The following is a 57,671-nucleotide window of genomic DNA, read 5'->3' as shown; positions in this document are numbered from 1 at the left end:
AAGAGCTCGGAGCCGTCCTCCGCGAGCTCGCCCAGGAGGATGCGGAGGATTTGGGAGGGCTGGGTCTCGACTTGCCCTTCGATCACGTCTCCCGTGAAGCCGTCAAGAGAGATGAAATCGCCCGAGCGCAGCACGGAGCCGTTCATGCGCAGGGATTTTTCCGCCTCGTGAATCCGCAGGGTCTCGCAGCCCACCACGCAGACCTTGCCGAGGCCGCGCCCCACGACGGCCGCGTGGCTGGTGAGCCCGCCGGTCATGGTGAGAATGCCTTGGGCCGCGATCATGCCGTGGATGTCATCGGGGTTGGTTTCCGGCCGGACCAGGATCACCGGGCCAGAGCGCGCCGAGGCCTCGGCCTCGGCGGCCGAGAAAGCGATGCGCCCCGAGGCCGCGCCCGGCCCGGCCGCCAGCCCCTTGGCCAAGATCCGGTGTTTGGCCCGGGCCTGGGAGTCGAAGACGGGCCGCAAGAGCTCGTCGAGCTGGCCGCAGGAGAGGCGCTCGACCGCGGCCTCCTCGGAGATAAGGCCTTCCTCCACCATGTCGACGGCGATTCGGAGCGCGGCTAGGGCCGAGCGTTTCCCCGTTCTGGTTTGCAGCATGTAGAGCCGGCCTTTCTCAACGGTGAACTCCATGTCCTGGATGTCCTTGTAGTGGCGCTCGAGCTTCTTGGCGATGGACTCTAGCCGGCAATGGACCCGCGGCAGCTCGCTCTTCATCTGCGCCAGGGGCTTGGGGGTGCGCGCGCCGGCCACGACGTCCTCTCCCTGGGCGTTGACGAGATATTCTCCGTAGAAGCGTCTTTCCCCGGTGCCGGGGTCGCGCGTGAATCCCACCCCCGTGGCGCAGTCGCCGCCCATGTTGCCGAACACCATGGCCTGCACGGTGCAGGCCGTGCCCAGGGAATCGGGGATGCGGCTCTGCTTGCGGTAGGCGATGGCGCGGGGATTATTCCAGGACTCAAAGACAGCGGTAACCGCCATGCGCAGCTGGTCCCAGGGATTCTGCGGGAAAGGGAATCCCGCCTGCTCGATGTATATCTCCTTGGAGATGTCGACCAGTTTCTTGAGGCTCTGGGTGGAAAGTTCCGAGTCCTCCTTGACGCGGCCCCTGGTCTTGATGGAGCGCAGCGCCGTCTCGAAATGATCCTTGTCGATGCCCTTGACCACGTTGCCGAACATCGCGATGAATCGCCGATAGCAGTCCCAGGCAAAACGCGGGTTGCGGGTCTGAGCCTCGAGGCCTTGGATGGTCCGGTCGTTCAAGCCCAGGTCTAGTATGGTGTCCATCATCCCGGGCATGGAAAATTTGGCTCCGGAGCGCACCGAAACGAGGAGGGGGTTTGCCTCGTCGCCGAATTTCCGTCCCGCCGCCTTTTCGAGCGCGGCCATGGCGGCGATGAAGTCCTTCAAGACCTGCCGCGGAAGCGCCTGGGCCGAGCGCGCGGGATGGCGCATGGAAAACCGCGTCATCTTGCGCGCCTCGCGGCGCTGGTAATAGGCGCGGCAGACCTGCGTCGTGACGGTAAATCCGGGTGGAACGACGAGCCCGAGGCGGGACATCTCGAGGAGCCCGGCCCCTTTCCCGCCCAGGAGAGCCCGCAGCTCCTCGGGCTTGAGCCCTTTTAAGGAACGAACGTCCTTGGCATCGCAGAAGCAGTAGATGGTCTTCATGTCTCGCCCGCGGCTGATTATAACTAAAAAGAGTCCTAGAGAGTAAATAGGCCTAAAGACCTATTTGCTTGGCAGGAACAGGGAGGCTGCCACGCAGAGGGAGAGGACGGCGGCGATGAAGGCAAGGGAGAAACCGATGGAGATGGCGATGACGGAGGAGAGCATCATCTTCACGCCCACGAAGACGAGGATCGCGGAGATGCCGGCTTTAAGATAACGGAACATTCCGACCATGCCCGCCAGCAGGAAGTAGATGGCGCGCAGGCCCATCACCGCGAAGATGTTGGAGGTGTAGACGATGAATGGGTCCGGGGTGATGGCGATGACGGCCGGGATGGAGTCGAGGGCGAAGATGATGTCCGAGAATTCGACCATGAGCAAGGCGGCGAAAAGAGGCGTGGCGTGCAGCCGGCCGCCCAGACGCGTGAAGAAGGCTTGGTCTTTGATTTCTCCGGAGAGGGGCATGAATTTCTTAAGGGCTTTTAACGCCGGGTTGGCGCCGGGATCGTGCTGGTCCTCGGCCTGGAACGCCATCTTGAGCCCTGTGAAGACGAGGAGAATCCCGAAGACATAGATCATCCAGTGGAAGGTCCGGATGAGGGAGACTCCCACGAAAATGAAGAAGAAGCGCATGGCGATCGCTCCTAGGATGCCCCAGTGGAGAATGCGCGACTGGTACATGGGGGAAATGGAGAAATAGCTGAAGATCATGACGAAGACGAACATGTTGTCCACGCTGAGCGACTGCTCCAGGAGGTAGCCGGCGACGAATTGGAGGGCTTTTTCATGGCCAAGGCGGTAATGAACGCAGACAGCGAACGCCCCCGCCAGGGCGGCCCAAATCAGGCACCACAGCCCGGCTTCCCGCATCGAAATCACGTGGGCCCTGCGCTGGAAGAGGCCGAGGTCCACGGCCATCATGCCCAAGATCACCAGGGCAAAGCCGATCCATAAGGGATCTAGTGCCGGCATGAAATAAAAGATAACATTTTTGCCGGTTAATGAAGGAGCGAGGCTTGCCGGATCACATCGCGGTTTTCACTGACGGCGCCTGCCTGGGAAACCCCGGCCCCGGAGGCTGGGCCGCGGTCGTCTTGCATCCCAGAGGCCAGGTGCGCGAGCTCGGGGGCCGCTCGGCCCAGACCACCAACAACCGGATGGAGCTGGCGGCCGCCATAGCGGCCTTCAGGGCGTTGAAGGAAGAGACTTTCCCCATGACGGTCTACGCCGACTCGAAATACGTGATCCTCGGCATCACCTCGTGGATCGCGTCGTGGAAGCGCCGCGGCTGGCGCACGGCCTCCGGGGAGGGCGTGCTCAACCGCGATCTTTGGCAGGAGCTCGACGCCCGGGTGGCCGCCTACCGCGGGCCCATCGCTTGGGAATACGTGCGCGGCCACAGCGGGGTTCCGGGCAACGAGCGCTGCGACGCCTTGGCCGTTTCCTTCGCGCAGGGGGCGCCCCTCACCCTCTACAAGGGCCATGTTTCGGGCTACGAGATTTCGCTGCTTCCCTTGCCCTGAGCCGCCGGAGCGGCGAGAGCCAAACCCCAAAGCGCCAGCCAAAAAAGGTGGGAGCCCGCGCCCGCCGTCCACAGGAACCATTCCAGGCGCCCCATCACGGCCAGAAGCAGGACCACGTAAACGTAGTCTCGGCTGGCCAGACGCTCGATCGCCTCGGGGAGGGGTCGGCGGCGGTTTTCAGGCAGGCGCAGGATCAGCCACCAGACGCTGGCCATGCAGAGAATAAGCCCGGAGACGAGGAGCGCTCCCGGCGCCAGGAACCCGAAAGACGGATCGGCCCGGTGCAGTCCCCATGGAATGGCCGCGAAGGTGGCCAGATGGCAGAGGTGGTCCGCGGCGAGGTCGTAAGCTCCGCCCCAGGGGCTTGCCAAGAGCTTGAGCCGGGCGATCTCGCCGTCGCAGCCGTCCAAGATGCAGCTGATCCAGAGGAGAAAGGCGCCGGCCGTCTGCCAGGCGTAGAGGCCGGTGGCCAGGCCCGCGGCGCCCATAAGACCGAGGAGGAAGCCGGCCGTGGTGATTTGGTTCGGGGTGACGGACGTCTTGAGGAGGCGCTTGGAGAGGGCGATGGAAAGGCGCCTGTCCCAGCGCGCCAAATAGCCGTCGGTGGGGCTTGCCAAGGCGCCATAGAGGGAATTCTCCGCCTCGAGCACCGAGTCCCGATCCCGGGCCGGCTGCCAGCCGCGGTCGACGCGGCGGGAGGCCAGGGCGGCGCTCAAGGCTCTTCTGGCGACCGCGCCGGCGGTCGCCACACCGGACATCATGGCGCCGGCCCGGGGGAGGTAGACGGCGACGATTTCCCCATCCGAAAGCCAAGCCCGCCCCTCTTCCCCTGTCCCGGCTTCCTTCAGGAATTTCTTAAGGGCGAGCTCTCGGGGAAATCCCCCGGACGAAACAACGAGCAATGGCTTTTCGGCCGCGAGAAGACGGGCCGCCGGCTCCCCGTTGGCGCAGGCCAGGGGCAAAGACAGCCTCTCAAGCTGCCTGCGCCATAAGCCATTGAAGTCCGCGTCTGGATCGCAGAAAATGATGCGCGCGCAAGAAAGCTCCCGCGCGGCCTGATGGGCCGTGCGCAGGGCTGCCGGAAGGCCGGCCACCATGCGTGATCGGCCGGCCTCGGGCAGGAGGACTTGCAGCGCGCCTTCCAAGGGCATAAGACCATCATTATACTATTCCCGTCCCTTCTCCAGGGAGAGCAAGCCTTCCTTGGTCTTTCCCGCCTTCATTTGGAAAACCCCGAGATTGTGCCAAGCCGCGGCGTCGGGCCGCAGGGCCAGCCGAGCCTGGGCGATCCGCAGGGCTTCCTGGATGCGTCCTGTTTGGCTGTAGAGGACTCCCAAGTCCATGTAGGGCTCTAAGTAGGCGGGGGCCAAGGCCAGGGCCTCCTTCAGCTCGGCCTCGGCTTCCGGATAAAGCCCGCGCTTGAGGCATTCGGCCCCCAGAGCCGCTCTAGCCCTGGGGTTTCGGGGGGCCGCCAGGGCGGTTTGCTTCCAGAGTTCGAGGGGGTCCAGGAACAGGGAAGAGCGGCGCCAATCCATGGCCGCATAAAGGAAAGCCAAGGCCCCCAATGCTATCGGAGCATAGGTTCGCCGGTCGGCTTTTATTAAGGAACAGAAGCGAACGAGCAGGAGGAAAAAGCCCGCGCTTGCCAGGTATAGATAACGGTCAGCGACCAGGCTGAAGTTGAAGAGTGGAATAATGTTGAGGAAAGGCAGTAAGGAGAGGCTCATCAAGGCCGCAGCTTTTCCCAAGAGGTGGTCTTTGCGCAAGAGCGCTGCGGCCATCATGGCGCAGGCGCCTAGGCCGGCCGGGATAAGCAGCGCCTCCAGGGAGGGCCAAGGCCCGACCGGGGCCAGCGAGTGTTCAAGCCCGGGGTTCCAGGGGAGGGGGAACTGGGACGCCAGCCAGAGGCCTATTTTCCCCGAGGTCAGCGCGTGGCGCCCGAGGCTTCCTCCCATCAGGGGCTCCAGCGGCCGCGGGGCCGGGCCCAGGCGCAGGGCGACATAGGCCGAGGCGATCACGCCCCAACCCGCCCAGAGCCTGGCGTCGGGCACCGGTTTTTTTGACTTTCCGCCGGCCGCGGCCGCCAGGAGGGGGATGAGGAGCGCGGTTTCCTTGCACAAGAGCGCGAAGGCGAAAAGGGCCCAGCAGGCCGCGAGCACCGCGGCGGACAAGGCCTTCTCGTCCTCGAGTATGTTGAGGACAAGGAGTGCCGCCAAAGCGACCTCCAGATGGGTCTTGAAGGTGGACAGGGCCAGGACCTCGACGTGGGCCGGATACAGGGCGAAGAGGAGGGCGCCCCAAAAAGCCAGGCTCTTGTCGCCGGGCCAACGGCGCAGGAGGGCCAGGAGAAGGCAGGCGTTGGCGGCGTGGAGGACGAGGCTCGAGCCGCGGTAAATCCAGGGCTGGGCCCCGGCCCAAGAGTAGAGGATGCGGTGTTCAAGGGCTATCAGAGGCTCGTAGGCCAGGCTCGGGTCCGGGCGCAGCAGCAGGGTCTTCCAGCCCGGCCAGGGGCCCGTCACCAAGGGATTGCCCAGGACATAGCGCAGGTCGTCGTAGACGAAGGGGGCTTGAACCAGGAAGGCGAAGGCAACGGCGACGACGGCGAAGAGGCCGAGGCATTCCCAGCCCGGACTTCTCTCCTTGGGAAGCATTCAAGTATGTTAAAATATACTTTTATGGCGATCAATCGCCTTCTAAGCCGCAGGAGCAGCGGCCTTCTCCTGCATCCCACGTCGCTACCGGGCCCCCACGGAGCAGGCGATTTGGGCCCGTGCGCCTATCAATTCGCGGATTTCCTGGCCGAGTCCGGGCAAAGCTTGTGGCAGATGCTGCCGGTGGGCCCGACCGGCCCCGGCAATTCTCCCTACAGCTCTCCCTCGTCTTTCGCCGGTAACCCGTGGCTGATCAGCTTGGAGCTCATGGCCCGGGAGGGCTTTCTCGATGAAGCCGACATCGTGGGCGCGCCGGCGTTTCCTCCCGGCCGCGCGGACTACCGGGCCGCGGCCCATTACAAGGAGCCGCGCCTGCGCCAGGCATTCTCGCGCTTCATGAGCCGGGCGACCTCCGAGCACTGGGACGCCTTCAGGGCTTTTTACAACAAGAACCACGACTGGGTGGATGAATATTCCCTGTTCTGCGCCCTCAAGGAGAAGCACGGCGGGGCTCCCTGGGTGGATTGGGAGCCGATGTTCCGCAAGCGCGAGTTCCGGAACTGGGGCCAAGACGCGTTGAGGAACCTCTTCGAGAGCGCGACCTACCATCAATTCCTGCAGTTTCTTTTTGACCGGCAATGGCAGGCTCTGCGCTGTTATGCCGCTTCCCGGGGCGTGCGCTTGATCGGGGACGTTCCCATCTACGCGGCCCATGAAAGCGCCGACGTCTGGGCCTGCCAGGAGGTGTTCCACCTGGGGGCCGACGGTCGCCCCAGCCTTATGGCCGGTGTTCCTCCCGACTACTTCAGCCAGACCGGCCAGCTGTGGGGCAACCCCTTGTACCGCTGGGACGAGCTTGCCCGGCGCGGCTACGACTGGTGGATCGCGCGGCTCAAGATCGCGGCCCGGCGCTTCGACGCGGTGCGCTTGGACCATTTTATCGGCTTCCAAAGATACTGGGAAATCCCGGCCTCGGCCAAGACCGCCAAGGAAGGGCGCTGGGTCCCGGGCCCGCAGGCCGCGTTTTTCGAAAAGGCTCTCCCGCAGCTGCCGGAACTGGAGCTCATCGCCGAGGACTTGGGTTGTCTCACTACCGAGGTTTCGGCGCTGCGGGACCGCTTCGGCCTGCCCGGGATGCGCGTCCTCCAGTTCGCTTTCGGCGCCGACGAGCAGGCCGAGAATTTCCTGCCGCCCCGCTATCCAGAACGCTGCGTGGCCTACACCGGGACTCATGACAACGACACCGTGGTCGGCTGGTTCAACGACGACGGCTCAGGGCCCGGCTCCCGCTCGCCCGAGCAGGCCCGCAAGGAGCGCGCCGAGGCTCTGCGCTACCTCGGCGGCGACGGCAGGGAGATTCACTGGGACATGATCGCGGCGGTTTTTAAGTCCACCGCCAACACGGCCATCGTTCCGGTCCAGGATGTTTTGGGCCTGGGCGGCGAGGCGCGCATGAATTATCCGGGAGTGGCCGAGGGCAACTGGGAATGGCGCCTTCTGCCCGGGCAGTTGGGTCAAGCCGCGGCAGGCAGGCTCAGGGCCTTGGCCGAGGCCAGCGAGAGAGTGGCGAGGCAGGCGCAAGAGGCATGAACGATATGGTCGGCCAGAAGCCATTCCTGCTCACGGACGATGACCTTCATTGGTTCAACGAAGGCAGGCATTCCCGCCTTTATGAGAAGATGGGCGCTCACCTCTTCGTTCTTGACGGAAAGCCGGGGCTCCTGTTTTCCGTCTGGGCTCCCAACGCCAAGAAAGTCTCCGTCATCGGGGATTTCAACGGCTGGAACCGCGCGAAAAATCCCCTCAAGTGCCGGGGCAGCTCTGGAATTTGGGAGGGGTTCGTGCCGAACATCGGGCGCGGGGCCTTGTATAAATACTGCATCGTCGCCCAGAACGAGAACCAGAGGTTGGAGAAGTCTGATCCCTTCGCCTTCTTCCATGAGGTCGCGCCTAAGTCCGCTTCCGTGGCCTGGGACTTGGAATACGGCTGGGGGGACCGGGCCTGGATGGGCCAAAGAGCCAGGCGCAACAGCCTCGAGGCCCCGATATCCATTTACGAGGTCCATCTGGGCTCTTGGCGGCGGGCCCCCGGGGAAACCCGATTCCTGACCTATAGGGAACTAGCGCTTCCCTTGGCGGAATACGCGCGCGAAATGGGGTTTACCCATGTTGAATTCCTCCCCCTTATGGAGCACCCTTTCTACGGCTCCTGGGGCTACCAGACCTTGGGCTACTTCGCGCCCACCGCCCGCTACGGCAGCCCCCAGGATTTCATGTTCCTCATCGACACTTTGCACCAGCACGGCCTGGCCGTGATCCTGGACTGGGTCCCTTCCCATTTTCCCAATGACGGCCACGGCCTGGCTCTCTTCGACGGCACCCATCTTTACGAGCACGCCGATCCCCGCCAAGGCTTTCACCCCGACTGGAAGAGCTGCATTTTCAATTACGGCCGCAACGAGATTCGCTCCTTCCTCGTCAGCAACGCCTTGTTTTGGCTCGACCGCTACCACGCCGACGGGCTCAGGGTGGACGCGGTGGCCTCCATGCTGTACCTGGACTATTCAAGGAAGGAAGGCGAATGGATCCCGAATCTCTACGGGGGACGCGAAAACCTGGAGGCCATCTCTTTTCTAAGGCAGCTCAACGAGGAGATATACAAGAGCTATCCGGGCGCGCAGACCTTCGCAGAGGAGTCCACCGCTTGGCCCCTGGTCTCGCGGCCGACTTATGCCGGGGGGCTCGGCTTCGGGCTCAAATGGGACATGGGTTGGATGCACGACACCTTGGAGTACATGAGGAAGGAGCCCGTGCACCGCAAATTCCATCATGACCGCGCCACTTTCCGGATGATTTACGCCTTTCACGAGAATTTCGTCCTGCCCCTGTCACACGACGAGGCGGTCCACGGCAAGGGGTCGCTGTTGAGCCAGATGCCGGGAGACGACTGGCAGAAGTTCGCCAACCTAAGGCTCCTTCTCGGCAACATGTACGCCCACTCCGGCAAGAAGCTGGTCTTCATGGGAACCGAGCTCGCCCCATGGCGCGAGTGGAACCACGACGAGAGCTTGGAATGGCGCCTGGCGGAATACGACAAGCATTCCGGAATCCAGAAGTGGCTGCGGGACCTCAACCGCGCCTACGCCGGCGAGCCGGCTCTTCACGAGCTCGATTGCGAGCCCGCTGGGTTCGAGTGGGTGGACTGCCTCGACGGCGACCAAAGCACCTTGAGCTTCTTGCGCAAGTCCAGGTCGGGCGAGGCGGTTCTGGTCGTTTTCAACTTCACTCCCGTTCCGCGCTTCGGCTTCAAGGTGGGGGCGGCGCGCGCGGGCTCGTGGAAGGAAATCTTAAACAGCGATGCCGCCTGCTACGGGGGCAGCGGCCTGGGCAACCTCGGCGCCGTCGAGGCGAGAGCGGAGCCGGCCCACGGCCGGCCCTGCTTGCTTGAAGTCACCTTGCCGCCCCTGGCCGTGCTGTTCTTCAAGAGCGTCCTTCCGGCGAAATAAGCTACAGCAGGCTGTCCTCGAGCGTTTCGCGCCACGCCGGCCAGCGCGAGGCCAGCCAATCGTAGAGCTCCAGGGAAAATACTCCGGCGTTGGTGGCGACCGCCAGGCCCCCGTCCAAATCTCCGATGAAGTTGGCCTCGAGGACTTGGACGAGTCCCCGCGGCTCGGGATAGGGGTGAAGGGGAGCCCAGCTCTTGTCATTGCCGCGAATAAATACGCCGCGGCCGGTCGCGGCGTAATGCCTTCCCGACCATTTTGCAAGGCGCGGGGCCCTTGCGTTTCTGGGCCTCGGAAGATCAGTGGCCAGTTCCCAGCCTCCATTGAGAACCCATATATGGCCGGAATTCGCCGCATGCAGGACTCCGTCTATGAATCCAATTTCATAGCAGGGCAGATCCCCCGGCCAGGGGATGAGGTCGTGCCTTCCTTCCTTTATAACGTGGAGGCCGGACTCCCCGGCCAGGTAGAATTGGCTTGCGTTCTTGGCCATGGCGTAGACCCACGGCTCCGGCAGAGGCATGACGAGCTTCCACTTGAGCCGCTCCAGAATCGGCAAGGGGAGGAGGCGGTCGGCCGCGCCTTGGGCGCGGCCCGCAAGCGCGAGCCCGGCCGCGGCTAAAATCAAGCGGGGAAGAGCGTTCATTTGTTCTCTGCCGCTGCTGCGACTGGTCGCGGTCATATCGAGAAAGCCATTAGATAAAATTTCGGCGGCCCCGAGCTGGGCCTTTCGGCCCAATCCATTCTGGGCCCAATGCGCACGCCCGCTTGGGTCCTTGGCTCCAATCGGCCGAAAGAGTCATTTCCTAGAATGAGTCGGCTTTAGAGTCTGTTCCAAGGAGAGATAAATGAAGAATTTGTCCATGACGTTGAGCCTCGCTTTGGTCGCCCAAAACGCGTTCGGCGCCAATCCGGTCTTGCGCGCGTCCGCCGCCAAGCAGATGCCGCGCATGCCTGCCTCGCTCGTCACCGGCGGAGGCGTTCCCGTTCGATTTTTTGCTCCCGAGACGCGGGGAGCGATGACCCAGGTGAAGATATTTGCCTCTCCTGACCGGGCGCGCCAAGTTTTTTCCCGACAAATGGGCGTAGGCTCCCGCGCCGCGGCCGTGGATGGCTACCATGCCTTGGAGGTCTTGGGCCAGGAGTTAACCGTAGGAGCCCAGGGCGGCTCGGCCTCGGTGATTTATGACTCCGCCAAAAAAGGGCCGGATGGCTCCGGCCTGGCCCCGGGCTCGGGCGGCTTCTCGGGCCAAGGCGGCGCTGGCGGCAGCGAGGGCGGGCGCGGCGGCAACGACAGCGGCAATGGCCGCGGCGGCAACGGCGGGAGCGCTTCCGACGGCTCCGATTTGCCCGATGGAGAGATGAAGGCCGCGATGGTGGCCGTGCACGCGGTTTTCGAAAAAACCGAGGATCAGAGCCCGGCTTTCACGGCCGAGGAGTTGGGAGAGCTCAATAACCGCATGACCTATCTTTTGGACATGCCGCCCTCCAATTGGCGGGAGCTGCGCAAGCTCGAGACAGAGGCCTTCAGAGAGGAAGTCTCGAGGATCGGGGATTATTTCTCCATGAATCGCATAGTGGACGGGGCCGAGCAGGCTAGCCATAGTTCCGGTATGCTGGTCGCGGCGTTGGACGGCGTTCTCGAACGGGAGCCTGGAGAGTCCGGCCTGGAAAAGAGCTTCCTCGTGATCGGGCGGGGGCTTGAAACGGAAATATACCGGAAAAGGCCTATTGCCCAGAAGAGGATAGACGCGTTGACAGGGCAATTCGGCCGATTCCTGAAGCTCGGGAGAGGCGAACTCCTCGAGATGCCGCCCGAGGCGGCGATGTTCATGTGGCAATTTTCGACCATGACAGAGATATGGTTCTCCGCCAATCCTAAAGGAAGAGATGTGGCGGCCCTGATTCAGGCGAGCGGGGATATGCGGCGTAAGCTTGAGAAGCTTTTCGGAGGCCCTTTGGATCCGGATGGGACAGTGTTCGCAAGGGTGGAGGAGGTCAGCGACGCGAATTTGGAGGATTTGCGTTCCCACCTCAATGATTTGGGCGTGAAAGGCGTTGAAACCCGGCGCGCTCGCGGAAGGATCGAGGTCTGGGTGGGAGAGGGGGACACCGAGGGAAAATACAAGGCGGAAGTGTTCCTGCGCCTCGATCCCCGCTGGGGCGGCCTCTACGCGGCCGGTCGGGTCAAGGTGTACGTGCTTAGAACCGACGTCCGCGTTCCCGACACGCGCAAGGGACTTGCGGCCGTCCCTCTTGGCGCGGGCTTGCAGGGCTATGAGGGGATTGGAATTCCCGCTCAAGACCCGGCCGATGGCCAAAACGAGGCGGCCATGAAGCGGGGCGCGGCCGAAATGGCCAAGGATTATGTTGGTGGCCACAGGAAGCCTCTCGGCCTGCGCCCGCGCGACCCCCTTCCCAGAGTAAGGAAGGTGGCGATAACCCATATCGCTTCTCGAACCAGGGGAGAGCCCTTCGACATCGTCATGGCCCGGGTTGAATTTGCCCGCCAGAGCCACCAAGGCATACCGGTCGAAGGAAGCGAGATCGTGGTCAACATCGAGTTTCCCGACAGGGTCCTGAACTCCTCCGGCAAACGGCATCTTTTCGTGACTGGTGAAATCCCGGAAAGGCCGGGCCTCTCCGAGGCGGAGGCGCGCCATGGCTTGGTCGGCCAGGTGCTGCACTATGGCTTCATAGGCCGCAGGCTCGGGAGCTACACCGTCTCCCTGGCCGACATCGGCGAAGGAAAGAAGGTCATCATCGAATCCCCGGAGCAGGCGGGAAAATTCATCCTGGTCTGGAAGTTCCGCGTGGGCAAGGCTATGAAATGGGACGTATATGTCGACGCCGACACAGGAGAGATGGTCCGGACACGACCGTTGTTCCAGAGTTAGGATTACAAGGAATCAATCTTCAAAGGCCGGCGGTTCAACCGCCGGCCTTTTTTACCGCCGGCGGCGCAGTTGGCGGAAGCGGCTCCAGTTGAGGTCCCGGAAGGAGCGCGGCTTCGGGGCTTTAAGGAGAGGGGGGACGGAGTAGGCGAAATTCGGCAGCATGGCCCTCGGGAAAACGATTCCTACGAAGCGCTCGATCGCGCTCAGGAAGGGCTGCTCGTCCGGGGACATCAAGGTGATGGCATCACCCACCCCGTAAGCCCGCGCCGTGCGCCCCACGCGGTGCACGTAATCCTCGGGGTGGCGCGGCAGGTCGTAATTGACCACGTGGCTGATCTCGCGCACGTCGATGCCGCGCGCCGCGATGTCGGTGGCGACCAAAATCTGGGTGCGGCCCCCGCGGAAGTCCTCCATGGCGTTGGTCCTCTGGCCTTGGGTGCGGTTGGCGTGAAGAACCCCGATCGAAAATCCCTTGTCCTTGAGTCTTCTGGCCAGGCGATCGGCCCCGTGTTTGGTCCGGCAGAACACCACTCCCGAGCGGATCTGGGTCGCCTGAAGGATCGCGACGAGAAGCTCGGTTTTCTGCTGCTGGGTCACGGGATAGACCACTTGGCTGATGCCCTCGGCCACGGAGGTGGGGCGGGAAATCTCGATGCGGCGGGGCTGGCGCAGGGCGAAGGAGGCGATGCGCTCGATCTCGGGCACCAAGGTCGCGGAGAACATCATGGTCTGGCGCTCGCGCGGCAGGCGGCCCAGGATGTTCCTGATGGCGGGAAGAAAACCCATGTCGAGCATGCGGTCCGCCTCGTCCAAGACCAAATTCTCGATGCGGTCCATGCGCACCGTCCCCTGCTGGAGATGGTCCAAAAGCCTGCCTGGGGTCGCGATGATGATCTGGGCGCCCTGGGCCAGGGCCTGCCTTTGGCCGTGGTAGCCCACTCCTCCGATGACCACGGCGACCTTAAAGGGGGTGAAGCGTCCGCAGTCGCGGAAAGTCGTCTCGACTTGGGCCGCGAGCTCCCGGGTGGGGACGATGACCAGGGCCCTCACCCCTGGGCGGGGGGTCTCCAGCATTCGGTTGAGGATCGGGAGGACGTAGGCCGCGGTTTTCCCGCTCCCGGTCTGGGCGCAGCCCAGGAGATCGAGTCCCTGCAATGCCAGGGGGATGGATTGGCCCTGGATGGGGGTGGGATCGGTGAACCCCATCGCCTTGACGCCCTTGACCAGATCCTGATGAAGCCCTAATTGGGAAAATGGCATTTTGGATGGCTAGGCGTTAGGGACGGGTCCGGCCACGGGAAAGTACTCGATTTCCATGCGGCACTTGATCTCGCAGCCGCAGGTCTCGACCGAGGAGGCGTACAGGGCCTCCGGGCATTTGGCGCCGCTCTCGGAAAGGGGGAACTGGGCCGCTATGGTCTCGGCCGCCTTGAGCGCGAAGTTGAAAGTGCCGTGGCCGCAGCGCCCTGGGCAGGGCACGGTGAAGATCGCGGCGTCCGAAGGGGCCAGGGAGAGGTCCCTCTCCTCCAGGATGTGCTGCCGGGCGTCCATGAACGTCAGGTGGATGCGCATCTGCTTGACCGAGGGAAACTTCGAGCCCAGGAGACCCACCAGCCGGGCGGGATTTTCGGCGTTCCGGGCGCGGAGCACCTTTTCCTGGTTTTTATTGGGCCCCTGGGGCCCCCTGCGCTTCTTGAAATGTCCTGCCATGTTGGTTCCTCTTGGCTATATCGTAGCATTTAATCCGGAGCTGGTGCTCCGAGCGCGCCATAATGCGCGTTGTGGCCGGTCGATTTTGAAGCGAGCCGAGGCGCGCGGGTCTCAGCCGCCCCCGGCGTAGGCGCATCCGGGATCGGAGGCCATGTAGTCGCTCGTCATCGCGTAAGCCCGGGCCCGGGAGCCGCCGCACATGGAGGCGAACTCGCAAGTCCCGCATTTGCCCATGAGCCGGCCCGGGTCGCGCAATTCAAGGAATAGGGGGGAGCCGCGATAGACCTCGGAGAGCTTTTGCCGACGCAGGTTCCCGGCGGGTATGGGGAGAAAGCCAGAGGGGCAGATGTTTCCCATGTGATCGATGAATACGATCCCCTTGCCCGCGTTCACGGCCTGAGGAGACATCCCCAGGCTCCCGTTGATCCCGCGCGGGCGCGCCACGATGCGGCGGATACGCTCCGCCGCGCTCCCTTCGCAGCGGGGCGCTGCCAGCTCCTTCTGTATGACGAAGCGGCGGTAATGCTGGGCCTCGGTGAGCTTGACGATGAAGGAGTCCTCGTAGTTCAAGCGATAGAGGCGGTCGAAGACGAGCTCGAATTGTTCTGCAGAAAGCCCTCCCAGGGCTTGGCCCCGGCCCATCGGTATCAGGAAGAAGACCTCCCAGAAAGCCACCTTGGCGGCCTTCGTCAAGGCCACCATGTCTTCGAGATAGGGAAAATTCCAGGCCGCGAAGCAGGTGTTGATCTGAAGGGAGAGCCCCTCTTCGTGGACCATGGCTATGGCTTCCATGGTCCGGTCGAAGGCGCCGGCGATCCCACGGAAGGAGTCATGCAGCCTCGCCGTCGGCCCGTCCACGCTGAAGGCGATCTGGTCGAGCCCCGCCTCCTTGAGGCCGCGGATCCTCTCTCTTGTGATGTTGTCTGTCGCCGCGGGAATGGTCCCCAGGCGCAGCCCCTGCTTGCGCCCGTGTCGGATCAGCTCCTCCAAGTCCGGGCGGTTCAGGGGATCTCCGCCGGAGAAGATCACGATGGGGGTCCCCATCTCGGCGACCTGGTCAAGCAGGCCCTTGCCCTCGGCCGTGTCGAGCTCGCGGGCGTCCCGACCCAGGACCGCCTCCGCCCGGCAATGCTGGCAGGCCAGAGCGCAGGAGCGGGTGGTCTCCCAGATGACCAGGAAGGGGGCCTGGTTGAAGTCTATGCCTTGGCGCGGCGCCGAGTCTCTCATCCAATAGATGTAATTTGCAACAAAACTGCCACGGCCGAGCTCCCCGCCCCATGATCTTGATTGTCACGGGGACGTTATGATACTGTAACGCTGACGCCGTGACGGCGTCGTCCTGCGTGTGCTACGTTGGAAGCCGGTGAGAATCCGGCACGGTACCGCCACTGTAAACGGGGAGCCAACCGCTGATGGCCACTGTCCTTGATGTTGAGGATGGGAAGGTGCGGGAAAGCGACGATCCGTAAGTCAGTAGACATGCGCGCGGGGTATCCTTCGAGTTTTTAAGGAGGCCGCTTGGTTGGCTCAACTTGTATCGTCCTCTCCGGTCTATCCGCCGCCGTTGTTTCGACGCTTGCCTTGCCGGTCGACGTTCACCCAGTTTAATTATGGAACTCCCATCAGGACCGGCTCGCATCAAAAAGTGCAGCCACTGCGGAGTTGGTCTGATCTGCGGGCCAACGGCAGGCAAGGCGGGCTGTTGGTGCGAGGACCTTCCTCACATCCTGTCTTTCACCGGAGCAGACTGCGTATGTCCGAAGTGCGCCGCAATGGAAGTCGAACGCCTGGAAAAAATAAACGCCATCAAGGAGACACCATGAAACTCTCAGCAAGGGCTTATCTCGGGATCGTTTTTCTCGCCGCTCTGTCGAGGCTGGTTCCGCATCCTCCGAACTTCACCGTGATCGGCTCGCTGGCTTTGTTCGGGGGAGCCTGCTTCGAGGAAGGCCTCATGGCTTTTCTCGTTCCGTTGGCGGCGCTGTTCCTCTCCGACGCCGTCATTGGATTTTACAAAGAGATGCCTGCAGTCTATCTGAGTTTTGCCCTGACCACGATTCTCGGTCGGCGGATGAAAGGAAACAGGCGCAGCGCGCAGGTTGCCCAGTTGGCCTTTCTCAGCGCCGTCATGTTCTATCTCATTACGAATTTCGGGGTATGGGCGTGCGGAGGCATGTATCCACGCACGCCCCAAGGACTGATCATGTGCTATGTCGCCGCTCTCCCTTTCTTCGGGAATACTTTGGCGAGTACGATCCTCTACTCCGCCGTCCTTTTTGGCGCCGCTGATTTGGCGGACCGACTGATTTTGGCGACCGCATGACCCCGGAAAGAATGTCGCGTAAGAGGCCAGCCAAAGAGCAGGTCGTCTTGTCCTGGAGCGGGGGCAAGGACAGCGCCATGGCAGCGTATCACTTGCGTGCGTCCCAAAAATACGAGATCGCGGCGCTCATGACGACGCTGACTGTGGGATTCGACCGGGTCAGCATGCATGGAGTGCGGCGGGAGCTTCTGGAGCGGCAGGCCGAGTCTTTGGGAATTCCGCTGCACACGATCATGATCCCTCAGGATTGTCCCAATGAGATCTACGAGGCGCGCCTGCGGGAGGTCCTCGGCCGATTCAAAGCTCAGGGGATCACGAAGGTCGCCTTCGGAGACTTGTTTCTCGAAGATCTGAGACAGTATCGGGATGAGCACCTTGCGCGAATAGGGATGACCGGAGTTTACCCGCTCTGGATGCGCGATACCGAGGAGCTGGCGAGGACTTTCATCGGCCTGGGGTTCAAGGCGATCCTCTCCTGCGTCGATACGCGGGCGATCGACGCTTCGTTCGCAGGCCGGGAAATAGACTGCGGCCTGCTTGGTGACCTGCCCGAGAGCGCCGACCCTTGCGGGGAATACGGCGAGTATCACTCGTTCGTGTACGTCGGGCCTATCTTCAAGAAGGCGATCGCGTGCAGAGCGGGCAAGAAGGTTCTGCGTGCCCAGCGGTTCAATTACTGCGACATCGTTCCAGAATAGAATAACTCGGGCACGAGCGGACACTTCTTGGGATCGTCCGACAGTAAGGCATTCCCCTAGAAGTTGCGTCGATAATTTGCGACCTCCAGGTTTTGTGCCCAGAGATTTTGGGCAAACAAAGACCCAGACCATGCGGTCCGGGTCTCAGTTCTCTCGTCGAGCAATTACGAAAACGGTTGCGGGGGCCCGATATTACCTCTGCGGAATATGTTAATTTTGCCCTTAAGGTAGCTGATAAGGACTTCCTCCGCCAAGAAGGAATTCCATGTCTAACGTCCACACGAAGCAGTACCAGGAGTTTTTGCGAAAGCTGCGGAAGGCTCGGCTTGACGCCGGGCTTACCCAGGCCCAAATCGCTAAGGACTTGGAGAAGCCACAGGCTTTCGTCTCGAAGTGTGAAGCTGGTGAGCGGCGGGTGGACTTTCTCGGAGCTTCAAGCATTTGCGGCGCTGTATAAGCGCCCCTTGCAGTGTTTCCAGTCTTAATTCTACTCGGTTCTCTCTGGTCGTTGCTGCCCTCCGTCGGAATTGTCTCCTTCTCGTGACAAGGCATCAATAAAATCCTAAAATTCCTAGCTGTCTTCGTCTCTTTTTTCTTTTGCAATGAATCCTGAAATCGCTGAAGACATACCATGAAACGCGCAAGCAAGCCCACGAAAGCTCGGAAACGAATAAGTAAGCCTGAGCAAGCTCCTGTCCCCTCCCGAATAGGGAATGTGGGACTTTCGAATGCAAAGAAGGCCAAGCAGGATGAGTTTTACACGCAGCTTAGCGATATCGAAAATGAGCTGAAGTACTACAAAGCGCAGCTTCGCGGCAAGACGATTCTTTGCAACTGCGACGACCCATTTGAGAGCAACTTCTTTAGGTATTTCGCACTCAACTTCAATATGCTCGGCCTCAAAAAGCTCATCGCCACGAGCTATGTGAAGTCTCCCATCGCTGGCGGGCAGTTGCCGCTTCTCGATATCGAAGGGCTCAAGCCTGACGGTAAAGAACCCTACGCGATAGAAATCAAAGAGGTGCCAGACCATAAACGGCGCGGCGCGACTGACCTCGCTGATGTTGAGTATCTCTTGAAGCGCAACGCAAACACATCACGGCCCCTCAAAGGTAATGATATCTATGACGCGGGTGACTTTCGCAGCCGCGAGTGCGTCGAACTATTGAAGCAGGCGGATATCGTCATCACCAATCCCCCGTTCTCACTGTTCCGCGAATACCTGGCGCAATTGATAGCTCATGATAAGCAGTTTTTGGTTATCGGTAATAAAAACGCACTTCATTACAAAGAGATTTTTAACTTCATAAAAGAGAATAAACTTTGGCCGGGCGTTCGGCCATTTTCCGGTGGCATGTGGTTTCTCGCCGACTATATGGGGAAGTACGAAAAGGTTGTAGATGGCGTGAAGCTGATAAATGTTCCGGCGATTTGGCTCACCAACATGGATAACCCAAAGCGCCATGAACAATTGCCGCTCTATAAAAAATACTCGCCCGCCCAATATCCAAAGTATGACAACTACGATGCCATTGAAGTCGGCCAGACTGCGGAAATCCCCTGCGACTATGATGGATTAATGGGTGTTCCTGATGCGTTTCTAGATAAATTCAATCCCGAACAGTTTGAGCTCATCGGTATACCATTCGGAAATTTAGGCAAAGAAATTGGTGTGAAGAAAAATTATCGTGGCCGAACGGACATTGCGATAACGAAGGACGGGAAATCGCGGTGCCCGTATTCAAGGATAATCATCAGACGTATTGTCGCTCGCACGCGCAAGGATTAGGGTCCATGGAAATTACCCCCAAAAATATCAAGGTATCTGAACTTGTCGCGGGCTATGAGGATAAGGCGGAAGAGGGGGTGCGTGGATACAGCGGTCGCCTAAACATTCGCCCCGCTTATCAGCGCGAATTCATCTACAAGGATAAGCAACGCAACGAAGTCATTCACACCGTTCGTAAAGGGTTTCCGCTCAACTCGATGTACTGGGTGAAGGCGGGTAATGGCTTTGAATTATTGGACGGGCAACAGCGCACTGTCAGCATCTGCCAGTACGTGCATGGCGACTTCTCGGTGGAGGTTGATGGCTCGCCAATGAATTTTGGCAACCTCACTAAAAATAAGAAACAGGAGATTCTGGACTACGAGCTTTTTGTGTATGTGTGCGAGGGAACGGATAGCGATAAGCTTGACTGGTTTAAAATCATCAACACCGCAGGTGAAAGACTGAGCAACCAGGAGGCGCGCAATGCCATTTACACCGGCCCTTGGCTTGCGGATGCGAAGCGATGGTTTTCCAAAACAGGTGCTCCAGCAGTTCGAGATGGACGGGATAAGCTCGTCAGTGGTTCGCCGATTCGGCAAGAGGTCCTAGAAACTGCACTCGATTGGATCTCCGGCGGGAACATTGACGACTACATGAGCAAACACCAAATGGAAAAAGACGCACAGGAGCTGTGGCAGTATTGGCAGGCGGTCTTTGATTGGGTTAATCGCGTGTTCCCGAATCAAGATAGCGGGCGAACAAAACTGATGAAAGGCTTGCCGTGGGGCGAGTTCTGCAATAAACATAAAGAGGACAGACTGGGCGCGGTGGCGCTGGAGAAGCGCATCATAGAGCTTATCGATGATGATGAGGTGGATAATAAGAGGGGCATCTACGAATATCTTTTGACGGGCAATGAAAAAACCTTAAGCCTGCGCGCGTTCGATGAGAAGGTGAAACAGAAAATTTATGCAAAGCAAAAGGGTAAATGCCCTACATGCAAGAAGGCCTTCGATATCAATGAAATGGAGGCGGATCATATTATCCCGTGGAGGAAGGGCGGCAAGACCACAGAAAGGAACTGCCAGATGCTCTGCATGATGGACAACCGGACGAAGAGCGGGAAGTAGGGGAAGTGCCAAATAAAAGCATGACTAGACTTGCTGACCAGATTCCCGCTTTCGACCAGCTCTTCAACCCGCTGCTTTAAGTCCTTCGGCAATTCTGCGGTCCGGCGTCACTAGGAATGCAAAGGAGATGGCAGATGGCTACACTTCAGGACGAAATCGAGAGAAAGCGCAAGGAGATTCAAACCGATGGCTACTCCATGTCTATCGGCGAATTTGTCCGGATGTACGAGGACAAAGAACTCGATATTCATCCCGAATTCCAGCGATTCTTCCGCTGGACTCCGCTTCAGAAGACGAAGTTGATTGAGTCAGTCATGCTTGGAATTCCGATCCCTTCGATCTTCGTTTCGCAACGTGAGGATGGGGTTTGGGAGGTCGTTGACGGACTTCAAAGGCTTTCTACGATTTTTGAATTCGTCGGCGCATTGCGTTCCGAGAAAGACGAGCCGCGGCCACCAAGCAAGTTGCTGGCTACAGACTACTTGCCTGGCCTCCGAGACAAGATGTGGAAAGGCTCCACGCCTGAAACTTCCTTCAGCCAGCCTCAGCGGCTGGCGTTTAAGCGGGAAAAGCTGGACGTCAAAATCATAAAGAAGGAGAGCGACCAACAGGCGAAATACGAGCTCTTCAGCCGACTAAATACTTTGGGATCATCGCTGTCTCACCAAGAGGTTCGCAACTGCATACTTATCATGGTGGATCGGCCCTTTTTTGAATGGCTGAATGAGATCGCATCCTACAAGCCTTTTCAGAATTGCCTCGGACTTTCTGATCGGCAAGTCGAGCAGCGCTACGATGTGGAGTTGGCGCTCCGATTCCTAGCCTACGCACGGTCGACGGCAGAGGAACTCGCATCAATGGAAGACGTTGGAGAATTCCTAACAAAGAAAATGATCCAACTCGCACAAGATGCGAGCTTTGACCGAACAGCGACAAAAGATGCCTTTGAGAAAACGTTTCTCCTCATCGAGCAGTCGGCCGGCGATGATGCTTTCCGAAGATATAATCCGGAAAAGAAGGTGTTTCAGGGAGGATTCCTGGTCTCTGCTTTCGAGGTCGTCGCGCTGGGTGTGGGAAAGACAATTGGCGATTGGACTGAGGCTGGATTCACCGATGCCAACAAGGCGAAGATGTTGGCGAAAATCAAGGATATCTGGCGAAACGAAGAATTCCGAAAATCCTCGGGGGCCGGTGTCAGAGGCACATCGAGGGCTCCTAAGTTGGTACCGCTCGGCGAGGCGCTCCTTAAGCCATAGCGGCTTATGAGTAGAACAGTCGAGGAGCTTCAGGAGAAGCTCGCCGGAGAACTGGCCTGGCGTCGAAGAGAGCTGTCCGGCATTCTTCTATCCATTGACGGGGCCACCGGTCTAGCACGACAACTCCATCTAAGGAGTGGTGTGGCATTGCTCTACGCTCATTGGGAGGGTCATATACGCGCATGCGCTGCAGCCTATGTTGAATTCTTGGATAATCAACGTTTAGAAACGGGCCGGCTAAAGGACAATTTTGTCGCGATGGCCAGCGCGTTCCGAGGGAAACTGTCATCGGTGGCGAATTCGAACAAGATAAAATTTCGAATCGAGCTGATTCGAGAGCTTCGCTTGTCCGAGAAATCTCAGGCTGAATTCCCGCCCAAATTGATCCCGAGTGCTGAGTCAAACCTGACCTATTCCGTTTTGAGCGAGTTCCTGCTGGCTTTGGATTTAGATCATAAGCCGTATGAGTTGAAGGCCAAGCTTATTGATGAGAAGCTTGTCGGAGATCGGAATCGAATTGCACATGGTCAGCATCTGACTGTAGATGTCCAGGAGTACAAGCAACTGCATGCCGACATCCTCTCCCTGATGGAGCTATTCTATACGCAGATCACGAATGCAGCCGCTAAGAAGGATTACCTTTTGCCGCCAGCGACGCTATAGTTGAAGCTGACGACTCTACCCTCATCTTACAACAGCGCGCCTGCTGCCACCAGGGACGATTTCCATCCGATCCATCGGGCTGAATTGGCGGTGCAGCTTGACCACGTCGCGATTGGCCAGCCTGACGTAGATCTTCACCATGTCCAACGTCGAGTGCCCGAGGATCTGCTGAAGGCTAAACGCGTCGCTGCCGTTTAGGATGTATTGAGTCGCGAACGTTAGGGCTTGGGGCCAATTTGGGCCAAAGCCAGCCAAATCCACTAAATCGCGATAAATAACCGCGCTCCCCATAAAACATAAAACTGCCTTGGAGTTTTTATATCTTTATAAATATTGTGCCGTTTTTGTCTGGGAATTCCGCTATAATTAATTAAATACAAATTAGGAGGTTTATCTAGAACCTATTAATTTAGAGTAATTTTTGGCTTCACCCGGGACCGCGCGTAAGAGCGCGGTAAGCTCACTCAGATAGCTGAGGGGCACATTGGAAACCGGATTGAAGCCGCTGATGTACCACGCTTCGGCGTGGGAAAGGCGGCATTCGATTCCTGGTTATTCCAATGGCTGGGGCGGATGCCGCTGATTGTTATCCGCCCATCTAAAAGAGCTTTTCCCGCCTAGCCAAGAAGTAAAAATAATAGTCCAGGAGAAAATAGATGACTGATATCCGTAAACCCTTAAAAAAACTGCTTCCGTACCTTATTCAGGCGCAGTCCGATAATCTCAACGAAGCAGACACCGTTCAGAGGCTTATTAAAGTCTTTGAAGAGGTTTTAGGCTACGACGTAATGACCGATATCAGCCGTGAGGCCCAGTTGAAAAATAAGTACGTGGATATTGCGCTTAAAATTGATGGGGTTGTAAAGCTCTTGGTTGAGGTGAAGGCAGCGAGCGAAATCCTGCGGGATCGCCACATAGAGCAGGCGCAGGCTTATGCTTCGCGGAATAATTTCCGATGGGTCGTGTTAACCAATGGGCTTGTTTGGACTCTGTACCATCTAACCTTTGAGGAGGGAATTGAGTATGAAAAAGTCTTTTCTTGCGATTTGTCAAAGGGAGAGACTTTCGATGTTTCTGCTGAACATCTATCCCTTCTTCATAAGGATTCCATAAAAGACGGAAAGCTTGATGATTTTTGGCAAAAGAATATCGCTTTAAGCCCGGCGACTATTGGGAGGGCTGTGTTTCAGGAAACAGCCCTGGCGCATATCCGGCGAGAAATACGAAGGGAAACGGGTCTATTGATTGATTATGAGGATTTGGGCAGCGCCATTCATAAAATGCTTTCTCCCGAGGCTCTGGCCCTGATTGGGCCACTTAAAATCAAACGGCGAAGGCTCGTGCGGCGACAAAAAACGATTGAAAATGTTTCTTCAGATGGTCAGCCACAGGGAATCGCATGAAACATGTATGGAAATTTGCGAGATACATAATTCTTCCTCCAGTGTTGCTATGCGGCTGCGTTACCATCCCTGGTGAATATAGATACTACTCGCATCAAACTAAGAGCATGATGCAGCTGCCAGGGGACCGACAAATGTGTTTGCTGCAAATGGCTCATAAGGCAAAGGCAGCGGGCATTCCTAGTTCAAGGAAAATTGATTGGGTAGAATTGGATCGCTGTCTCGAACAATTTGGATGGAAGAGGATGCCATAAGTCTTCTTCGTGGGAATAGCTTGCTCTGAAGTTTTATTTAGACTTTTTCTTTAAATATGCAGGGGTGTAAATTTGGCGAAATAAAGCAGCGGCTATTTCTGGCGGGATTGCTTTCTTCTCATCAGAAAATCTTTTGGCTATATATAAGTTGTCCCAAAACTGCCAATGACGTTCAAAAATATTGATACAGGCGTCTTCAAAAGACTTTGGTTTTTCTTGACCTGGAAAGTAGTCATGCTTATATTCTTTCTTGCTGAGTTTGAGCATTCCCTTTATAAATATTTTGATGTCTCCTTTAATTTTGGAAAAGTCTGAATCAATTTCAGGTCGAATCTCTGTCTGATTCCTTCCCATTTTGTATAGGAAAAACCAAAGGTCGTTCACTAATGAATGTATAATCTTGTGAAGCTTTGCCTCGTATGTTTGGGGCTGTCTCGGCTCGTTTCCGCTGCGTTCGTCTGCCCACTGCTTACCTAGCGCCGCAATAGATGTTCCATCCATTAGATGGGCTTCTAGGAATCGTAGATGGCGGCGTAAATTTTTAACGGTAACTCCTCGTGTTTTATCTTGGTGTAGTATTTTGGGGTCAATACCCGCCCTTCGAAATAGAAGTCGGATAAAAGGTTTTATCTTCCCAGGCCTGATAGCCCCAAACATGATATAGGGGACGTCGCCTCGGAAGACGAAACTACCCTCCAGAAGTTGACGCGCAAAAGTCCGATCCTGCGGGGTTTCTTTTATGGATTTTTGATTTTGTAGACGGTTATTTATCCAAAGCTTTTTCCAGGCGTCAGCATATGGGCTGTTAAGTCCATGAGTTTCAACTTGTTTCCACTTGAGAAACTTCTCTGTTAAGGTGGATTCCACTGGCTATCCTTTTGTTCGGCCTCACAAAGGGGCTATGGGCGTCTCTTGAGGCAGCCTATAAAATGATTGCCTGGTTATGCCAGAGGAGAAATTATGAATAAGAAAGTTCTTGGAATAAGTGGAAGCAAAATTCAAAGGGAGAATGGGGCAGCGCACGGAAAGGCATTGAATGCAAGCGAGTCCCCCAATATCCCTCCTATTTATAGCCGGGCAAATGGGGAGTTCGAGCCGGTGTCTTTGAGTTCTCTGGAAGAGCCTGAAAGGCGTGAAGTGGGTCTGTTAAATGGCCGCTTGGTTGAAGGGTATCCTGCAATCTTGTATGGGGACGGTAGTCACGGGAAGAGTTATATCGCTCAAGCTATCGCTTTGGGGATGGCTAGCGGCAAAGGGTTTGGGGGAATGACCTTGCCGCCAGGTTCTGTCCTCTGTTTAGATTGGGAGTTAAATATCGAAGAACAACTGCGGCGCGCTTACTCCATAGCCAGGGGGCTCGGGATGGAGGAGCCTCCCCAGCCTTTGTATTATGCGGAGTCTTTTAAGCCTTTGCCACAATTCCTTGGGAAGGTAAGAAAATATATTGAAGAACAAAACATATCCTTGGTCGTGGTGGATTCTTTCGGCCCCGCATATGGGGTCAATCCAGAATCGGCCGAGGTCATAATTAAATCCTTAAATAAACTCAGGGAGCTTGGGGTTACAGTTCTCTTGATAGATCATCAGTCCAAGTTGCAGGATGGGCAAGCCTATGGAAATAAAACTCCCTTTGGTAGTGCCTATAAGTATAACCTCGCCCGATCTGTATTGCATGTTGAGAAAATTCATAGCTCCAAAGGGCTTGCCAAGGTTCTTATTCGGCATAAAAAGAATAATTTCGGACCCCTTTGTGAGGATCTTGGGATTAACATTTATTTCAAAGAAAATGCCACGGTGTTTACTGGAGCGGATACAGCTAATGATCCAGACTTCCAAAAAAATATCAATACAGAAAGCAAAATCCTGGCTGTTTTAAGGCGGAGTGAGCCTCTTTCTGGTGAGGACATAGCCCAGGAAACAGGGATTAATCATAAGACTATCGCGAATCGCCTTCCAGCATTGGAGAAGGCTGGCAAAATCCAACATTCGGGAAAGGAAGGGCGGAAAAATATGTGGGAGGCAGTAAAATAACATGTAGAAAAAAGAAGAAAAATCGGGAAAATATAGGGAAGAAATCTGGCTATTATGGCGGTTTCCCCAGAGGAAAAGCCGAAATTGCGCCTTGGTATGGTTCGCCATAGGATACAAGCTGGTGCTATCCCTATTGATGGGGTTATCTGCATCCTTTGCGTCTGGGCTTTGAGGCGTTATAAGCGCCTGGCTGGGCAAAAATCCTGTTTACTAGCCACCAATAAAGATAAATAATAAGGCGATCTATTGACATGACAAGGGCCTGGGCATTCTATCGGCGTTCGACCGATAAGCAAGAGCTTTCTATTGAGGATCAGAAGAAGGCCTGCCGCGACTACGCGGATCAGAAGGGGTGGGGCATTGTCAGGGAATTTATTCCTGAGAAGGGGTATGCTTCGGGCCTGACCATAGAGCGCGATTCAAGGTTCCAGGAAATGATTCGTCTTGCCCAGGCAGGGGGTCATGGGATCTCGCATCTCCTGGTCTACGATGTGAGCCGCCTCGGTAGGCTTCCAGCTGAGGATAAGATTTATTGGGAGCAAGCGCTTAAACGGGCCGGGGTATGGGTTGTATACGTTAAGGATGAGTTTAAGAATGATGGGTCTCTTGGGGATTCCGTCTCCAAGCTTATAAAACACGCGCAAGCCCATGAATACAGTCAAAAGCTGTCAGAAACCACTATTCGGGGCTGCAAAAGCCACGCGAGCCTGGGCCGCTCCTGTGGGGGGCGGCCTCCTTATGGATATGCTCGGCTTTTAGTGAATTCGCAGCAGCAACCTATTCGAGTCTTGAACAATGGGGAGCGCAAGGCGGAGAAATCCCAGCATGTTGTATGGACCCCAGGCTCGGCCGATGAGGTCGAGGTTGTCCGCTCTATCTTCCAGGCGTATGATCGAGGCAATGGCCTAGGCGCTATTGTTGATGACTTAAATTCGCGGAGCATTCCAGCGCCTCATGGCGGCCTTTGGGCCAAGAATTCGATCCTGAGTCTTTTAAAAAATCAGGCCTATAAGGGGACTCTCGTCTATAATCGGCACAATTACCATAATCGCTCTCCTGGAGCGGCAAAGAGGATTAGGGCTTCATCGGAATGGATAATTAAGGAAAACTCGCATCCGGCGATAATAGACCCTGTCTTGTTTAATCGAATCCAAGCTCGATTTCGCAGGAGAAAGCCTCGGGATGGGAGGCATTATGATTCGCCCTATCTCTTGGGAGGCCTTATTAAATGCGCCCGATGCGGCCACCGCTATTATGGCCAAATGAAATACCATGATGGAGAAAAAGCTCCCTATTATCAATGCGGAGGGTATCACAATAAGGGGAAATATTTCTGCGCAGCTTTCTCGATCAAGGCCAAGGTCCTTGATGACTTTGTTCTTGCTGAAATTCAACGAGGGGTTTCCGAGTTAAAGGACACGAATTTAATCCGAACCCGGCTGCGAGAACTCCTGGAGGAGTCCTTAAATCCCAGCGCCAAAGATCGAGCGGAAGAAGTACGCAAAGCCGTGGAAGCCAAGGATGGGGAGATAAGGAACCTTGTCGGGGCCATAAAAATGGGCTCTGCCAGTCAATTCCTGGTCGATGAGCTCAAGAGGCTAGAGGCTGAGAAAGAGCGTCTAGGAGGCCATTTAAGCGCGATTTCTGGTTCTTTAGAAGCCCTAAGTCTAGACCCGGACAAGATCGCGGATGAGTTGGTTCAGTACTTTGACGACTTTCCAAGGCTCTTTGGAGCGGGGACAAGGGCGGAACAGAAGGATTTTGTCAAAGGATTTGTCCAGGAAATCGAGATTGCTCCCGACCCAGGAGAGGCTCGCTTTAACTTCTATCCCCTCCCATTCCTAGAAAAGAGAATCGCCGATTCCATGGGAACCGGCGATTCTTTCCGCAGAGACCGTTGCGGGGGCTGGATTTGAACCAGCGACCTCAAGGTTATGAGCCTTGCGAGCTACCAGGCTGCTCTACCCCGCAGGGAAAGTATAACACACGTGAGGAGGTAAAGCAAACGAAAGTCTGCTTTCTCGACGAGAACTCGCGAGAGGGCGGAAGTTCGAGGATCACTGCAAGTTCGCAAGGTTAGTCCGGGAATTCGGGTAGGCACGGCGGCTGCGAAGCGCCTTGCTAAGCCCAGAACTCGGAGGCGAACATGCAAAGACTCTGGAAAGATCAAAGCGACGTTGCCGCACAAGACTGGCCCTCGGCGCGAGAGTTGTTCTTCCTGCGCTGCCGCTCGAAGAATGTCTCGGACCATACCCTGGCCTGGTACAAGACTATCCTAGGGGGCTTCCTGCGCTTCCTGGAGGGCGTCGGCGCGTCCACCCCGCGCGAGACGACGCCCAACCTCCTGCGGGCGTTCTTCGATCATCTGCGTCAGAGCGGCCATTCCTCCATCACGATCAATCGAACGTATGGAGGGCTGCGCTGCTTCTTCCGCTACCTCTCGCAGGAGCGGTTGATCCCGGCGACACCCTTCAGCCTGGTTGAGAAGCCGAAGGTAGAGAAGAAGCTCATCCGGCCGCTCAACATGGACCAAGTGCGGCTCCTGCTCACGCAGCCGAAGACCAAGACCTTCTGCGGCTTGCGCAACTGGACCATGATGCTGCTCATGCTCGATACCGGCCTGCGGCTGGGCGAGGTCCTGGGCCTTCGCCGGGACCGGCTTGACTGGCAGGCCAACCGGCTCACGGTCTTGGGCAAGGGCGACAAGGAGCGCGCCGTGCCGTTCGGCGGCGCGGTAAAGAAGGCGCTTTGGGATTACTCTCAATGGCGTGGCGACGTGGCCGGCCAGGATGTCTTCTTCCTGGACCAGTTCGGCGGCCAGATTTGCCCGCGCCACTTCCAGATCAGGCTCAAGCGTTACGGCAAGGCGGCGGGCATTGAGGGCGTCCGCGTCTCGCCGCACACGCTGCGCCATACCTTCGCCACACAGTACATCCTAAACGGCGGGGACGCCTTCAGCCTCCAAGCGATGCTCGGCCACTCGACCCTGGAGATGGTCAAAATCTACGTGCGCCTTGCCAACCGCGACGTGGCGCTCCAGCACCAGCGCTACTCGCCGATAGACAAGCTCGGGCCGCTCGCAAGCGGCCGGCGCTCGGTGAGGTTCCGATGAAGGCCCGGCTCCATTGGTGGCTGCACGAATGGGACTGGCGGCCGATGGCCCGGCTGATCGTCTGGCTCGCCATCGCGGTCGCGGCGGCGAAACGAAGCGGCTATCAACCGCCCAGCCTGGGCGCTATCGCCCGCGAGCTGGTCCTCGGCTGCCTGCTGACCTTCGGCTTGTTGACCCGGCTGCAACTCTGGATTGCGCTGGGCGCGCTACGCCTGTTCCTGGCGCTGGACGACTGGACCTATGCGGCAGCCGAGTGGCTGGTCAGGCCGGTGGCTGGCCGAGCGCCGTTCGCCGTCAACTTCCTCGCGGCGCTGGCCGCACAGCTCGCCCTGGTGTGGGGTTCCCTGGCCGCTTGGCGAGCCGCCCACCTGGGGCCGCGAGTCCTGGGGCTGCTTGAGGTCGGCGCGCGGGAGCTGGTTCGGCTGCTCATCTGAGCCCAATGGCCTAGGTTTTTGGGGCCGGATGGCCCTGGAGAAAAGGTATAATGCCGTTACCCTATTACCGTCGGGCGAAGCTTGCCCGACACCGCCTGTGTAGCCTGGGGAATAGGCCCCAGGGTATCCACGATCCCGCCGTAACGGGATGAGACCACGGGAAACGACCAGCTCGTTTCTCGCTTTTTATTGCCCGAAGTCCGGGCCGGTCAAAGAAAATCGTGGAACCCAAAGCGCCGCCATTTTATTTTGAAGCCCACGCGATAGAGGTACTATCGTTGGGCGACGAGCTCCTCGCCGAGGCGCTCGAGCCTCCCGCCAAGCCCGCCCCCTCGCGCCTGGACGACTGGGTGGACTTTCACCTCACGGTCGATCAGGCCAGCCTGATCCACGACAAGCTCTACCGAAAAGCCCGACGCACGACGCGCCGACGCCGGCCGTCGCGGCCGCTGAAAGTAGGGGACGTCTTCACAGACCCGCGCCACCTGCTCGACGTCCTTTGGCGGGCGCTGGATGAGGTGCCCGCCACGACGCCGGTCAGCGTCTCCAAGCGGGGCAATGTCCACGTCCGAGACCGCGAATTCATGCTCCGGCTCCGCCGTCATGAGGCCGCGTATTTCCGGAAAATTCTCAAGAACCAAGAGACCGATGACTTGCGGCGTCAGGAGTACGAGGAAGAGCTATTCGCCACGCTCGACGAGGTCGAACACGCCGAGGAAGGCCTCGACCCGGAGCAACTTACCGATGGTATCCGGCGACCTTTTATCTACCGAACACACACCGAGACTCCCCACGCCCACCTGCGCCAGTTCTTCCTGAAAGAGGCCTTCGCCGAGTTGCCGGCGAAGCTCAAAATGTCTCCTAAGGACGTGGATTCCTTGCTCTCCGAACTCGCTGCCGCCGGGGGTAACGTGTCCGAAGCCGCGCGAGAACTCGGCCAACCTCAGCGTAGAACCGCCCGTCGCGTCGCCCGCATTCTCCGGCATTTTGAAAGCCGGGGCTTCTCCGCCTAAAACTACCTGTCTAAAACCGGCCCCCTCGTTCGTTACTCCTAGGGAGGGTCTTAAGCCTTCGAGCGCCACAGAACAGTGGTGCATTCGAAGGCCTCAACGAGAAAACGACGGCCGCCGCGAGGCTTTTTCTCGCCCGCCTGTCGTCCTCTGCGAGGACTTTTCTTCCCAACCCCACCCCCACAACGATGTGGTGCTGGGGTTGGGAAGCGGCGGGCAAAAAAGACTGCGGCGGTCAGGGAGGTGCAGATAGGAAAGGGAGGAGGACAAGGGAAGGGACAAAAAAACGGGGGAGGTCAGAGATTGATCAACAGAAAATCGAAAGGGAAAGGCAAGAAAGGCGGGGCGGAGTTGCAGGAAAGGGATGGGGAGTTGTTGCGGGAGTTGGAACTGTGGGGAGTGCTCGGGCTGGGACAAATAGACGGCTTGGTGTTCCATAAAGGTCTCGGAGAAACCGAACGGGCGAGGCTGCTCTTCAACGAATACGGCGAGAATCTGTACCGGCTGTCGGGGTACAAGAGGCTTCAAGACCTCAAGAAGTCGGGCCATGTGGAGGCTCATTTCTATCGGGACTTCCCGATGGTCTTCACGCTGACAAGCCGGGGTCATCGGGCGCTCAAGGCGGCGAAATTGGCGCGGCTCCCGGGCTTCAAGCGGTCGGTCTCGGGCCATCTGATCGAGCATGAGATCCTGGTCAACGCCGTGGGTTTGGTGCTGTCCCGGCTGCATGGGCTCACGGTCCGGACGATCCGGGAGCGCACGGACTGGAACAGTCGTGGCGGCTGGAGCCACACCACGAGCCGGTCCCGAATCCCGGACTTGTGGATCTCGGACCCGGCCGAGCCCAAGGCGGTCGAGGTCGAGTTGAACAAGAAAGCGACCCAGCTCTACCCCGATATCTGGGGCTCCTATCGGGCCTCGCTGCCTGGCCGGGCCGTGGTCCTCTACCTGACAAACTGGCCGAGCGGGCCGGACTTTGTTCGCCGGCAGGCCGCGCGCCTGAGCATGCCGTTCATCTACGTCTGCGACCTGGCGGAGTTCAGGGCCAGCGCCGGGCGCTGTACCTTCGCCAACTGCGAAGGCCGCAGCCTGAGACTCGTGCCGGCCTCGGCGGCGTCCATTCTGAGCGCGCCGAAAGCCTTGCCGTCCGACCTTGAAACCGTGGGAGGTGCCGCCTAATGGAAGCCAAAATCGCGATGTTGGTCTGCGTCATCGGGGTCATTGCAACCTCGGTGCTGGTGCATTTCGAGCGCCGTAAGCTCGCGGGCTTGGCGCTCGCTCTGGCCGTCGCCCTGTCCCTGCCGTTGATAGGCCTGCCGGTCCTCTTGAAACTCCGAAAGGACCTCGGGATACTCCGGCGCATCCCGGTCGGGGACCTGCGGCGCACCGCCCAAGGAGCCTCCGCGGCGCTTGGCCTGTTCGTCGGCCTGGGCCTGGCCCTGCGCAAGCCTGGCCCTGGCGCGCGCAAGCGCCAATGGGACGCGCCGCGCCAGGCGGGCAGCACTGACAAGCCGCTCGGCCGGATTCTTGAGGGCGAGCCGTCCGCACACGGGACGTTCCTCGGCACGGCCAACGGCTGGACCAAGGTCTTCGTGACCGATAAGGAGCGCGAAAGCCACATGCAGATCGTGGGGCCGACCCGCTCGGGCAAGTCGCAGCTTCTCTTCGGCCTTTCAGGCCAGGACATGAAGCGCGGCATGCCGGTCTTCTTCATGGAGGCCAAGGGCGACAGCTCGGACTTCGACCAGTTCCTAAAACTGGCGAACCTGGCTGGGCGCGCGGCGGACGTGCGCTACTTCAATCCGCAGGATGCGCGCTCGATGACCTTCAACCCGATCCGGCGGCTGCCCGGCCAGGACACGACGGCGGTCGCCAACCAGCTCGCGCGCGCTATCGGCCGAGAACCCACGTCCTCGGGCGAGGGCCAGGACTATTACCGCTCGCTCGACTACGCCCGGATGCTCAACATGGTCGAGGTCTTCTGTGCCACGGGCCTTGAGTTCACCCTCAAGGACTGCCTCGCCTACTTCAGCTCGGAGAAGGCCCGCAAGAAGGCATTCGACCTCTGCAAGGACACGCGCAAAGTAGACGCCGCGGCCGAGGACTTCAAGAAAGGGACCGACACCTCGGCGCTGACCTCGGCCATTCGGCCATGGACGACCGGAGAGTTGGGACGGCTGCTCAACGACTACTCCCCGGAAATCCGCCTGGAGGATGTCTTCGAGCGCGGGCAGCTTGCTTACTTCGCGGTCCCCATAGGGCACCTTCAGGTCCTCGCCAATCCGCTTGGCCGCATGCTCATCTCGGGCCTGCTCTCGGTGGCGGCTTCTCGGCAGAAGATGTACCCGAAGCCCGAGCCTGCCTCGGTGATCCTGGACGAGTTCGCGGAGTTCGCCACGCCGGTGTTCTCATCTTTCATTGCCACGGTGGGCTCGGCGCGCTTCTGGACGGTCCTCTCACATCAAGACCTGGGCCAGCTCAAGAGGATCGAGGGAATGTCGGCCGAAGCCTTCCACTCGGCGGTCTTCGCCAACACCTCGGGCTGCAAGGTCTGCTTCAGAACTCCCGCCCCTGAGGACGCGGAGTTCTGGTCCGCCACGCTCGGGACCTACACGACGTTCAAGGACACCGAGCAGGTCCAGCGTGGCGCGCTTGGGACCATGCGCACGGGGCAGATATCCCGACGGGAGGTCGAGGAGTTCAAGGTTCATCCCAACCTGCTCAAGAGCCTGGTGCCGGGCACGGCGCTCATCTACTCGGCCGGGCGTCTTGAGTGCCTGGCGAGGACGGCAGGTGTGGCGCGTTTGCTTGAGCCGCTTGAAATGCCGCTGCTTGAAGGCGGTCCAGTTCAGAAAGGCGTAGGGCTTGAACTTGAGAGCGAGATGAAGGGACCGGGACGCTTCGACAACGACGGACGGCTGCGCTAGAAGCGCCGTTGACGCACCTGGGTGCCGGATGAGTCGAATCGGGGAGCATGCGACTCCCCTAAAAAGAAGACCGGGGGAAACTCGGTCTGCATGGGAGGAAATTGAACGAGATAACGAACACTCTAAACCAAGATCGTCTTTCGGAGTCGCGCAAGGCGACGACGTTTCAGCAGGCGTATGAAGAGTTCCGGTTGCGCTGCGACTCGCGCAATCTGTCGTCGGGCACTCTGGCCTGGTATCACCAAATCCTCGGCGGCCTTGAGCGCTTCCTGGTCCAGCGCTACGGGATCGCGAGCATGGAGGGGATCACGGCGGGACACATCCGCGCGCATCTGAGCCAACTCAAGGCGCGCGAGTTGTCGTCCGAGACCGTGCACCGGACCTACGGCGGTCTGCGCTGCTTCTTCAAGTTCCTGCTGCGCGAGGGATTGATCCGCTCCAATCCGATGGAGCTGGTCGAGCGCCCGAAGCGCGAGCGGCACTTGATCCAACCGCTCCAGTCCGAGCATGTCCGAACGCTGCTTGCGCAGGCCGACCCCAAATCGTTCCTTGGGTTGCGAAACAAGGTCCTCATGCTGCTCATGCTGGACTCGGGGCTGCGGCTCTCGGAGGCGCTAAAGCTGAGGCTGCCCAACGTAGACGTGCCGGGCGGCACCGTCCTGGTCATGGGAAAGGGTCGAAAGGAGCGCCGCGTTCCTTTCGCCAAGGTCACGCGCCAGGCGCTCGAAGCGTATCTGGTCGCGCGGCGGCGGATCGTCGTCCCGTCGGACTTGCTGTTCATCAGCCGGCACGGCGGGGAGCTGACGAGCCGGCATGTCCAGATCATGATCAAGCGCTACGGCGAGCGCGCCGGCATCCAAGGCGTGCGCGTCTCGCCGCACACGCTGCGCCACACCTGCGCGACGCAGTACATCATCAATGGTGGCGATCCGTTCAGCCTCCAACAAATCCTGGGCCACTCAACGCTGGAGATGGTCCGGCAATACGTCCATCTCGCCAACCGGGACGTGTACGACGCGCACCGGAGATATTCGCCAATGGACCGATTACTTGCCAACACTGGCTTATACTATGGTAAATCAGATATTAATACGATTGTTTAACTATAAAGCATGACTTGACAGGAATCGATATAGCAGCTATAATAATCTCATCGGAATGGGAGCCCTCTAAATGCCACGACTCGATCTCGACACCCTTAAAGGCCATCTGTGGGAATCGGCCAATATCCTGCGGGGCTCAATCGACGCATCTGACTACAAGAACTACATCTTCGGCCTCCTGTTCCTCAAGCGCCTCTCTGACGTGTTCGATGAAGAGGCAGAGAAGCTGCTTAAGGAGGGCAAGACCAAGAAGATCGCGCTCGAAGACCCGGATGAGCACGAGTTCTTCGTCTCGCCCAAATCCCATTGGAAGCACTTGACGACCTTGACGCACAACCTCGGCGATGCCATCAACAAGGCGAACGATGCCCTGGAAGAACACAACCGTGTCCTTGAGGGAGTCCTGTCCGCGACGGATTTCAACGACAAGGACCGGCTCCCTGATTCAACCCTCTCGAAGCTTATCCTACATTTTTCCAAGGTCCGGCTCCGCAACGAGGACCTTGCCGAGCCGGACATGCTTGGCCGAGCCTATGAATATCTGATCGCCCAATTCGCCGATGACGCCGGCAAGAAGGGCGGCGAGTTCTATACGCCCAAAGAAGTCGTGACCCTCTTGGTCGAGATTCTTGATCCGCAAGAGGGCATGTACGTCTGTGACCCCGCCTGCGGCTCGGGCGGCATGCTGGTCCAGGCGGTTCACCACCTTCGCGCGCTGCATCAGAATGCCCGGAACATTGTCCTACACGGCCAGGAGCGCAACATTGGCACCTGGGCCATCTGCAAGATGAACATGCTTCTGCATGGAATCTCCGGCGCGCGGATCGAGAAGGGCGACACGATCCGGGAGCCGAAGCTTCTTCAAAAGGGCAAGCTCATCGAATACGACATCGTGATTGCCAATCCACCGTTCTCGCTCAAGAATTGGGGCGTCGAGTCGGCCGAGAACGACGCCTTCGGACGGTTCAAGTATGGTCTGCCGCCTCAAAGCTACGGCGACTTCGCCTTCGTTCAGCACATGGCCGCAACCCTAAAGCCTTCCGGACGCGCCGGCATAGTTCTTCCTCACGGTATCCTCTTCCGCGGCGGCGCCGAAGGCAAGATTCGGCAGGGTCTCCTGGAAGAGGACCTGATCGAAGCGGTGATCGGGCTTCCTTCTAACCTCTTCTACGGGGCCAGCATCCCGGCGTGCTTGTTCATCCTCAACAAGAAGAAGCCCGCCAAGCGAAAGGGCAAGGTGTTCTTCCTCTATGGCGCGCGGGACTTCCAGCAGCTCAAAAACCAGAACAAGCTTCGCCAGGAGGACATCGAGAAGGCTGTGAATGCCTATCGCTCTTACGAGGCCGTCGAGAAATATTGCCGGCCCGTCAGCCTGGATGAGATTCGCCGCAACGACTTCAACCTTAACATCCCGCGCTATGTGGACATTACGGAGGATGAGGAGCCGATCGATGTCCAGCAGACGATTAATGACCTGCTGAAGCTTAAGAAGGAGCGCGCGCGGGCGGAGGAGAAGGTCGAAGGCTATCTCAAGGAGTTGGGCTACAAGGTCTAAGGCATGGCATTTCACAGCAAGGAAGAGATCGACCAGGTATTGTCCGCGCTCGGCGAGCAGCTTGCGGCGATGAAGAAGTCGCCGGTTGACCTGCTGGTCTGCGGCGGTTCGGCGCTGCACGCGCTGCGCTTGGTCACGAGGCCCACCAAGGACGTCGATGTCGTGGCGCTGCTTTCGGAGACGCCGAACGATGGTCTTGCCATGCATACGGCTCAGCCGCTCCCGTCGCACCTTATCGAAGCAGCCGCGAAGGTCGGGCGCGACCTGCACCTCAAGGATGGCTGGCTGAATCCCGGCCCGACCTCCGCTTTGGATTTCGGTCTGCCCGAAGGCGTTCTCGACCGAGCGGAGGTCCGAAGTTATGGCGAGCATCTGACGGTGCGTTTTATCAGTCGCTACGACCAGATTCACTTCAAGCTCTATGCCGCGGTGGACCAGGCCGGCAAGCACTATCAGGACCTCTTGGAACTCAATCCGTCGGCCCAGGAGCTCGAACAGGCCGCGCGCTGGAGCATGACCCACGACGTGTCAGAGCCCTATCGCGGCGAAGTGAAACGGATTCTAAAGGAAATGGGGCACTCCGATGTCGCTCAAAGACTTTAGAGAAGCGCTGCTTGACCGTATGCTGACGCTCCTTTGGCGTCAGTGGAACACGCTCGGCATCCTGGGAGTCTCGGGGGCGGAAGACAAATGGATCATCGACCCCGAGGCCTTGCTGATCTTCTCGCTGGACCTAGCGCGCTTTGAGCCGCGCTTGTTCGACGAGATCCTCGCGTGGCTGCAGGTCAACGGCGAGTGGCTCGATAACGCCAGGCTGCGTAGACTCCTTTCGACCCAGGATGCCAACGTGATTCGCGTTGTCGGCGGCTCCTTGCAGTATGTCGCGGACCACGGGCAGAGCAGGAAATGGAAAAACCTCGTCAGGTACTGTCACGGCCGGAAGCCTCCGATGGGCGGCCTGCTTGAACCTCTCTTCAAAATGCCATCCGGAGAGTTCCACCCCCGCGCGGAAGGCGACAATATCGATCCAAGCTTCAGGGCCTTCGACTTCAACAGGCCACGCATCAAGACTCAGAAGAAAGCCCAAGAGGTCACGGCGAACTCTGGCTCCAACCTCCGGTTCCTCATGCGCTCCTTGTTCGGAATCGGGGCAAAGTCCGAAGTTCTCTTGTATCTGCTTACGCACAATGAAGGGCATCCGAGAGAAATCGCTGACTCGGTCGGCCTATTCTGGCTGAGCGTCCATCAGGCCCTGATCGACGTATCCAGGTCCGGCCTCATCGTGAAGAAGCCTTATGGGAAAAAGGTCGAGTATTGGCTTTCAAAGCCACGGTGGTGGAGCTTCCTGGCATCAGCCGAGTATCAGCACGCCTCGGAACCGGATTGGCTGAACTGGACGGCTATATTCGGGGGGTTCTCCTCTATTTGGAAGACGGTCGACGAGATAGCAGCACCCTCGCTTTCCGACTACATGCGGGGCTCGAAGCTTATGGACGTTCAGGCCAGCGTGGAAACCGTGGCGCGCGAGTTCGCGCGCGCGGGGTATTACCTCGGAGATGTTCCGTCCACGGGACTTCCATCGGAGTTGTACCAGCAAATGCTGCTGAGGTTCCTGGGCGCAATCTTCGATCTCAAAGTGAAAGAACGGGAGAGTTTGCCTTCGCGATAAGCCATGGCCGATCAAGTCACAATAGTTGGCGCGCAACAGCGATTCAAGAAAACACCCGCAGGAGAAATTCCCGTGGATTGGGAAGCGTCCTCTGTAGGGTCGCTCGCAAGGGAACTTGTCAATGGCGGCACACCAGACACAAAGGCTGAGGCGTACTGGCGCGGAGATATCCCTTGGATTACCGGGGCTGATTTTTCAAAGCAGAAGGTCATAGCCGCGCGTCGACACATTACCCAAGAGGCAGTTCGTAGCAGCACAACGAATGTCCTCCCGAAGGGCTCTATCCTTATTGTGACCAGGACGGGTGTTGGGAAGTTGGCCATCGCTCCTTTCGACCTAGCCATTAGCCAGGACATCACGGGACTAATCCCTGACACGAATCGCGTGCACCCGGAATATCTTTTTTGGGCACTGAACATGCTCGTGCCGCAATTGAAGGCGACTCACCAAGGCACCTCAATTAATGGGGTCCTGCGAAGCGATCTAGAGGCATTCGCCCTCCCGCTGCCTCCCAAGCAAGAGCAGAAAAAGATCGCCGAGATTCTGTCTGCGATCGAAGCTTCTATTGAAAAAGCCGCTGCGGCGGCGCAGGCGACGCGCAAGCTAAAGCAAGGGCTCATCCAAGAAGTCTTCGTTCGCATGCCGCGTCAATATGGCTGGAAGATGTCTTCAATTGGAGACTGCACCAGTATCAACGTGGAGGCCCTCGGGGAGGCAACGCCACCCGATTCAAGGTTTCGGTACATCGACATCTCCTCCGTCGATAACCGAGGGACCATTTCCGAGATGCGGGAGGTCGTCTTCAAGGCGGCTCCCTCTCGCGCTCGTCGAGTTGTGAGGTCCGGAGATATCCTTGTCTCAACAGTACGCCCTTACCTAATGGCGTTCACCAAAATTGATGATGCGCCTGAGAATCTCATCGCCTCCACGGGCTTTGCGGTACTGAATCCAAAGCTGATGGTCGATGGAGACTTCCTTTATCAGTTCATCCGTAGCGATCGCTTCGTAAACTTCCTAGTAGAAAGGATGACGGGCTCCAATTACCCGGCGGTAAATGCGGGCGATGTGGCGATGTGCCCAATCCCTTTGCCAGAACTGGGCGAGCAGAGAGCAATCGGGCAGCGACTGCTAGCCGTCGACCGTGCGATATTGCAGTCCGAAGCAGCCTGTGAGCGAATGGAAGTCTTGAAAGAGGGATTGATGCAAGTGCTTTTGACCGGCAAGGTTCGGGTGTAGGCCGATGACCGCACCTTTGGAGTTCATCAAAGACCACTGGATGGTAGCTGCCACCGGCGTCCTGGGTTGGGGCGTCGGCTTCTTCACGGATATCGGCAAGGAGCATTTCAGACGAAAGATGCGCTTGCGGGAGGAGCACGCGCATGAGATTCAGAAGGAAGTTCTTGCGCCAATCTACGCCTACCTCAAGGAGTTCTACCTCCCCGTGTGTCAGATGAAAATGTCCCCGATCGAGGTTGGCACGGAAGTCATCAACCGCAACAAAGAGCACATTGCCCAGGATACCTATGTCCGCACCGAATTTCGCGTTCGGATCAAGACGCCTGCCAAGACCGACCGGATGGGAATCTTTCAGGACGATTACTGGCATGAGACCGAAGGGTTCCAGAGATACTTCGACGATGCGCTGAAGGTGCATTACCCCGACCTCCTTCAGCGTTGGAAAAGGTTTGAAGAGCGCTATCGATCGATGGCCGGGAAGGCCCGTGAAAATGCGGAGTCGGTCATTCCCAAGCTGCAGGAACTCGCCGGCCTCCAGCTCGCCTATGCGGGAGGTGCTCCAGAACCAGGGGCCTGGGCCAACTATCCGCATATCGCAGTCTTGGTTCTCAATCGTCGACTCGGCATCGGTGAGGAGGGCCTCTGCGTGCCTGGCGGAAGCAACAACGAGGTGAAGACCTCTCGGACACAGACCCAGGTTGTAAAATGCGGATCTTCAGAGCAAGGAGCCCAGATCATTGCCGCTATCGACAAGATCGCAAAGGACTCCACGGGGATCGAGAAGCTCAAGGCCGAGTTTGGAATTCTTGCGGAGGAAGCCAAGCGGCTGCATGAGGACTTTCGATTTGCGCTCGCAAAGAAGCCCGCGCTGGAAAGGTGCCCCTTTGTATGACCAAGCCGCGCCTTAACGAAGACACGCTCTCCGAAAAGCCAGCGATTGAACAGCTCGGCCGCATGGGCTACACGCTAATTTCAGGGGACAAGCTCGATCCGCAGGAGGCCGAGGGCTCGGAGCGCAGCTCGCGGCGGGACGTCGTTCTGGTGGATCGCTTGCGCAAGAAGCTCGCTGAGCTGAATCCGGAGGCAACCGAGGCCACTCTCGACAGGGCCATCCGGCGGGTCACGAACATCCAGGGTGCCGGGCTGCTGGACGAGAACAAGGCGTTTCACCGCGACTTGATCTCGAACGTGACCATCGAGCAGGAAGGCGGTGAGGGCCGCCGCGGCCTGACCATCAGATTTATCGACTTCGACGAGCCCTCAAACAATGAGTTTCTGGCCGTTAATCAGCTTTGGGTGAAGGGGCCGAAGCTCACAGACAGGCCGGATATCGTTATCTACGTCAACGGCATCCCGCTGGCCGTCATCGAGTGCAAGAGCCCGATAGCCCGAGAGACCGGCGTGGTAGACGCAATGGAGCAGCTCCTGCGCTATCAGCGCGAGATTCCAGCGCTCTTCCGCACCAACCAACTCTTGGTCGGTGCGAACCTGTTCGGCGCCAAGTACGGCGCCGTGGGCGCCGACGTAGAGGGCTTTCACGAATGGAGAGAGAAGCCAGGCGAGAAGCTGCCTGTGCTCACCGATCATCCTTCGATTAAGGAGATGTTGGCACTCAAGGTCATCAAGAAGGACGACCTTCCGAAGGTTCCGGCGGCTCAGGATGTCTTGATCGCGGCCCTGTTCAACAAAAATAACCTGCTCGACATCATCCGCAACTTCACGGTCTTCGAAGTGGACGAGGGAAGAATCAAGAAGAAAGTCTGCCGCTATCAACAGTTCACGGCAGTCCAGAAGCTTGTCCGTCGCGTGCTGGAGGAAAAAGACAAGAAGGGCATCATCTGGCACTGGCAGGGCTCGGGCAAATCCCTGACGATGCTGTTTGCCGCGCTCAAGCTGCTTCGTGAGGAGACGCGACTTAAGAACCCCTACTTCGTCGTCGTTACCGACCGACGCGACCTCGACAAGCAAATCTCCGACAACTTCCGAGACTGCGGCTTTCCGAATCCCGTCCGCGCGGAGAGCTCGCGCGAGCTGTACCAGATGCTCTCGGAAGGCGTGGGCCGCACGATCATGACGACGGTCCAGAAGTTCCGGACAACGCCGGAGAAGGCTCTCTCTACGGCCGACAACATCATCGTGCTGACGGACGAAGCGCACCGGACTCAATACGGCAATCTGGCCTTCAACCTCAGAAAGGCGCTGCCAAACGCGGCATTCTTCGCGTTCACGGGCACCCCGCTCGACAAGAGCGACCGCAACACCTACCGCCTCTTCAGCCCCGAAGGCGAGAGGTATCTCGACAAGTACAGCATCGTCCAGGCGGAACAGGACAAGGCCACGGTTCCGATCAAATACATGAGTCGCCTGGCTGACCTGCAGCTCGTGGGCGCATCGCTCGACTCGCTGCTGGCCGGACTATTCCCCGGCAAGAGCAAGAAGGAACTGGCGGACATAAAGCGACAGTACGCGACGCCCGATGTCCTAGCCTCGGCTCCACAGCGGATCGACCGAATCGTCCTGGATATCGTGGAGCACTACAACCAGGCGATCCGACCGAACGGCTACAAGGCAATGATCGTCGCCGAGACCCGACAGGCGGCGGCACTGTATAAGACGGCCTTGGATCGCCTCATCGATCAGGCGCTCTCCGCTGTGGTCATGACGGTAGAGAGAAGCGATCCCGAAGGGTGGCACGAAAAGTATCGCCTGACCGATGAAGCCGAAGGGCGGATCAAGGAACGGTTCAACGATCCCAAAGACTCCCTGAGCTTCCTGATCGTCTGCGACAAGCTGCTGACCGGCTTCGACGCCCCGATCCTGCAAGCGATATACCTGGATAAGAGGCTCAAGGAGCATACGCTGCTCCAGGCGGTCGCGCGCACCAACCGGACCTATCCCAGGAAGAACTACGGGTTGATCGTCGATTACATCGGCCTGGGGAAGGAACTTGCGAAGGCTTTGGAGCAGTTCAGCGCGGAGGACTTGGCCGGCCTGTTCCGCACCGACGACGTGGAGCGAGAGCTAAAGGCGCTGGCGGATCATCAAAAGGCCTGCCTTAAGTTCTTCGCCAAGGTCTCGCTCAAGGGCGAGCCTCGGACCATTATTCAAGACTGTCTCGAAGCGCTGCGCGACGAAGCCGTTCGAGGCGAGTTCGATAAGGCCTACCGCGCCTTCTCCAAGAGCATGGACTTTCTCATGCCGGACCTTAGGGTCGAGCCCTTCCTCAAGGACTTCAAGTTCTTGGGCTCGATTCGAGAGGGCGCGAAAAATCTCTATCGCGACGAGCGACTGCGCACGGAGGACCTCAGCGGCAAGGTCGAAGCGCTGATTCACGCCCACATTGTTGCCGAGGGCATCGAGCGGCTCTTAGAACCTCTGACGATCACCGCCCCGGATTTCTCCGAAAAGCTAGAGGCCAAAGGAAGCGACAAGGCCAAAGCCGTGCATCTCGAATACGCCATTCGTGACACCCTGCATTCTCGCGTGGCGGAGAACCCTGTCTTCTACGGCTCGCTTCAGAAGCAGCTTGAAGACCTCATTCAGAACCAAAAGCGAGAGCGCCACGACGATGCGGACTTGGTGCTGTCGCTCATGAGGATCAAAGAGACCGAGTCTCACAAGGACGAGGCGGCCAGAAAGCTCGGCCTCGATGGCGGAAGGGAGTTCGCGTTCTTCGGCTTGGTGAGCGCCCACGCAAAGGAGATCCCGCTCAAGAGCCAAGAGAAGAAGGCCACCTTGGCCAAGGACGTTATCGGGATCGTCGAGCAGCGCGCAGTCGCCGAGTGGACGGAGCGCGAGGACATTCAGAAGGAAATGCGTCGCGAGATCAAGCGGCTGCTGAGAACCAAGGGCTGCGATGAGGACGACCTGCCCGCCCTGGTGCGCGAATTCATGGAGCTGGCCCAGCAGTGGGTGAAGCGATAGCCATGCCATTTATCCTTTATCGTCGCCAGAGGATCGAGTTCAAGGTTCTCGTTACCCAGCGCAGCAAGACGATGGCTCTCAAAGTGCACCGCAATGGCGTGGCCGAGGTCCGCGCGCCGAAGTTTATGACGCGCGCTCAAGTCCGGCAATTTGTGTCCCGCCGATCATCCTGGATTGTCGAACGCCAGTGTTACTTCCGCGAATTAAAGCGGAGGCACCCCGGAAAGGAGCTGAAGAACGGAGAGAGCTTCTCTGTCCTAGGACGCAACCTCAGGTTGAAACTGGAGCGGCGGCAAGGCCTTGAGGTTCCCTACTGCCAGGTTGAGGATCGCCGGCTCAAGGTCGTCGTGGATGGCCAGGAAGGCGACGCGCTCAGGGCGGCCATGTCGAGCGCGGTTCGCAGCTGGTATTCAGCACTCACCGAGCGAAAGGCATCTGCGGTTGTGCGCAAGCATGCCAGAGCGTTGGCAGTGAAGCCGGGGAAGCTCCGAATTGGGGATCAAGCGATGCGCTGGGCGAGCTGCTCGAAGTCCGGAGACATCCGCCTCAACTGGCGGCTTTCAATGATGCCCATTCCGGTCTTGGAGTACGTCATTGTCCACGAGCTTTGCCACCTGAAAACGCATGATCACTCGGCCCGGTTCTGGCGCATATTGAAATCTGTCCTGCCTGACTTTGAGAGGCGTCGTCAATGGCTGCGCCGCGAAGGGCCGGGGGTCGCGATCTTTTAGCCAGGCGACTGACCCATGTCAAACTACCTGGATCTAGTTCGTTACCGAAACGATGGTGACGACTTCCATATTCTATGGACTGCACGCAGAGCGCTTCGTTTGCTTGACCCCACGTCGAAACTCGTCGCGGTTGCCGTCGAAGGTGTTTCGGATAAGGAAGCCAAGACAACGGCCGGCCTTCTCGTCATCGACACGACAGAGTATTTTGGATCCCAATCGCTAAAAAAGGCCGAGCGGGTTGCCTATTGCCAGCTCAAATACTCTACGACTGCGGCCAACACGGCATGGAATGTAAGCGGTCTGAAAGACACTTTGAAAGGCTTTGGCGAGCGGTTCGCCGCGTTACGGCAGAAACACAGCGCATCCATCTTGGCGCAGAGAGTCCGCTTCCATTTTGTAACGAACCGGCCTATCGCAAGCTCTATTTGGGACGCCCTTAAGGGTCGATCCAATCCAACGCTTGAGAAGATTAGAGCCGCGTCTGGATTGAAGCCTGTCGAGTTCAAAGCGTTTCTTCCACTACTCGTCCTTCAAGGACAGGAGGCAAGTCGAAGGCAGCAGTACGCCAGCCTAGAGTCTGAAGCTGGCGGCCTTCTCGGCCATGTCGATGTGGACGCCTGTCTCAGAATGAAGGACCTCGTTCATTCGAAAACCCTTTCAGAGGCCAAGGCCGACAATGTCATTGTTCGCGCGACCGTACTTCATCGCCTCGGCTTCGTGGAAGATGACCTGTTGCCGTCGCCCCCGCGAATGGAGAAGGTCGCATCAGAGATACCTCGCTCGCAGGAGAGCGAAATCGTTCACGCCGTCCTGCGCGCCGACAATCCGGTTGTCATTCACGCGGCGGGCGGGGTTGGTAAGTCGATCCTGGCCCAACGCCTTCTAAAGGGGCTTCCTCCAGGCTCGGAATCGGTTATCTTCGACGGCTTTGCGGCAGGAGCGTATCGATCCCCCCGCGATCCACGGCATCTTCACTCGCGAGGTTTGGTGCACATAGCGAACACTCTCTCTGCGCGTGGGCTGTGCGATGTCTTATTGCCAGCAAAGGGCACGGCAAGAGACGCATTTGTTCGGGCGTTTCGCCGGCGGCTGGCTCAAGCTGCCCTTGTGGTCAAGGCGCGGTCGCCAAAAGCCATCGTGCTCGTCGTCCTCGATGCCGCAGACAATTCCGCAATTGCGGCCGATGAGCGGCGAGAGGCGGCCTTTGTCCAGGATATCCTCCATGAGGCACCACCAGAGGGCTGCCGATTGGTTGCCCTTGCGCGGACGGAGCGCTTGGATCTTCTGAAGTTGCCCGCATCTGCGATCCGTGTTGACCTGTCGCCATTCACCGAAGCGGAAACCGCCGTCCATCTCCGTGGGAAGTACCTGAAGGCCACGGATGACGACGTAAAACGTTTTCACCGTCTGACGGACAGCAACCCTCGGGTGCAGGCAAACGCGTTGGCCAACTCCAATACGCTGCCCGATCTTCTTGCCAGTCTCGGCCCCCGGGTGCGAACGGTGGAAACTCTGATAAAGGAGCAACTCGAGAGCGCGCTCACCCGAGTTGAGCGCGAACAAGGCCCGTCGAAGGATCTTCAGGCGCTTTGCACAGCACTGTCGATTTTACCCCCGTTAGTCCCGGTAAGAACGCTTGCCCTAGCTGCGGGGGTTCCATCTGCGGCGGTTCGCAGCTTCGCATCGGATTTTGCGGGCGGCCGCCCACTTTGGGTCTATGAAGGGGCTCTTCAATTTCGTGACGAGCCTGTAGAGACCTGGTTCAGGCAACGGTTTCCGGCTTCGCCACGTACGTTTTCCAAGATCGTTGAGATCCTTGAGCCGAAGGCGGCCACAGACGGGTATATTGCTGCTGCCCTACCGCAGCTGCTGCTTGGCGCGGGCAAATACTCAAAACTGGTTGACCTAGCCCTAACCGGCCCACCCTTTGGTGGGGACGATGCCGTAGAACAGCGGGAAGTCATTCTTCGACGGGTCCGATATGCCCTCAAGGCGGCAATCTCCAAGAATCGACTGGAAGATGCTGCGAAGCTGATGATACGGGCCGGCGAGGAAACCGCCTCGGATGACCGCCAAGCGCGGTTTTTGACCGACAATGCGGACCTTGTAGCGAGGCTCGCTGGTTCAGACACTGTTTTTGACTTTATCTTTCGGAAGCGCGCCTGGGAACTCGGCGATCGTGGGTACGCGCAATGCGCGATCATGCTGGCTTCCGATCCACACCAGCGATCGGAAGCTGGGAATTTCTTGCAGCTTGCATTTCAGTCGCTGCGAGACTGGGCGAATACGCCCTCGGAGAGCCGGCAGGATATCGGCAAAGAGCACATAGCCGATCTGACCCTCGCAGTATTGTTGATCGAGGGCCCTCGCAAGGCGGCAAGTTTTATCTCCGGCTGGACGCCAAGATCGCTGTCGTTCGAGATAGGGCGGCTCGTTTCAAAGCGCATTCTGGACGCAGGAGGACTTGCTGCCGTGCAGGCATGGCTGGCCAATGCCGGCAGAGACCTCCACTTGCGGCTTGGCATCACTTTAGAGCTGAGTCGCGTACATGCGCTGCCCAGCTCCGCCGACGTGGTCGCGACCATCAAGCTCCTGCGACGAACAAAACCGAATGAGCTCGCCGAGGAGCGGGACTCCGGCGCAATCGCTTGCGCGATTGCCGCAGCGTCAGAATTCGCCTTTCGGAGAAAAGTCAGGGCAACACACATAAAGGAAGTTCTCGAGGCCCACCGACCAGCCCATGCGAGACCGTTCGACCACTGGGAAAGGGATCGTCGTGACGCGGTTTTGCGAAATGCGGCATTGGCGTCTGTTCTGAGTGGCACCGAACTCGGGCTTGACCAGATCACGCCATCATCGCTCACCGGCGAGCTGACCAAAAAGGGCTCTGAATTCAATGAGGAGGCGAAGAAATTCAAGAGGTCGTATAGCGCCCTCATCCCCTGGTACAAAGTACGTGCTTTGGCCGTCGCCGGAAGGCTCAGAAAGCGCGACGCTGCGGGGCTCCTCTCTGCCGCCGAGAGGGAGTCGCTCTCCGACACTTCGTGGTCGCCAGACGACCGTGAGCGTACTGGAGTCATCAATGATGTCCCTTTGCTTTGGCTCGATTCGCTCCGGTGGGCAGGGCTGGCCACTGAAGTAAATCTCAAGGTCTTGACAAAGTGGCTCGATCAGCAAAGCAGGGTGCACACTCCAACATGGACGGCACTCGCGCGCGTTGCGTCCCAGAATCCAAGCATTCCAAGAGCTGCCCTAAGTCTTGCTGCTCGAGCGAAAGACATCATCCTTGGGGAACATGCGGACGCTCGACAGACATCAGAAGGCCTTGCGAGCCTTGCCCGTGCGGTTCTCTCCGCCAGCCAGCCGGAAGCAGCCGGCTATTTCCAACTCGCGCTAGAGCGCCTCGGGCGAATCGGCGACGAAATGCACGACCGATTGTTCTGCCTGCTTACCGTCGCAGGGGCTGCATCGCAGGATCGGAAGCCCCATTCACGTGAAGCGTACAGGCTTGCTCGCCTCGCAGAAGTTTTCGAGGCACACAACGACCACAAGTTTCCTTGGCACGACGTGTCAGAAGCTGTTGCAGCGCTCTGTTCCTCCTCAGGGTTCGCCATCACCAGCCGGTGGCACGACCGCCGGCAAGCCTGGCTTGGGTCGATATTGCCGCCCGTCATATGCACCTTGCTGGAAAGGAAACAATTAAGTCCGCCAATCGGGGCGGCCCTCCACATCTTCCCCGGGTATTGGGGAATGCGTGACAGCTCAGCGCTCTTCTTCGACGGCAACCTCGAGAAACGACAGCGTCAGCAGATTCTCGACCTATTAGTCGCCGATCTTGAATTCAGTGAGGGCAGGGAGACCTCGCTGGCAGGGCTCCTCTCCGCAACCACGAAGTTTGATTTGAATATCGGGCGGCTAAGGGCCCGTCATGCGTTTGAATCAGCGGCTTCAAGAAAGGGCTCGAGTGGCAGCTCCGTTAGCTTTAGCTTACCGAAGTCAGGGCGTCGCGAGCAAAAGCCGAACTGGCGACGTCTACTCCAGGGGCTCGATCTCAATTCGCCGGCCGGAATCACTCGTGCTGTCGCCAGGATGCGTTCCCAGCCGGCCCCTTGGGAATGGGAGGCCCTTTATCTGCAAATTCGCCAGAGGATCAAGCCCAAGTCCTGGGCAAGTCACGTCCACGCACTTGGCGCCTCGGCACTGGAATTTTGGCAGGCCCTCGACATGCTGGAAGGAGCCGTGGGAGCCTGGAAGAGCAGCGAAGCCGTTCGACGAGCCGTGAGCGAGGAAATCAAAGTAATCGTCCAACAACATCCGCTTGGGCTGGCTCGGGGCCGCTGGGTCTCAAGCCGCGATCTTGGCCGCTGTGCCCGGCTGAGCGGGCTGTCCGAGAGAGACTTGTTATCCCGTCTGACGGGGGCGTTGGCGGACCATGTTGACAGTGTCGCAGCGGCATCCTGGTTCCATCTCGCCGGCGAAGTTGCCAGAGTGAGCTTAAGACCGTCCGAATCGCTGCGAGTGCTTACGTACTCTCTCGACCGATTAGATCCCATCCTACGGGAAGAGGATGGCGACGGGGATTGGCGAGCAAATCTGGTCCCACCAAAGAAGTCAGCACATGCCGTCGCGGGTTTCCTCTTTTCGATACTCTGCAGCCCTAAACCTGAAGAGCGTTGGATCGCTGTCCATGCCGTTAGGCGACTGTGCGCGGTCGGTCAACGCGAGATTGTTGCCGCGTTGATCGAGCTGATGAGGGCCGAAGAGCTACCGGCATTCACCGACCGCCGCTTTCCGCTCTACTATCGGCACGGCCGACTCTATCTGCTCATCGCCATGGCCCGGGTCGCTGAGGAGAACCCATCATTTCTCCGGAACTATTTCTCTGTCTTCTTGCGGCTTGCCCTTCACGATGAGCCGCATGTCCTGATGCGGCACTTTGCCGCTATCGCGGCTGTGGCCATCGCGAACAAACATTCTTCGGCATGCCCTGCGGGGACTCTGGCACAGCTCCGAGAGGTGAATGAGAGTCCATTCCCACGACGCGCCCCAAAACCTGGCCAGAAAGTCGGGTGGAGGACGGACGTTTGGAAGGCCCGGGGCTTTCACTTTGGTTACGACTTTGATCGATATTGGCTTGGGCCGCTAGCAGAAACCTTCAACCAAAGCACGGCGCAAGTCGCCAACTTGGTGGGCAAGTGGATTGTCGATAAGTGGGGCGAGAAATATCGAGGGGCCTGGAAAGAGGATCCTCGAGCACGCCTCGGCCAATTCAAGTCATTCAGCACCGAGCCCGATCACGGAAGTTACCCAAGCGCGGACCGCCTGACATTCTATTTGAGCTACCACGCCTCGTTTTGTGCAGCGGGAGAGCTTCTCGCCAAACGAGCGATTACGACGGAAGATAGCTGGCGTGGTGATCGCTGGTCAGCATGGCTTGAAGGCCACCTATTAACGCGGCCGGATGGAAGATGGGTCGCCGACAGACGCGATTTTGAACCACTGGAGCGCGCCCGGTGGCAGAAAGACCCGCGGGAGCAGAATAGCAAGGACTGGCGCTGGTCGATCCTGCCGGTTGATTTCGACCAAGCACTTGGTATCAACAAACCCGTGCCGCAGGAGATCGTCGCTTGGGGACGGTGGAATCGCACGGAAGGGTATAGAAGCGAGGATGTCCGAATATCAACGGCGTTGGTTTCTCAGAAGAGTTCCTTGTCCCTCCTTCGTGCTCTGCAAAATATCGACTGCTTTCACGACTATCGTGTGCCTCCCGAGCGTGACAGCCTTCAGATTTCCGCCGGCCAATTTGAACTGAAGGGTTGGATCGCGAGTCCAGACGGCACCGAATCCGGGCTAGATAAGTTCGATGGCAGGTCAGGCGACATTCGCTGGCCAGTGCCCCGTCCCGGACGGCTGGTACGTAGACTTTGGCGCCTTAGGAGTGACGACGAACAGCGTATTTGGCAGTACGGCAACCGATCCGTAATGCGAACGACGGTCTGGGGCTGCCGCAGGGACGATGGTGATAAGGAGGGCGGGAACGACGGCACCCACATGAGCGTGGATCTGAAATTCCTGCTCGCGGTTTTGGCGAGGTTGCAACGCGATCTGATCATCGAGGTAGAGGTAAAACGAGACGATGGGACTAAAGAAGAGAAAAGCACCGAGTACTACAGGCATCAATTCTACACCAGGCTCTACATCCTCAGAAGCGACGGCTCCCTGCACACGACCAGCGGATGTCGTCGCCTTCGGTCAGGAGTTGGTAGCCGAGCTTAAGTTCGAGCAAGGCGTAGATACACTCGGGCGCTGGATGTCGCATTATCTGGCGGAACTTATCGCCCGGGCGAAAGGTTCGAGCGGCGCTGAAAGGGCATTGGCCGAGCGCGAGTGCGTCGACGTTATTCTCAAGATCTGGAAGCATCGCGCAGCTTTGCCGGGCCGGCCCTTGCAGTCGTTCGCTCCGATCGTGAGGATGTTAGAGATTCTAAGCGACAAAAACCTGAACTGGTACTTTGATCGGACTCCGGAGGCAGACGGCGACGTCGGCACGTGGTTGAAGATTGCGACAAATATCGACTCGGCATCCCGATCGCTGATCCGGTGGTGCCTGGCCATGGCAACGACCTCGGCAGCACGAAAGGAGAATAAGTGGCTCAAGAACAAGGAGGCGATGGCTCTTGATCCTACCGACGATATCAAGAGTGCGAAGAAGATTGTCGAAGACTCGGAGCACTTGATTGAGCGCCGTCGTGCGGAGCTTAAACGCCTCGCTGAAAGCCTAAATTACCTACAGAAGAATGGGCGAGTTCTATCCCGCCACTTTGAACAGCTTTCCCGCGCTCTTCCTTCGCCGAAGAAGGCAACTTCCAAGAAGGAGCAGGGGAACACTTGATCTCATGAAGACAACGAAGAAAGAGCCGGTACGAGTCTGGTGTGAAAGGTGCCTCCGCTGGCTACATCACGATACCAGACGCTGTCCACTTTTCCCTAACGTGGCGCACCAAAAGAAGTGGACGGAATGCTGCTGTCTCATCCACACGTGCTTTGACGCAAAGCCGGAAGGCATCAAGCGAGACAAGCGCACATCGGAGACCTACCGAGATTTCGTCGTGGGAGAGTGAACATGGCTGGAACTAAATCAACGGCTCAAACGTATCAACTCAAGGTGACACTGGACGGCATCGAGCCGCCGATCTGGCGGAGGCTGGCCGTGCCGAGCGACATCAATATGAAGAAGCTCCATGAGGTCCTACAGGTCGCGATGGGCTGGACGAATTCGCATCTCCACCAGTTCATCGTCGGCAAGACCTATTACGGGATTCCGGACGACGAGGTCGTGGGGCCGGAAGAGACGAAGGACGAGCGGCGCTACACGCTAGCCCAGCTCGCCAAGGGCAAGGGCTCGAAGCTCGTCTACGAATACGACTTCGGCGACGGCTGGGAGCATCTGATCGCGGTCGAGGATGTGCGGCCCGTTGAGGGCAAGGCCGCTCACCCTGTCTGCCTTGACGGGGCTCGCGCTTGCCCGCCGGAAGATGTCGGCAGCATCCCCGGCTACGAGAATTTCCTGGCGGCCATCAAGGACCCGAAGCATCCGGAGCACGAGGACATGGTCGAATGGATCGGCCGGCCGTTCGATCCTGAGGCCTTCACCGTGGAAGCCGTGAGCATGGAGCTTCGGGAGTGGCGCAAGCACGGGTTGCTATCGCTGCATGAGTAGGCTGAAGTTGACGAAAGACGGAAGTCCTGTTAAACTGGAAGGGTCGGACCCGGTTCTTTGCGACGCGCAGTTCCTACCACTTCACAAGTTCGCTTTCCCTGCGAACTTTAGAGCGGCCGGCTGCGCAGGGTGAAATAAAAAAGCGCTGGATTTACCAGCGCTTCTGCGAGTCGAACCGTCAACTTCGGTTCTCGCGGTTATGAGCCTTGCGAGCTACCGGGCTGCTCTACCCCGCAGATAGATAATACCACTTCCGTTGAGAAAAATTCAAGGAAGTTTTGTGATGTGCGTCGAAATATGTAGTATGGGTCAAGTGGTGATGAGCGAGATACTGGTTTTGGGCGGGCTGGGCCTGGTCATGGGGCTTGTCCTCGTCCTGCCTTTTTCGGTGCGCTGGGTTGAGGAGGAACTCGAGGGCTTCCTCCTGCTCATGGGCTGCGCGGCCGTGACCATGAGCGGCCTGTGGAGCCGGAGCCTGGCGGCCGAGGTTCTTCGCCAGCCCGCCGCGATCGCGGCGGGGGTGTTCGTCTTCGGCCTGGCCTTCGAGCGCGGCCGCGGCTACCTTTATGCGGGAGTCTTGAGGTTTTCCGCGGCGGTGGGCATGCGGGCGTTCTTATTCCTGCTGGTCGTGGGCTTGCGTTGATGTCGGCCTACTTCCTTCTCCTTGAAATTTAGCGCCACTAAAGCTTTAATGCTCGCTCAGTTCGTTGCTTCAGCCGGCCTTTTCGTTGCGGGGAACTTATTGGAGGCATATATATGAAAACCAACCACGCGCTGCGCTTTCCGCCTAAAAGAATTCTGGTTCCGCTGGATTTGTCGGACGTGTCCATGGCGGCCTGGCAGCAGGCCGTCGCTCTGGCGCGCAAGTTCGGCGCGAAGGTCGATGGTCTTTATGTCCAGCCCTGGCTCTATTCCGCCTTGGGAGTTTACTCCCCGGCCTCCATTCCCGAGCCCAAGGCGACCGCCAGCGCCAGCCAAACCGCCCTGCGCGAGCTGCGCTCGAGGCTCGGCCAGGAGGCGGATGTGCGGGTCGTTCCCGGAGCCATCGAGCCGACCATTCTTTCTTGGGGAAGGGATCTGAAGTACGACCTGGTGGTCATGGGCACCCACGGCCGGACCTGGCTTGAGCACGCGATTCAGGGCTCGATCGCGGAAACCGTCATGCGCCACGCGACCATTCCAGTGATGATAGTGCGGGGCAAGGCGCGTAAAATCCGGGAGGTCATGGCTCCGGTGAATTTCGAGCCGTACTCCATCGGCGGCCTGGAGGCCGCCGGCAGGGTGGCCGAGGCTCTGGGCGCGGGCCTGACGGTTCTCCATGTCATCGATTTCCCGGTTTACCGGGATTCCGCGGCCATTCAGGGCCCCAAGGGCCTGATGGCCGACGCGATCGCGGACCTGCCCGAGAATATCAGGAAGACTTGCCGCCCGAGGCTTCGCCTCTCCTTCGGCAAGCCTGCCGAGGAAATCGTGGCGGCCGCCGAGGACGCGGACTTGATCGTCCTGGTGGCCCACCGCAAGGGCTTCTTGAGCGGCACCCTCCTGGGCACCACGGCCGAGAGGGTCTTGCGCCATTCCACCAAGCCCGTGCTGGCGATTCCCTCGGGCATGATCCCCGCAAGAAAGGGGGCGGCGCGCGCCGGCAAGCTCAAGAAATAGAGGGTTTTATGCTAGACATGGGAAAACTGGGGTCGTATCTCGAGGCCGAGGCCGCGGCTCTCAAGGGGCGAGGCGAGCCGGGACGGCCGCGACGGGCGTTTATCACCATCTCGCGGCAGTCCGGGGCGGGCGGGCGTTCCCTGGCCGAGGCGCTGTTGGCCGAGATGGAAAAGGACGCCCGCCCGATGTTTCACGGCTGGCACATATTCGATAACGAACTCTGCGAGGCAGTGGCCTCAGACCCGAAACTTTCGGTGATCGCGGAGTCTTTGATCGACGAGCGTTTCCGAGGGTGGGTGGAGGACTATCTGGCGCAGTCCCTGGCCGGGCTTTCTTCCCAGCTCGCGGTATTCCGGAAGATCTTTAAAACCATCCGAGGCTTGGTCGCGGGGGGAAATGTAGTCATCGTGGGCCGGGCGGGCGCCTGCGTGACGAGGGACATCCCGGGCGGGACGCATGTTCGGCTCGCCGCGCCGATGGAGCTGAGGCTCTCCGCGCTCATGCGGCGCTACGGGTTGGAGAAGGCCGAGGCCGAGAGGAAAATGGAGTCTCTCGAGGCCTCGCGGAGCAGGCTTGTCAAAACCTACTTCGCCAGGGATATAAATGACCCCCTGCTTTACCACGCCGTGTTCAATGCCGGCGCCACGCCGCCGGCGGGCCTGGCGAGGGTCATCATCGCGATGGCCGCCGAGCAAGCCGTGGGCAGGGCCTAAGGGCTCGCAATGGAATAATATGACCAACTGGCGGGGGCAATTTTGGAGCGAGACGAGGATCGAGGAGCGAGCATGCCCGCAGCGGTATGTGAGTGACGAGAAACGAAGTCGCAGCCCAAAAGTGCCCCCGCCCTCCGGGCGGGCCAGTTGGTCATATTATTCCATTGCGAGCCCTAACTGCGCGCCAAAAGCTCGGGGTTTCGCATGCGGGACAAGGCGGTTTCCTTGGAGATCTGGTCCTCTCCGTAGAGCTTCTTAAGGCAGCTGTCCTTTGAGATCATGCCGTTGCGCGAGCCTGAATGGATGGCGTCGTTGATGGCACCCAGGTTGTTCTCGCGGATCATCTGGCGGATGGCGGGCGTGGCCACCAGGACCTCCACGGCGGGTACCAGCCCCTTCTTGTCCTTGCGGGGCAGAAGCTCCATGGAGACCACGGCTTCCAAGCTTGCGGCCAACTGCTCGCGCACGATGTCCTGGTCTTGGGAGGAGACCGCGGTGATGATCCTTTGGGCGACGGTCGAGGCGTCGCGGGCGTGAAGGGTGGTCAGCACCAGATGGCCGGTTTCGGCGGCCAGAAGCGCTGCGTAAATGGATTGGGAGTCGCGCAGTTCTCCGATGCAGATGACGTCCGGGTCCTGGCGCAGGGAATCGAGGATTCCCGCCTCGAAGGAGGGTGTGTCGGATCCGACCTCCTTCTGCACGAAAATCGAGCGGCAGGGTCTGAATATCATCTCGATGGGGTCCTCGACGGTGACGATCTTGCCGGGGTTTGCCTCTTGGTTGATATGCTCTAGCATCGCGGCCAAGGTCGTGCTCTTGCCGCTGCCCGTGGTTCCCGTCACGAAGATGATTCCGGAAGGGCGGGCGGCGAGCTGTCCCAATATAGGGGGAAGGCCCAGGTTAGAGAGGGGGAATATCTTGGTCGATAGGATACGCAGGGTGGCGCCGATTTTTCCCATGGAGCGATGGAGGCTTACGCGAAAGCGTCCGAGTCCCAGGATGGTGTGCGAGAAGTGGAGACGCCGCTCCCGCTGGAAGGCCTCCTTTCTCTCGTCGCTCAAGATGGGGGCGATGAGCTCCTCTATCCTGGTCTCGCTCAGGGGCGGGTAGGGGAGTGTTTTGAGCTCCCCGGCCACGCGCGCGATCGGAGGCGCCCCCTCCACGAGGTGGAGATCCGAGCCCCTGTTGAGCATCACCTCGTGCAGGGCTCCGGTCAAGCTGATGTTGTCCATGGCGACGTCAGAAGAATAGCAGGAGGGCGGGTCCGCCGCAAGGGGTCAGTGTCAGTCCGCGGCCAGCATCCAGACTCCGGCCAGGATGAAGCAGGTCCCGGAAAAAATCCGGATGAGCCGCGGGCTTATCCGGGAGGCGATGGAGGCCCCGGCCCATACGGTCAAGGCGTTGAGGAGCACCAGGGCCGCGAGCGCCCCTAGGTAAACCGGGGCGGGCTTGCCTGTCTCGGCTGTGAGGGTCGCGGCGGCGATTTGCGTCCTGTCCGCGATTTCAGCCAGGGAGACGGCCATGAAGGAAACCGCGAACGGCCCCCAGCGCCGGAATTTATTGAGCTGATTTCTGGCGTGCCCTTCGGCCTTCTCGCCAAAAAGGATTCCGGCCGCGCCCAGAAGAATGAACAGGGTGCCCGCCCCATGCCGGAGGCGGTCCGGCGCGACGAAAAACGGCATGGCCCCTCCGGCCGCGACGGCGACGGCCTCGAGCAGGGCGTAGGCCAGGCTCATGCCCAGAAAAACAGACCAAGGAGCGCGAAACGAGGTGGCCAAGAACAGGCCAGCCACTCGGCTTTTATCCGCGATCTCGGCGATCAGGATGAGGCCAAAAGCGCTCCAGAAGACGCTCATTTCGAGGCTCGAGCCTATGGCGTTAAAAATAGCTTGAATACTGGGGGCGGTACTGCCGGGCCTGGATCTGCGCGAGTATATCCGCGGGCCTGGGCTCCTTGGCCAGTCCACGGGCGTAGGCGACCTGGGCCACGGCCGCGGCGATGCGGTTGGAGACCTCCTTGATCCGGGAGATCGGCGGGAAGAGGCAGCCGGCCTTTATGTCCTCGGGACCGGCGCAGGAGGCCAAGGTCCGGGCGGCCTCCAGGAACATCTCGTCTGTGATTCGGCGCGCCCCGCAGGCGATGGCTCCCATGCCCACTCCCGGGAATATGTAGACGTTGTTGGCCTGTCCGGGAACGAAGGTCCGTCCCTGGAAGGAAACGGGGTCAAAGGGGCTGCCGCTGGCAAACACAGCGCTTCCCCTGCTCCAGGCATAGGCCTGCTCGGCAGTGCATTCGGAATTGCTGGTCGGGTTGGAGAGGGCAAAGATCAGGGGCCTGTCGTTTAGCGAAGCCATCTCCTCGACAATTTCCCGGGTGAATTGCGCTTTCTTGCCCGAGACGCCGATGAGAGCGCTGGGCTTGAGCTCCCGCACCGCTTCGAGAAGCCCGCGTAAGGGCTTGCCGGCATGGGCGTAAGGCCTCTTGTGCTCCTGCAGGTCCGCACGGCCGCTTTCCACCAGGCCGCGGCTGTCCATGAACCGGCAGCGCCCGCGCGCCTCCTCTAGGGAGAGGCCCTCGGCCGTCATGGCTCTTACGACCAGGTCGGCTATGCCGATGGCCGCCTCACCGGCCCCGTGGAACAGCAAAGTCCGGCGGGAAACCGGAACCCCTGTGATAGAGGCCGCCGAGTAGAGGCCGGCCAGGGCCACGGCCGCCGTTCCTTGTATGTCATCGTTGAAGCAGCAGGCCTTGTCGCGGTATGCGGCCAGGAGCCGAAAGGCGTTGTGGTTGGCGAAATCCTCGAACTGGATTAGGGCCTTGGGGAATACCGCTGCCGCGGCGGCCATGAACTCCGCTACCAACTCATCGTAGTCACGGCCCTCCAGGCGGCGCTCGCAGGTTCCCAGGTAGAGACCGTCGTCGAGGAGGGCTTGGTTGTTGGTGCCGACGTCGAGCATGACCGGCAAAGTCTGCTCCGGAGGAACGCCTCCGCAGGCCGTATAGAGGGAGAGCTTGCCCACCGGGATGCCCATGCCGTTGGCTCCGAGGTCGCCCAGTCCCAGAATGCGCTCGCCGTCGGTCACCACGATGACGCGCACGTCCTTGTGCGGCCAGTTTTCGAGGACCTGGCGTATCATCCCTTTCTCGTGGCGGGTGATGAAAATCCCGCGGGAGCGGCGGAAAATGTGCGCGTAGCGCTGGCAGCCTTCCCCGACCGTGGGCGTGTAGATGATGGGCAATATTTCCTCGATGTGGGCGCAGACGACCTGGTAAAAGAGGGAGGTGTTGCGGTCGAGCAGGGACAGCATGTCGATGTATTTCTCGATTGGAGCGGCCCTGCGGCGCAGGTTCTGCAGGACGCGGCTGGCCTGCTGCTCCGGAGTGGAAACCCGCGGAGGGAGGAGCCCGAGTATCCCCAGATTCAGCCTTTCTTCCCGGGAGAAGGCGGTTCCTTTGTTCAAAAGGGGATCGTGGAGCATGTCGATGCCCATTTTCTCTCGGGGCGCGGCGGGAGAGGAGCAAGGCTTTCGAGCGCGGCGGGTTATGTTTTTCTTTGCCATGGTGTTATTTTATCACGCAACATTCCAACCCTTACATACCATACGGATATATGGTATGCTGGGCCCATGGAAAATCTTACCAAGAAGCAGAAGGAGATATACGACTTCATCCTGGTCCGGGCGGCTCAGGGAGAGCCGCACCCGACCTTCAGGGAGATAGGCAGGCATTTCGGTCTGGCCGTGGGCACTGTCCAGGACCATATCTCGGCCTTGAAAGCCAAGGGAGCCCTGAAGCGCCAAGCCGCCAGAATGGCCCGGGCGATCTCGGTGACGGAAGGCGCTTCTGGCGTCGAGATCCCGATACTGGGGCGGGTGGGGGCGGGCCCGGGCATGATCGCCCAGGACCACGTCGAGGGCCACTTTAACTTCCGCAGCTTCACTTTGGGAACGGATTTCCTCCTGCGCGTCAAAGGAGACTCCATGGTCGAGGCTGGGATCATGGAGGGGGACCTGGTCCAAGTGCGGCGCCAACCCACGGCGGAGGACGGGGACATCGTGGTAGCCCTGGTCGGGGAGGAGGGCGTGGTCAAGCGTCTCAGGCGCTCGGGGCGGGCGTATCACTTGGAGTCGGCCAATCCGCATTACGCTCCCATCACCACGAGCTTCCAAGTGATCGGCAAGGTGCTGGGACTGGTGCGCCGCTATGACGGTCGGCCGAGGTTCCGCGCCTAATGGCTCGCAATGGAATAATATGCCCAAAAGTGCCCCGGCCCTCCGGGCAGGCCCATCTTCGGCCGATTTCTTCGTTGCTCGTCGGTCACAATGCGCTGCGGCATTGCTCCCTCCTCGCGCCTCGAAATCAACTCGAATCTGGGCCTGCCAGTTGGTCATATT

Annotated in this window: 46 protein-coding genes, 1 tRNA gene and 1 riboswitch (1 of these 48 running past the window's edge); of the genes, 34 read left to right on the top strand and 13 right to left on the bottom strand. The window is 58.9% G+C overall.

Going from position 1 to position 57,671, the window contains the following annotated elements; all coding sequences use genetic code 11:
- Together HY921_03495 and HY921_03490 are read right to left on the bottom strand one after the other, a co-directional pair.
- Nucleotides 1–1,670 carry the 5' portion of a pyruvate, phosphate dikinase gene (locus tag HY921_03495; GenBank protein MBI5629932.1) on the bottom strand. Its footprint begins 1,078 nt before the window's first position, so the window shows 1,670 of its 2,748 coding nt (coding positions 1–1,670); the start codon lies at nucleotides 1,668–1,670; its stop codon lies beyond the left edge, outside the window.
- A gap of 60 nt (nucleotides 1,671–1,730) precedes the next feature.
- On the bottom strand, nucleotides 1,731–2,642 hold the full coding sequence (locus HY921_03490; GenBank protein MBI5629931.1) for a TerC family protein: 912 nt from the start codon (nucleotides 2,640–2,642) through the stop codon (nucleotides 1,731–1,733).
- Between the two features lie 29 nt (nucleotides 2,643–2,671).
- Between HY921_03490 and rnhA the strand changes: the two genes are divergently transcribed.
- On the top strand, nucleotides 2,672–3,193 hold the full coding sequence (gene rnhA / locus HY921_03485) for a ribonuclease HI (protein MBI5629930.1): 522 nt from the start codon (nucleotides 2,672–2,674) through the stop codon (nucleotides 3,191–3,193).
- On the opposite strand, the gene HY921_03480 is transcribed toward rnhA, so the two are convergent.
- Nucleotides 3,163–4,344: a CDP-alcohol phosphatidyltransferase family protein gene (locus HY921_03480; GenBank protein MBI5629929.1), complete on the bottom strand. Its 1,182-nt coding sequence runs from the start codon at nucleotides 4,342–4,344 to the stop codon at nucleotides 3,163–3,165. The two genes, rnhA and HY921_03480, sit on opposite strands and share 31 nt — an antisense overlap.
- Nucleotides 4,345–4,359: 15 nt before the next feature.
- Nucleotides 4,360–5,844: a tetratricopeptide repeat protein gene (locus HY921_03475; protein ID MBI5629928.1), complete on the bottom strand. Its 1,485-nt coding sequence runs from the start codon at nucleotides 5,842–5,844 to the stop codon at nucleotides 4,360–4,362.
- Between the two features lie 24 nt (nucleotides 5,845–5,868).
- Between HY921_03475 and malQ the strand changes: the two genes are divergently transcribed.
- Both malQ and glgB read left to right on the top strand, forming a co-directional pair.
- The gene (gene malQ / locus HY921_03470) at nucleotides 5,869–7,434 is read left to right on the top strand and encodes a 4-alpha-glucanotransferase (protein MBI5629927.1); all 1,566 of its coding nucleotides are present in this window, start codon (nucleotides 5,869–5,871) and stop codon (nucleotides 7,432–7,434) included.
- A 5-nt stretch (nucleotides 7,435–7,439) separates the two neighbouring features.
- Nucleotides 7,440–9,350 carry a 1,4-alpha-glucan branching protein GlgB gene (glgB, locus tag HY921_03465; protein ID MBI5629926.1) on the top strand — a complete coding sequence of 637 codons (1,911 nt, stop codon included), beginning with the start codon at nucleotides 7,440–7,442 and terminating at the stop codon, nucleotides 9,348–9,350.
- Between the two features lies 1 nt (nucleotide 9,351).
- On the opposite strand, the gene HY921_03460 is transcribed toward glgB, so the two are convergent.
- Nucleotides 9,352–9,993 (bottom strand): hypothetical protein, encoded by a 642-nt coding sequence (locus tag HY921_03460; GenBank protein ID MBI5629925.1) that lies wholly within the window; start codon nucleotides 9,991–9,993, stop codon nucleotides 9,352–9,354.
- Between the two features lie 202 nt (nucleotides 9,994–10,195).
- Here HY921_03460 and HY921_03455 point away from each other — a divergent pair, with 202 nt between their 5' ends.
- Entirely contained in the window at nucleotides 10,196–12,244 is a 2,049-nt protein-coding gene (locus tag HY921_03455) for a hypothetical protein (protein ID MBI5629924.1), read from the top strand.
- Between the two features lie 51 nt (nucleotides 12,245–12,295).
- Here the strand turns inward: HY921_03455 and HY921_03450 are convergent, their stop codons facing one another.
- The 3 genes from HY921_03450 to HY921_03440 all read right to left on the bottom strand — a co-directional run bounded on the left by HY921_03450 (nucleotide 12,296) and on the right by HY921_03440 (nucleotide 15,181).
- Entirely contained in the window at nucleotides 12,296–13,504 is a 1,209-nt protein-coding gene (locus HY921_03450; GenBank protein ID MBI5629923.1) for a DEAD/DEAH box helicase, read from the bottom strand.
- Nucleotides 13,505–13,513: 9 nt separating this feature from the next.
- On the bottom strand, nucleotides 13,514–13,954 hold the full coding sequence (locus HY921_03445; protein ID MBI5629922.1) for a hypothetical protein: 441 nt from the start codon (nucleotides 13,952–13,954) through the stop codon (nucleotides 13,514–13,516).
- A 111-nt stretch (nucleotides 13,955–14,065) separates the two neighbouring features.
- A complete protein-coding gene (locus HY921_03440) occupies nucleotides 14,066–15,181 on the bottom strand; it encodes a TIGR04053 family radical SAM/SPASM domain-containing protein (protein MBI5629921.1) in 1,116 nt (371 codons plus the stop codon).
- A gap of 87 nt (nucleotides 15,182–15,268) precedes the next feature.
- Nucleotides 15,269–15,456: riboswitch (cobalamin riboswitch) on the top strand.
- Between the two features lie 317 nt (nucleotides 15,457–15,773).
- Here HY921_03440 and HY921_03435 point away from each other — a divergent pair.
- The 8 genes from HY921_03435 to HY921_03400 all read left to right on the top strand — a co-directional run bounded on the left by HY921_03435 (nucleotide 15,774) and on the right by HY921_03400 (nucleotide 23,198).
- Nucleotides 15,774–16,277, top strand: a complete 504-nt coding sequence (locus tag HY921_03435) for a hypothetical protein (protein MBI5629920.1) — start codon at nucleotides 15,774–15,776, stop codon at nucleotides 16,275–16,277.
- A gap of 11 nt (nucleotides 16,278–16,288) precedes the next feature.
- Nucleotides 16,289–16,975, top strand: coding sequence for an adenine nucleotide alpha hydrolase (locus tag HY921_03430; protein MBI5629919.1), 687 nt, complete (start codon nucleotides 16,289–16,291; stop codon nucleotides 16,973–16,975).
- Between the two features lie 265 nt (nucleotides 16,976–17,240).
- Complete coding sequence (locus tag HY921_03425; GenBank protein MBI5629918.1) at nucleotides 17,241–17,432, top strand: helix-turn-helix transcriptional regulator; 192 nt, start codon at nucleotides 17,241–17,243, stop codon at nucleotides 17,430–17,432.
- Nucleotides 17,433–17,681: 249 nt separating this feature from the next.
- The gene (locus HY921_03420; GenBank protein MBI5629917.1) at nucleotides 17,682–18,764 is read left to right on the top strand and encodes an adenine-specific methyltransferase EcoRI family protein; all 1,083 of its coding nucleotides are present in this window, start codon (nucleotides 17,682–17,684) and stop codon (nucleotides 18,762–18,764) included.
- A gap of 5 nt (nucleotides 18,765–18,769) precedes the next feature.
- Complete coding sequence (locus tag HY921_03415; GenBank protein ID MBI5629916.1) at nucleotides 18,770–19,876, top strand: DUF262 domain-containing protein; 1,107 nt, start codon at nucleotides 18,770–18,772, stop codon at nucleotides 19,874–19,876.
- Nucleotides 19,877–20,010: 134 nt separating this feature from the next.
- A complete protein-coding gene (locus HY921_03410; protein ID MBI5629915.1) occupies nucleotides 20,011–21,132 on the top strand; it encodes a DUF262 domain-containing protein in 1,122 nt (373 codons plus the stop codon).
- 6 nt (nucleotides 21,133–21,138) lie between these two features.
- Nucleotides 21,139–21,795 (top strand): hypothetical protein, encoded by a 657-nt coding sequence (locus HY921_03405; protein ID MBI5629914.1) that lies wholly within the window; start codon nucleotides 21,139–21,141, stop codon nucleotides 21,793–21,795.
- A gap of 656 nt (nucleotides 21,796–22,451) precedes the next feature.
- Nucleotides 22,452–23,198 (top strand): type I restriction enzyme HsdR N-terminal domain-containing protein, encoded by a 747-nt coding sequence (locus HY921_03400; protein MBI5629913.1) that lies wholly within the window; start codon nucleotides 22,452–22,454, stop codon nucleotides 23,196–23,198.
- Nucleotides 23,199–23,485: 287 nt separating this feature from the next.
- On the opposite strand, the gene HY921_03395 is transcribed toward HY921_03400, so the two are convergent.
- A complete protein-coding gene (locus HY921_03395; GenBank protein MBI5629912.1) occupies nucleotides 23,486–24,319 on the bottom strand; it encodes a hypothetical protein in 834 nt (277 codons plus the stop codon).
- A gap of 93 nt (nucleotides 24,320–24,412) precedes the next feature.
- On the opposite strand from HY921_03395, the gene HY921_03390 reads away from it, so the two are divergent.
- Together HY921_03390 and HY921_03385 are read left to right on the top strand one after the other, a co-directional pair.
- Nucleotides 24,413–25,483: an AAA family ATPase gene (locus HY921_03390; protein MBI5629911.1), complete on the top strand. Its 1,071-nt coding sequence runs from the start codon at nucleotides 24,413–24,415 to the stop codon at nucleotides 25,481–25,483.
- A gap of 251 nt (nucleotides 25,484–25,734) precedes the next feature.
- Complete coding sequence (locus HY921_03385) at nucleotides 25,735–27,399, top strand: recombinase family protein (protein MBI5629910.1); 1,665 nt, start codon at nucleotides 25,735–25,737, stop codon at nucleotides 27,397–27,399.
- Here the strand turns inward: HY921_03385 and HY921_03380 are convergent.
- Nucleotides 27,381–27,454: transfer RNA gene (locus HY921_03380), tRNA-Met, on the bottom strand. The genes HY921_03385 and HY921_03380 overlap by 19 nt on opposite strands.
- 175 nt (nucleotides 27,455–27,629) lie before the next feature.
- Here HY921_03380 and HY921_03375 point away from each other — a divergent pair.
- The 19 genes from HY921_03375 to HY921_03285 all read left to right on the top strand — a co-directional run bounded on the left by HY921_03375 (nucleotide 27,630) and on the right by HY921_03285 (nucleotide 53,276).
- Nucleotides 27,630–28,595 carry a tyrosine-type recombinase/integrase gene (locus HY921_03375; GenBank protein MBI5629909.1) on the top strand — a complete coding sequence of 322 codons (966 nt, stop codon included), beginning with the start codon at nucleotides 27,630–27,632 and terminating at the stop codon, nucleotides 28,593–28,595.
- Nucleotides 28,592–29,029 (top strand): hypothetical protein, encoded by a 438-nt coding sequence (locus HY921_03370; protein MBI5629908.1) that lies wholly within the window; start codon nucleotides 28,592–28,594, stop codon nucleotides 29,027–29,029. Before HY921_03375 ends, HY921_03370 begins: the two co-directional genes overlap by 4 nt.
- Before the next feature lie 221 nt (nucleotides 29,030–29,250).
- Nucleotides 29,251–30,042 carry a hypothetical protein gene (locus HY921_03365; GenBank protein MBI5629907.1) on the top strand — a complete coding sequence of 264 codons (792 nt, stop codon included), beginning with the start codon at nucleotides 29,251–29,253 and terminating at the stop codon, nucleotides 30,040–30,042.
- 300 nt (nucleotides 30,043–30,342) lie between these two features.
- The gene (locus tag HY921_03360; protein MBI5629906.1) at nucleotides 30,343–31,218 is read left to right on the top strand and encodes a hypothetical protein; all 876 of its coding nucleotides are present in this window, start codon (nucleotides 30,343–30,345) and stop codon (nucleotides 31,216–31,218) included.
- Complete coding sequence (locus HY921_03355) at nucleotides 31,218–32,966, top strand: TraM recognition domain-containing protein (protein MBI5629905.1); 1,749 nt, start codon at nucleotides 31,218–31,220, stop codon at nucleotides 32,964–32,966. Before HY921_03360 ends, HY921_03355 begins: the two co-directional genes overlap by 1 nt.
- 101 nt (nucleotides 32,967–33,067) lie before the next feature.
- On the top strand, nucleotides 33,068–34,069 hold the full coding sequence (locus HY921_03350) for a tyrosine-type recombinase/integrase (protein MBI5629904.1): 1,002 nt from the start codon (nucleotides 33,068–33,070) through the stop codon (nucleotides 34,067–34,069).
- 70 nt (nucleotides 34,070–34,139) lie between these two features.
- On the top strand, nucleotides 34,140–35,624 hold the full coding sequence (locus HY921_03345) for an SAM-dependent DNA methyltransferase (protein ID MBI5629903.1): 1,485 nt from the start codon (nucleotides 34,140–34,142) through the stop codon (nucleotides 35,622–35,624).
- 3 nt (nucleotides 35,625–35,627) lie between these two features.
- Nucleotides 35,628–36,227 carry a hypothetical protein gene (locus tag HY921_03340; GenBank protein ID MBI5629902.1) on the top strand — a complete coding sequence of 200 codons (600 nt, stop codon included), beginning with the start codon at nucleotides 35,628–35,630 and terminating at the stop codon, nucleotides 36,225–36,227.
- Nucleotides 36,208–37,293, top strand: a complete 1,086-nt coding sequence (locus HY921_03335) for a hypothetical protein (protein MBI5629901.1) — start codon at nucleotides 36,208–36,210, stop codon at nucleotides 37,291–37,293. The genes HY921_03340 and HY921_03335 overlap by 20 nt, the downstream gene beginning before the upstream one ends.
- A 3-nt stretch (nucleotides 37,294–37,296) precedes the next feature.
- The gene (locus tag HY921_03330) at nucleotides 37,297–38,529 is read left to right on the top strand and encodes a restriction endonuclease subunit S (GenBank protein ID MBI5629900.1); all 1,233 of its coding nucleotides are present in this window, start codon (nucleotides 37,297–37,299) and stop codon (nucleotides 38,527–38,529) included.
- A 4-nt stretch (nucleotides 38,530–38,533) separates the two neighbouring features.
- Entirely contained in the window at nucleotides 38,534–39,421 is an 888-nt protein-coding gene (locus tag HY921_03325; GenBank protein ID MBI5629899.1) for a hypothetical protein, read from the top strand.
- The gene (locus tag HY921_03320; protein MBI5629898.1) at nucleotides 39,418–42,453 is read left to right on the top strand and encodes a type I restriction endonuclease subunit R; all 3,036 of its coding nucleotides are present in this window, start codon (nucleotides 39,418–39,420) and stop codon (nucleotides 42,451–42,453) included. The genes HY921_03325 and HY921_03320 overlap by 4 nt, the downstream gene beginning before the upstream one ends.
- Before the next feature lie 2 nt (nucleotides 42,454–42,455).
- Nucleotides 42,456–43,184: a M48 family metallopeptidase gene (locus HY921_03315; protein ID MBI5629897.1), complete on the top strand. Its 729-nt coding sequence runs from the start codon at nucleotides 42,456–42,458 to the stop codon at nucleotides 43,182–43,184.
- 15 nt (nucleotides 43,185–43,199) lie between these two features.
- A complete protein-coding gene (locus HY921_03310) occupies nucleotides 43,200–49,460 on the top strand; it encodes a hypothetical protein (protein MBI5629896.1) in 6,261 nt (2,086 codons plus the stop codon).
- 34 nt (nucleotides 49,461–49,494) lie between these two features.
- Nucleotides 49,495–50,076: a hypothetical protein gene (locus HY921_03305; protein ID MBI5629895.1), complete on the top strand. Its 582-nt coding sequence runs from the start codon at nucleotides 49,495–49,497 to the stop codon at nucleotides 50,074–50,076.
- Nucleotides 50,077–50,307: 231 nt separating this feature from the next.
- Nucleotides 50,308–50,904, top strand: a complete 597-nt coding sequence (locus tag HY921_03300) for a plasmid pRiA4b ORF-3 family protein (GenBank protein MBI5629894.1) — start codon at nucleotides 50,308–50,310, stop codon at nucleotides 50,902–50,904.
- A gap of 319 nt (nucleotides 50,905–51,223) precedes the next feature.
- Nucleotides 51,224–51,547, top strand: coding sequence for a DUF1646 family protein (locus HY921_03295; protein MBI5629893.1), 324 nt, complete (start codon nucleotides 51,224–51,226; stop codon nucleotides 51,545–51,547).
- A gap of 113 nt (nucleotides 51,548–51,660) precedes the next feature.
- Nucleotides 51,661–52,563, top strand: a complete 903-nt coding sequence (locus HY921_03290; GenBank protein ID MBI5629892.1) for a universal stress protein — start codon at nucleotides 51,661–51,663, stop codon at nucleotides 52,561–52,563.
- A gap of 17 nt (nucleotides 52,564–52,580) precedes the next feature.
- A complete protein-coding gene (locus HY921_03285) occupies nucleotides 52,581–53,276 on the top strand; it encodes a cytidylate kinase-like family protein (GenBank protein ID MBI5629891.1) in 696 nt (231 codons plus the stop codon).
- A 173-nt stretch (nucleotides 53,277–53,449) separates the two neighbouring features.
- Here HY921_03285 and HY921_03280 read toward each other — a convergent pair whose 3' ends face one another.
- From HY921_03280 to HY921_03270, 3 genes are read right to left on the bottom strand one after another with little or no spacing between them, the layout of a single operon-like run.
- On the bottom strand, nucleotides 53,450–54,508 hold the full coding sequence (locus tag HY921_03280; GenBank protein ID MBI5629890.1) for a PilT/PilU family type 4a pilus ATPase: 1,059 nt from the start codon (nucleotides 54,506–54,508) through the stop codon (nucleotides 53,450–53,452).
- A gap of 51 nt (nucleotides 54,509–54,559) precedes the next feature.
- Nucleotides 54,560–55,132 (bottom strand): TMEM165/GDT1 family protein, encoded by a 573-nt coding sequence (locus tag HY921_03275; protein ID MBI5629889.1) that lies wholly within the window; start codon nucleotides 55,130–55,132, stop codon nucleotides 54,560–54,562.
- Between the two features lie 22 nt (nucleotides 55,133–55,154).
- Entirely contained in the window at nucleotides 55,155–56,762 is a 1,608-nt protein-coding gene (locus tag HY921_03270) for an NAD-dependent malic enzyme (protein MBI5629888.1), read from the bottom strand.
- Between the two features lie 141 nt (nucleotides 56,763–56,903).
- Between HY921_03270 and lexA the strand changes: the two genes are divergently transcribed.
- A complete protein-coding gene (gene lexA / locus HY921_03265; protein ID MBI5629887.1) occupies nucleotides 56,904–57,509 on the top strand; it encodes a repressor LexA in 606 nt (201 codons plus the stop codon).
- The last annotated feature ends 162 nt before the right edge of the window (nucleotides 57,510–57,671 follow it).

Source organism: Elusimicrobiota bacterium (assembly GCA_016218575.1).
Taxonomy (GTDB): Bacteria; Elusimicrobiota; Elusimicrobia; order UBA1565; family UBA9628; genus JACRDN01.
This window is presented reverse-complemented; position numbering and strand designations above follow the sequence as displayed.

Bases quoted from the DNA above. Each gene is read 5' to 3' on its own strand.
- HY921_03490 (MBI5629931.1), bottom strand. From the start codon at position 2,642: ATGCCGGCACTAGATCCCTTATGGATCGGCTTTGCCCTGGTGATCTTG.
- rnhA (MBI5629930.1), top strand. From the start codon at position 2,672: ATGAAGGAGCGAGGCTTGCCGGATCACATCGCGGTTTTCACTGACGGC.
- HY921_03480 (MBI5629929.1), bottom strand. From the start codon at position 4,344: ATGCCCTTGGAAGGCGCGCTGCAAGTCCTCCTGCCCGAGGCCGGCCGA.
- HY921_03475 (MBI5629928.1), bottom strand. From the start codon at position 5,844: ATGCTTCCCAAGGAGAGAAGTCCGGGCTGGGAATGCCTCGGCCTCTTC.
- malQ (MBI5629927.1), top strand. From the start codon at position 5,869: ATGGCGATCAATCGCCTTCTAAGCCGCAGGAGCAGCGGCCTTCTCCTG.
- glgB (MBI5629926.1), top strand. From the start codon at position 7,440: ATGGTCGGCCAGAAGCCATTCCTGCTCACGGACGATGACCTTCATTGG.
- HY921_03460 (MBI5629925.1), bottom strand. From the start codon at position 9,993: ATGAACGCTCTTCCCCGCTTGATTTTAGCCGCGGCCGGGCTCGCGCTT.
- HY921_03455 (MBI5629924.1), top strand. From the start codon at position 10,196: ATGAAGAATTTGTCCATGACGTTGAGCCTCGCTTTGGTCGCCCAAAAC.
- HY921_03450 (MBI5629923.1), bottom strand. From the start codon at position 13,504: ATGCCATTTTCCCAATTAGGGCTTCATCAGGATCTGGTCAAGGGCGTC.
- HY921_03445 (MBI5629922.1), bottom strand. From the start codon at position 13,954: ATGGCAGGACATTTCAAGAAGCGCAGGGGGCCCCAGGGGCCCAATAAA.
- HY921_03440 (MBI5629921.1), bottom strand. From the start codon at position 15,181: ATGAGAGACTCGGCGCCGCGCCAAGGCATAGACTTCAACCAGGCCCCC.
- HY921_03435 (MBI5629920.1), top strand. From the start codon at position 15,774: ATGAAACTCTCAGCAAGGGCTTATCTCGGGATCGTTTTTCTCGCCGCT.
- HY921_03430 (MBI5629919.1), top strand. From the start codon at position 16,289: ATGTCGCGTAAGAGGCCAGCCAAAGAGCAGGTCGTCTTGTCCTGGAGC.
- HY921_03425 (MBI5629918.1), top strand. From the start codon at position 17,241: ATGTCTAACGTCCACACGAAGCAGTACCAGGAGTTTTTGCGAAAGCTG.
- HY921_03415 (MBI5629916.1), top strand. From the start codon at position 18,770: ATGGAAATTACCCCCAAAAATATCAAGGTATCTGAACTTGTCGCGGGC.
- HY921_03410 (MBI5629915.1), top strand. From the start codon at position 20,011: ATGGCTACACTTCAGGACGAAATCGAGAGAAAGCGCAAGGAGATTCAA.
- HY921_03405 (MBI5629914.1), top strand. From the start codon at position 21,139: ATGAGTAGAACAGTCGAGGAGCTTCAGGAGAAGCTCGCCGGAGAACTG.
- HY921_03400 (MBI5629913.1), top strand. From the start codon at position 22,452: ATGACTGATATCCGTAAACCCTTAAAAAAACTGCTTCCGTACCTTATT.
- HY921_03390 (MBI5629911.1), top strand. From the start codon at position 24,413: ATGAATAAGAAAGTTCTTGGAATAAGTGGAAGCAAAATTCAAAGGGAG.
- HY921_03385 (MBI5629910.1), top strand. From the start codon at position 25,735: ATGACAAGGGCCTGGGCATTCTATCGGCGTTCGACCGATAAGCAAGAG.
- HY921_03375 (MBI5629909.1), top strand. From the start codon at position 27,630: ATGCAAAGACTCTGGAAAGATCAAAGCGACGTTGCCGCACAAGACTGG.
- HY921_03370 (MBI5629908.1), top strand. From the start codon at position 28,592: ATGAAGGCCCGGCTCCATTGGTGGCTGCACGAATGGGACTGGCGGCCG.
- HY921_03355 (MBI5629905.1), top strand. From the start codon at position 31,218: ATGGAAGCCAAAATCGCGATGTTGGTCTGCGTCATCGGGGTCATTGCA.
- HY921_03345 (MBI5629903.1), top strand. From the start codon at position 34,140: ATGCCACGACTCGATCTCGACACCCTTAAAGGCCATCTGTGGGAATCG.
- HY921_03340 (MBI5629902.1), top strand. From the start codon at position 35,628: ATGGCATTTCACAGCAAGGAAGAGATCGACCAGGTATTGTCCGCGCTC.
- HY921_03335 (MBI5629901.1), top strand. From the start codon at position 36,208: ATGTCGCTCAAAGACTTTAGAGAAGCGCTGCTTGACCGTATGCTGACG.
- HY921_03330 (MBI5629900.1), top strand. From the start codon at position 37,297: ATGGCCGATCAAGTCACAATAGTTGGCGCGCAACAGCGATTCAAGAAA.
- HY921_03325 (MBI5629899.1), top strand. From the start codon at position 38,534: ATGACCGCACCTTTGGAGTTCATCAAAGACCACTGGATGGTAGCTGCC.
- HY921_03320 (MBI5629898.1), top strand. From the start codon at position 39,418: ATGACCAAGCCGCGCCTTAACGAAGACACGCTCTCCGAAAAGCCAGCG.
- HY921_03315 (MBI5629897.1), top strand. From the start codon at position 42,456: ATGCCATTTATCCTTTATCGTCGCCAGAGGATCGAGTTCAAGGTTCTC.
- HY921_03310 (MBI5629896.1), top strand. From the start codon at position 43,200: ATGTCAAACTACCTGGATCTAGTTCGTTACCGAAACGATGGTGACGAC.
- HY921_03305 (MBI5629895.1), top strand. From the start codon at position 49,495: ATGTCGCATTATCTGGCGGAACTTATCGCCCGGGCGAAAGGTTCGAGC.
- HY921_03300 (MBI5629894.1), top strand. From the start codon at position 50,308: ATGGCTGGAACTAAATCAACGGCTCAAACGTATCAACTCAAGGTGACA.
- HY921_03295 (MBI5629893.1), top strand. From the start codon at position 51,224: ATGAGCGAGATACTGGTTTTGGGCGGGCTGGGCCTGGTCATGGGGCTT.
- HY921_03290 (MBI5629892.1), top strand. From the start codon at position 51,661: ATGAAAACCAACCACGCGCTGCGCTTTCCGCCTAAAAGAATTCTGGTT.
- HY921_03285 (MBI5629891.1), top strand. From the start codon at position 52,581: ATGGGAAAACTGGGGTCGTATCTCGAGGCCGAGGCCGCGGCTCTCAAG.
- HY921_03280 (MBI5629890.1), bottom strand. From the start codon at position 54,508: ATGGACAACATCAGCTTGACCGGAGCCCTGCACGAGGTGATGCTCAAC.
- HY921_03275 (MBI5629889.1), bottom strand. From the start codon at position 55,132: ATGAGCGTCTTCTGGAGCGCTTTTGGCCTCATCCTGATCGCCGAGATC.
- lexA (MBI5629887.1), top strand. From the start codon at position 56,904: ATGGAAAATCTTACCAAGAAGCAGAAGGAGATATACGACTTCATCCTG.